This is a genomic window from [Haemophilus] ducreyi, from assembly GCF_900109315.1.
Taxonomy (GTDB): Bacteria; Pseudomonadota; Gammaproteobacteria; order Enterobacterales; family Pasteurellaceae; genus Haemophilus_B; species Haemophilus_B ducreyi.
This window is the reverse complement of record NZ_FOJC01000003.1, coordinates 1-57,671: the sequence shown is the minus strand read 5'-3', so window position 1 is coordinate 57,671 and position 57,671 is coordinate 1. Positions and strand designations below refer to the sequence as shown.

Genomic DNA, 57,671 nt, shown 5'->3' with positions numbered 1-57,671 from the left:
TGCATAGAGATCTGCAATCGCTAAATTAGGTAGCGGTCGTAGATCAAATTGTAATTCGCAACAAGCACAGATGCGATTAATGGCATCTCCGCCGTGGATGTTTCCAAAGTTCATGGTTGGATAAGGGACTTGGAATAAATCATTATGATATCGATCGCGTAATTGATTACGCATATTTATTAAATAACCCGTTGCTTGGTGCATTAAGTCAATTGCATTGATGCCTTTAGCGGGATCGCTAGAATGGCCACTTTTGCCGGTAATTCTGACCGCTTGTCCAAGGTGTCCTTTATGTGCACGGATCGGTTTTAGCGAAGTCGGTTCGCCAATAATGGCACAATCTGGGCGAATATGTGTATGCTTGGCAAAAGTTCTTGCACCTAACATGGTTGTTTCTTCATCGGCAGTGGCTAAAATTCGCAGTGGTTTGTTTAATTTTTTGAGATCGAGGCTAGCCAATACCTCTACAATAAAGGCAAAAAAGCCTTTCATATCTGCGGTGCCTAAACCATAAAATTTACCCGCTTTTTCGGTTAAAACAAAAGGATCAGATTGCCACTTTCCTTGGTCAAAAGGGACCGTATCCGTGTGCCCTGCTAGTAATAAACCGCCTTGCCCTTCACCAAGGGTGGCAAGTAAATTATATTTATTACGGCTACCTACTACTTCAATAATATCAATATTAAAGCCAAAATCAGCTAACCAACTAGCCAGCGTATCAATTAATGCTTTATTAGATAAATCTTCACTCGGCACTAAGCTAGAAATAGTTGGAATTGCAATCAATTGGCGGTAACGTTGAATAAATGTAGTATTAGCCATTCAGAGTTCTCTTTGTTGTATGATGAGTGGTAAAAATCAGTAATGTTAAGCCTGTATTAACCTGTAATAAGGCTATAGATTGCGCCAATGCATAATATGCCAATCACAACTAATAAGCCTTTTTCTGCTTGGTTAAGAGGAATGTAGCCGTGTTTTTGCTGTTGTGAATAAGCATATAGCGCAATGCCAGGGATATATAATACTACTGATAATAATAAATAATCTAAGCCTGCGGCATAGACGATCCATAAACCATACAGCGAAGCCATTAGGCCTGTCAGCTTGATATACCATACGGCATTTTGTTGCATGGATATTTTGAATAAATAAGCACCAACTAAAAAATATGGGACTAAAATCATCGTTGTTGAAAGCTGAATGAGTGTGCTGTAACCTTTGCCAGTAAATAACACTAATAACAAACAGATTTGAATAGCAACATTCGTTAACCATAGCCCTGCAATTGGGGTGCCATTGATATTAGTTCGATTGAGTAATTTGGGAAATACGTGTTTTTTGGCCGCTTGGAAAGGAATTTCTGAGGAAAACATTGTCCAGCTCATATATGAAGCTAAAACCGAAATGATCAAACAAAATGTCAGGATAATTTTACCGCTTGTACCAATCATTTGTTCCATTAAGCCTGCCATTGATGGATTAGCCATTTCAGCAATCACTTCACGGGGTAAAATCCCTAATGAAAGTAACGTAATGGCAACATAAAGCACCAATGTAATTAAAATCCGCAACAATGTTGCTAGCCCCACATCGCTTTTACGTTTAGCATAAGCTGAAAGTACGGAAGCCCCTTCAACGCCAACAAATACCCAAAGGGTAATTAGCATCGTATTTTTGACTTGGGATAAGGTATTAGTTGCTAGTTTTTGACCGCTAAAATCAGCTAAAAATTGTGTAGGTGAAAAGAACCAAATAGCTAACGCAATAAATAATAACAGTGGCAATGTTTTGACGATCGTAGCAATTAAGTTTACGTAAGCCGTTTCACGAATACCTCGTGCGATTAAATGATGCACTAGCCAAACAATAATTGATGCCCCTAATATGGCAACAACAGTATTGCCTTGTGCAAAAATAATCAACTGTTCGCTGTCAACAAAGGTTCCCAAACCTTCAAAGGCAACCACTAGGTAACCGACACTGCCGATAGCGGTACAAAGCCAATAGCCCCAAGCGGATAAACCACCGACTAAATCTAAATCGCCAAAGCCTTCACGAGCATAAGTATATACACCACCTTCTAATTCTGGTTTTAATCGCGAGAGAAAAAAGAAAGATAGACCTAAAAAGAGGATACCAATGCCAGTAATAGCCCAACCGATCAGTAATGCTTGTGCACCAGCTACTTCAGCCATATTTTGAGGTAGGCTAAAAATACCAGAGCCGATCATCGAGCTTAAGACTAAAGCGGTGAGCGAAAATAGGCCAATTTTTTGTTTTGACATTAACTGCCCTTATATAATGGTTATTCACGTAAAGTGCATAATTTATCATAAAATAAGAAAGTTCCCTATTGTTAAACTAACGGAAAGTAACAAAAAATATTTGCATTCAATGAATAAAAACTATATTATAGACGTCTAGATGTACAAATAAATCAAATGAGTGCGCAAGCGGTCTGAATATGCAAATTTTTGCGTATATTTGACCGCTTGTTTTCAGTTATTATGCTTTGGTACAGCGTAAATTTGAAAATAAGTACCTTGCAACCTAGCGATGAAATGAGGTTAAATTCGATGGTAATTAATTTATTTACGTCTGAATCAGTTTCAGAAGGACATCCAGACAAAATCGCGGATCAAATTTCTGATGCTGTGTTAGATGAAATCTTAAAACAAGATCCGAAAGCACGTGTAGCGTGTGAAACCTATGTCAAAACAGGTATGGCATTAGTAGGGGGGGAAATTACCACTTCTGCTTGGGTTGATATTGAAAATCTTACTCGCCAAGTCATTTATGATATCGGTTATAGCCATTCTGATATGGGCTTTGATGCTCATTCTTGTGCAGTATTAAATGCAATAGGTAAACAATCGCCAGATATTAATCAAGGCGTCGATCGTGAAGATCCATTAGCACAAGGTTCCGGCGACCAAGGCATTATGTTTGGTTATGCTACTAATGAAACAGACGTTTTGATGCCTGCTCCGATAACGTATGCGCACCGTTTAATGCAACGTCAAGCTGAAGTGCGTAAATCAGGAAAATTAGCTTGGCTGCGTCCAGATGCGAAAAGTCAGTTAACTTTTGCTTATGAAAATAACCAAATTATTGGTATTGATGCGGTAGTACTTTCTACACAACACGTTGAAGAAGTTAAGCAAAAAGAGTTAATTGAAGGCGTGATGGAAGAAATCATTAAGCCAACTTTACCAAGTGAGTGGCTAAATCAGCATACCAAGTATTTCATTAATCCAACCGGTCGTTTTGTTATCGGTGGACCAATGGGCGACTGTGGTTTAACTGGCCGTAAGATTATTGTAGATACTTATGGCGGTGCAGCGCGGCACGGTGGCGGAGCATTTTCGGGTAAAGATCCTTCAAAAGTTGACCGCTCAGCAGCGTATGCAGCGCGTTATGTCGCAAAAAATATTGTGGCAGCTGGGCTCGCAGATCGCTGTGAAATCCAACTTTCTTATGCGATTGGCGTAGCAGATCCAACTTCAATTATGGTTGAAACCTTTGGAACAGGTAAAGTATCGAACGATACGTTAGTTAAATTAATCTATCAAAACTTTGACTTACGCCCATATGGCTTAATCAAAATGTTAGATTTAATTCAACCTATTTATCGTGAAACTGCTGCTTATGGTCATTTTGGGCGTGAGCAATTCCCTTGGGAAAGAACGGATAAAGCGGAAGCATTACGTCTAGCTTTATAATTTATCACATAATAAGCGGGTAATTTTGTAAAAAAATAGCAAAATTACCCTTTTTTTTTTAAGTAGAATAAACTAATGTTTGATAGTCATCTTCATTTAGATCAGCTTAACTCAAACCAAGTTAGACACATTTTAGTAGATGAACTAATCAGTGGGGTGTTGGCGGTTAGTACGGATTTAGTGAGTGCTAAGCAATTATTGCAGTTGCAACGACAGGCTCCTAGCAAGTTGCATATAGCTGCTGGCTTTCATCCAGAGCAAACCTTGCCAGATAAAATGAGTCAACAAGTTTTATTTGACTGGATTATTGACCATCGGCAATATTTGACGGTAATTGGTGAAGTTGGCTTACCTCATTATTTAAAACGTGAACAACCAAGCCTTGATTATGCTCCCTACCTTGCGTTACTTTCCGATTTTATTCAACTTGCAAAGCGGTTAGATTTACCGCTTAATTTGCATGTGGTGCATAGCGATGTTGTGCTAACAATGCAACTACTTGAAAAATATCAGTTTGAAAAAGCACATTTCCATTGGTTCAAAACGGATGAACAGAGTTTAGCTGATTTTCTGGCTTCACCTTATTTTGCTAGCGTGACGCCAGATATTTTATGGAATGTTAACACTCAAAAAGTCGCTCAAAAACTCCCTCTTGATAGGCTATTGATTGAAACCGATAGCCCTTGGTAACATCAAAATCTAGTAAATACGTCAATTTCAACACAGTTAGATGCTATATTGACACAATTAGCTATATTAAGGAATGAATCTAAGGCAACGATTGCACAACAGATTAAACAAAATGTAGTAACATTTTATCAGTGTTAACTGATAAAAATGGCAAATAAAGGCAGGATAAACGTGCCTAATATATCTTACCAAAGGGGGCTATTTAAGCCCTGCTTGTTCAATGAGCCTATTGGCTTTTTCTTTGTCTTCATTAGTCGTAGTAGGTATAACCGGAGCTTCTAATTTTTCATAGGCTTCCATGTTAAATGGTGAAATAACATCTTTTCTTAATGGATATTCGGCACGTGCAGAAACTAATACTTGTTGACCTTTTTGGCTAGTCATAAATTCAATGAATTTTTTTGCTTCTTCTTTATTTTTGGCATTTTTTAACACGGCAATTCCTGAATAAGTGACTAATGCACCTGGATCTTGATGACGGATGAAGTATAAACGGCTGTTTACGTTTTTAAGATCTTTCTCTTTAGCAAAGGCATACCAATAATAATTGTTGATTAATGCGGCAGGAATTTCGCCATTTTCGACCGCTTGTAAGGCAACGCTATTTTTAGCATAAAGTTTACCGTTTTGTTTAAGTCCTTTGAGCCAATTAAGTGCTATTTGTTCGCCTTTTAATTTGCTAATTGCGATAACTTGTTCTAAAAATGCTCCCGAGGTTGGTACATAACCGATTTTGTCTTTCCATTTTGGTGTCGCATAATCAAGCACCGATTTTTCCATATCTTTTGGTGATAATTTATTTTTATCATACACTACCACTCTAGAACGACCACTTAGTGCAACCCAGTCTTTATTCGTGGCGGTTGGTACGCCAACTTGTTTAGTTTGGTTTATAATCTCCTCCGTTAGAGGCTCTAATAGATTTGCTGCTGAAAGTGTAACCAAAGGCGTAATCTGTTCAGCGTAAAATATATCTGCGGGGGACTCGTCACCTTCTTCTTGCAATTGACCCGCTAGTTTTTCACTTTTATCACTGTTTAAAATGACTTTAATACCAGTTTCTTGCGTAAATGCTTCTGCCACGGTATTAGCGGCTTCCTTATGTTGGCCATTATAAATGGTAATATCAGCAAGTGCTGTTGTTGAGTAACTAGTGGCTAATACAGTAAGGATTGTAGTAACGTTAAAATTAAATTTCATAACTTCTCCTATATAGGTTAATACTTATTTAATATAGAATAGACAAAAAACTAAACAAGAATTATTTTCAATTATTATGGTTAAATGAATGGGATGAATAACAAATTTCCTTTTTGGTTAAAAGCAATCTGTATTTTTATTAGCTTGCCATTATTATTGCCCTTTGCTTATATTTTGATGCGGTCATATCAGGTTGGTATACCACGCGCAGTTGAACTATTATGGCGTCCGAGAATGTGGGAATTATTAAGTAACACACTTGTTTTAATGGTAGCAGTTACTTGTATAGCGGTGGTTATAGGGGTATTTTTTGCATTTTGTTTTGAACGTTATCAATTTTGGGGTAAATCATTTTTCATCACGACGATGGCTTTACCATTATGTATTCCAGCCTTTGTTAGCTGTTTTACTTGGATTAGTTTAACGTTTAAAGTAGAAGGAATGTGGGGAGCCATTATGATTATGAGTCTTAATGCTTTTCCGCTCGTGTATTTACCGGTTAGCGCTCGATTAAAAAGGTTAGATAAAAATCTTGAAGAAATTAGTCTTTCATTAGGTAAAAGTAAAATGCATACTTTTTGGTATGTTACTTTGCCACAATTAAAGCCAGCGATTGGAGCGAGTATCTTATTGATTGCATTGCATATGTTGATTGAATTTGGTGCTGTGTCGATCTTAAATTATCCTATTTTTACCACGGCTATTTTCCAAGAGTATGAAATGTCATTTAATAATGCCACTGCTGCTTTATTATCTTCAATATTAGTTAGTATCTGCTTGCTAGTGGTTTGGGCAGAAATGAAATTACGTGGTCAAAATATTTTATATCACACAAGTAAAGGCGTATTACGTCCTTACCCAGTTAAGCAATTGACTCGTTGGCAGCAATTACCTTTAATTTTATGTTTATTAACCGTTTTTGGTCTAAGTATTGTGATTCCATTTATGATTTTGTTTTATTGGTTGATTGTGGGCAACTCAAAAAGCAAACTCAACGATGTTATGCTATTACTAGAATCATTGCTGAACTCATTGTTTATTTCGGCACTCGGCGCGATTTTAACGGTTCTTTGTGCTTTACCGTTAGTTTGGGCAGCAGTTCGTTATAAAAATCATTTTACTATTTGGCTAGAAAGAATACCTTATTTGTTACATGCAGTTCCGGGTATCGTGATTGGATTATCATTAGTGTTTTTTAGTATTAATTTTACTCCAGCCATCTATCAAACTTTTTTGCTTGTGATTTTTGCTTATTTTATGCTGTATTTGCCAATGGCTCAAACTACCTTAAGGACGTCCATTGAGCAAGTAGCGGTTAATTTAGAAAAAATTGCACAAAGCTTAGGCAAGTCTGCTTTTTTTGTGTTTAGTACCGTCACTTTACCGGCGATTTTATCGGGTATTACAGCAGCATTTGCATTAGTTTTTTTGAATTTAATGAAAGAATTAACGGCTACATTATTACTGACGCCGAGTGATCTACGGACCTTATCAATCGGTGTATGGGAATTTACCAGTGATGCACAATATGCTGCGGCAGCACCTTACGCTTTTTTATTAATCATTTTTTCGGGTATTCCAGTTTTTCTGTTAAAAAAATATGCATTCAAATAAAAATATTATTCTAAAAATCAAAAGCTTATCTAAATGCTTTGAACAAAACAAAGTACTATATAACATTAATCTTGAACTGCTTAGCGGTGAATTTCTGTTTTTATTAGGTAAATCTGGTTGTGGTAAGTCAACTTTATTGCGTACCATTGCAGGCTTTGAAGACTTAAATGAGGGAGAAATATTTCTCTATGATCGTAAAGTGGCGGATAAGCAAATGGCTTTGCCGATTCAACATCGTAAATTAGGCTATGTAGTGCAAGAAGGTTTATTGTTCAACAATATGAATGTTTACCAGAATGTAGCTTATGGTTTAGCTGATTATCAAACTAAAACCGAATCAGCCAAACAACAAGTGTTCTCAATGTTAACTCTTACAGGGATCAGCGATCTTAAAACACGAATGCCACATCAATTATCTGGTGGACAGCAACAACGTGTTGCCTTAGCAAGAACGTTAGCACCTAATCCATCATTGATTTTATTAGATGAACCTTTTAGTGCGCTTGATGAACAATTAAAAGATCAGATTCGACAAGGCGATGGGCTATTTTTTAAGGCTGAATAGTCAGCCCCCGTATAAAAGTGGGTGGCTACTATCACTGATCAGTGCCTTATTTTTGATTTGCTTTCAGCATTGCCATTAAGTTGGCGACATTATTTGAAACTTTTGCTATTTTTTGTTCTTCGGAAATCTTAGGTCTGTCACGTTCCCAAACTAAATTGTCTTGAGGTAATTCCATCAAAAAACGGCTCGCTTCAGGCTTGATTATTTCGCCGTATTGCCGTCTTTCTTTACAAAGTGAAAAGGTTAATGTTTGTTGAGCTCGTGTAATACCAACATAAGCTAGTCGCCGTTCTTCTTCAACATTATCTTCATCAATGCTTGTTTGATGGGGTAAGATACCTTCTTCCATACCAATTAAGAAAACATGAGGAAACTCTAAGCCTTTGGAAGCGTGCAATGTCATTAATTGCACTTGATCTGCTTCATCATCATCTTCACCTCGTTCTAACATATCGCGTAATGTGAGCCGATTGACGACTTGAATTAAACTCATCGGTTCGTTTAGTTCATCACCTTCTAACATATTCTGCACCCATTCAAATAACGTTTGTACATTACGGCTTTGCATCTCAGCAGCTTTAGGTGTTGTAGCATGTTCATATAAATAGGCTTCATACTGAATGTTGGCTAACAGTTGTTTAACAGCTTCAAGCGGATCAGCACGTTCAGCTTTGTCTGCGATCATTGCGATCCAATTGGCGAAGTTTTGCAATGCTTGATAGGCTTTCGGCGTTATGCGCTGGATCAACTCAAAGTCAAAAATAGCATCAAATAAACTAATGTGTTTTTCATTCGCTAATTGACCTAATTTTTCAAGTGTGGCTGCCCCGATCTCGCGCTTAGGTGTATTGACAATACGTAAGAATGCAGCATCATCATTTTGATTCACGATTAAGCGTAAATAAGCCATCATATCTTTGATTTCTACACGGGCAAAAAAAAACGTTCCACCAGATATTTTATAAGGTATTCTGTTTTGCATTAATGTCTTTTCAAGTAACCGAGATTGATGGTTGCCACGATAAAGAATGGCATAATCTTTATATTGTGTTTTGTTTGCAAAACGATGAGCAATTAATTCACCAACCACTCTTTCCGCTTCATGTTCTTCATTTTTAGCTTCAATCACATTTAATTTTTCACCTTCAGCCAACGTTGAGAAAAGTCGTTTTTGAAATAGGTGATCATTATTATCAATTAAGATATTGGCACTGTGTAAAATACGTTGGCTTGAACGATAATTTTGTTCTAATTTAATTACATTAAGATCAAAATCGTCTCTTAGTCGTTGCATATTTTCTGGTTTTGCACCTCGCCAAGAATAGATAGATTGGTCGTCATCACCAACGACTGTAAAATGCCCATTTTGACCCACAATCAGCTTAATTAATTCATATTGGCTTGTATTAGTATCTTGGTATTCATCAACTAATAAATAACGGATTTTTTGTTGCCAACGTGCTTTAGCCTCAGGATACTGGCGAAATAATAATACAGGCAACATAATCAAATCATCGAAATCTAACGCGTTGTAGGCTTTTAACTGATTTTGATACAGTTGATAAAAATTTGAAAAAATAAGATCTCGCTCTGAATGGCAATGATTTATGACCATTTCAGGTGAAAGTAAATCATTTTTCCAATAAGAAATTTGGCTCATTAGTGCTCTGAGCAAATCCTTATCTTCAGTTACCTTTTCGGGCAGTAAGTGTTTGAGCAGTGCCATTTGATCGTGTTCATCAAATAAGGTCATACCCGCTTTAAAACCTAATAATTTATATTCACGTTTTAAAATTTCAAAACCAAGAGTATGAAAGGTCGAAATAGTGAGCCCTTTGCTGTTTTCTTTGCCGATAGAATGAGAGACGCGTTCACGTATTTCTCGAGCAGCTTTATTGGTAAATGTGACCGCAGCAATTTGTTTTGGCGTATAGTTGCAATGTGCAATTAAATAGGCAATTTTGTTGATAATTACACGTGTTTTGCCTGAGCCCGCACCGGCGAGCACAAGGCAAGCACCATTGACATATTCAACCGCTTGTTGTTGTTGTTGATTGAGTTTCATAGGAATGTTTTTTGACAATATATATTGCCTATTTTAGCCGAAAGGCAGTAAGCGGTCTAATTTTGTTAAAAATTGCTTATGATCAATGCATAAAAAATGCTAACTACAATACAATCGTTTGCTTTTATTTTCAGCGAAATTAGCCGCTTATTTTGTGAAAATAGCCCAAAATAAATAGCATAAAAAGCAAATTTTTACTTTAAAAAAGTAGGCGTTCGCTATATGATAATAAACTTATTTTGAGTATGAAATACATACATTTTTTTAATATTTTTCTCAATACTATACGAGGGAGAACACGAAAGTAGATGGAAAAGTTAGAACAAAAAACAATCGTCGAACTTCGCAATGTGACCAAGAGTTATGGTGACAAAACGATTCTTAAAGATTTAAATTTAACTATTAATGATGGTGAATTTTTAACTATTTTAGGTCCTTCAGGTTGTGGTAAAACTACAGCGTTGCGTTTAATTGCAGGTTTTGAAGATTTAACCGAAGGTTTAATCATTCTTGACGGTCAAGATGTTTCTAATGTGTCTGCTGAAAAACGTCCAGTTAATACTGTTTTCCAGAGCTATGCACTTTTTCCTCATATGACCATTTTTGAAAATGTGGCGTTTGGATTACGCATGCAAAAAGTACCTAATGAGCAAATTACTCCGCGGGTAATGGAAGCATTGCGAATGGTCCGTTTAGAAGATCGAGCAGAACAGAAGCCGGCTCAACTTTCAGGTGGTCAACAACAACGTATTGCGATTGCACGTGCGGTAGTAAACAAACCGAAAGTGTTATTACTTGATGAATCATTGTCAGCACTTGATTATAAATTGCGCAAAGAAATGCAGAATGAATTAAAAGCATTACAGCGTCAATTAGGTATTACTTTTATTTTCGTGACTCATGATCAGGAAGAAGCGTTGACGATGTCAGATCGTATTATCGTGATGAATGCGGGCAAAGTAGCTCAAGATGGTACGCCACGTGAAATTTATGAAGAACCCAAAAACCTATTTGTAGCACGTTTTATCGGTGAAATTAATGTATTTGATGCGACTGTTATTGAACGTATTGATGCGCGTAATGTAAAAGCGAATGTGGAAGGGCGCATTTGTCACATTAAAGTGGAAGATATGCAAGTCGTGCCGAATCAGAAACTGAAAGTATTATTACGTCCGGAAGATATTGTGATTGAAGAGCTTGATGAAGACCAAAGCTCTAAAGCAATTATTGGCCACATTATTGATCGTAACTATAAAGGAATGACTTTGGAATCAAGTGTAAAACTTGATCATAATGGTATGAAGGTATTAGTTAGCGAATTTTTTAATGAAGATGATCCACATATTGATCATTCCGTTGGACAGAAAGTGGCATTGACGTGGCATGAAGGTTGGGAGGTTGTACTCAACGATGAAGATTGCTAATAACAAATTTCAAAATGGTACAGTGGCTGTTATTTTTGGGTGGTTGTTGCTTTTTGTACTGGTTCCAAATTTACTGGTGTTATTGATCAGTTTTTTAACTGAAAATCGTCAAAGTGCTTATTTTGTTGATTTTAGTTTTAATCTTGATTCGTATGCGGCCTTGTTTAATGATACTTATGCAACAGTATTATGGAACTCGTTAAAAATGTCAGCAATAGCGACTTTTTTCTGTTTGCTGATTGGTTATCCTTTTGCTTTTATTATTGCCAAAATGCCAGCAAAAATACGACCGCTATTACTTTTTCTAGTGGTATTGCCTTTTTGGACTAATTCATTGATTCGTATTTATGGTATTAAAATTTTCTTAGGCGTAAAAGGTGTATTGAATGAAGCATTACTCGCAGTAGGTTTGATTGATCAACCTTTACGGTTACTCAATTCAGAATTGGCCATTATTATTGGTTTGGTTTATATTCTATTGCCCTTTATGATTTTACCGCTGTATTCTTCAATTGAGAAAATTGATAATCGTTTATTAGAAGCGGCAAAAGATTTAGGTGCAAATGCATTGCAACGCTTTATTCGTATCACTATTCCATTAACGATGCCGGGTATTGTGGCCGGTTGCTTATTAGTATTATTGCCTGCGATGGGAATGTTCTATGTTGCAGATCTATTAGGCGGCGGTAAAACGCCATTAATTGGTAATATTATCAAGAGTCTATTCTTGAATACTAACCAGTTACCATTAGGATCGGCAGTCAGTATTGCATTAACCTTGCTCATGGCATTGATGTTGTATGTATATTATCGTGCTAACAAATTTTTAAATAAAAAGGTGGAGCTTGAATAATGAAAAAGATATTTAGAAACCTTTTTGTTTGTTTAGTCTTTGTTTACTTGTATATACCTATCATCATTTTAGTGATTAATTCATTTAATGCTGATCGTTATGGTCTAAAATGGAAAGGCTTTAGTTGGAATTGGTATGAACGTTTATTTGCTAACGATACGTTGATTAATGCCACTACAAATTCGATTACAATTGCTTTTTTTGCGGCTACATTGTCTACGATTTTAGGTGCATTGACTTCAATTGCTTTATATTGTTATAAATTCCGTGGTAAGCAATTTGTTGGCGGAATGTTATTTGTCGTAATGATGTCTCCTGATATTGTTATGGCCGTTTCAATGTTAGTGTTATTTATGATTATCGGTGTTAAATTAGGCTTTTTATCACTGTTAATTGCGCATATTACTTTCTGTTTGCCATATGTGGTTATTACTATTTCATCACGGTTGAGTGATTTTGATGGTAAAATGTTAGAAGCTGCCAAAGATTTGGGCGCTAGTGAGGTGACGACTTTACGCAGAATAATTTTACCGTTGGCGTTGCCTTCAATTATTTCGGGTTGGTTATTAAGCTTTACCATTTCATTAGATGATGTTGTTGTTTCATCTTTTGTGACTAGCCCAAGCTATGAAGTATTACCACTGAAAATTTTCTCATTAGTTAAAACAGGCGTAACGCCAGAGGTGAATGCTTTAGCGGCGATTATGATTATTTTCTCATTGTCACTAGTAGTATTAAGTCAGTTAGTATTGAGAAAAAAAGTTTAAGCTATTGAGCGTAAATAACAGAAACAAAAATAGCCCAAATTAATGGGCTATTTTTGTTTTTGTGTAAAAATGATCTGTAAAAGTAACCGCTTGTTTTATAAACAAGCTTTTAGACTGGCTTCAATAAACCTATCTAAATCACCATCTAGTACGGCTTGTGTATTACGGTTTTCAACACCGGTACGTAAATCTTTAATACGAGAGTCATCTAATACATATGATCGAATTTGGCTACCCCAACCAATATCAGATTTATTTTCTTCCATTGCTTGTTTTTCAGCGTTCTTTTTCATCATTTCCATTTCGTATAATTTAGCTCTCAGCTGTTTCATACATTGATCTTTATTTTGATGTTGAGAACGCCCATTTTGGCATTGCACCACAATACCTGATGGCATATGAGTAATTCGCACGGCGGATTCTGTTTTATTCACGTGTTGCCCCCCCGCACCGGAAGCACGATAAACATCGATGCGTAAATCTGCCGGATTAATTTCAATATCTACATCATTATCCACTTCTGGATAGACAAAAGCCGCCGCAAAAGAAGTATGGCGACGATTATTTGAATCAAATGGACTTTTACGCACCAAGCGGTGAATTCCTGTTTCGGTACGTAACCAACCAAATGCATATTCACCGGTTATACGGATAGTGGCTGATTTTAAACCGGCTACATCGCCATCAGAAACTTCAATTAATTCTGTTTTAAAACCTTTACTTTCTGCCCAGCGTAAATACATACGTAACAACATTTCTGTCCAATCTTGTGCTTCTGTACCACCTGATCCTGCTTGTAAATCTAGATAGCAATCAGTTGCATCATAGGGGCCGCTAAACATTCGTTGAAATTCTAATTTGGCTAATTTTGTGGCTAATTCGTCCGCTTCTATTTGGGCTTCATATAAGGTGTTTTCATCTTCGGCTTCAACGGCTAATTCAATTAAAGCTTCTACATCTTCTATACCTTGAATCAGCGCATTAATCGTATTTACGACCATTTCTAAAGTAGAACGTTCTTTGCCTAAAGTTTGCGCTTTTTCTGGTGTGTTCCAAATTTCAGGCTGTTCTAATTCGGCATTGACTTCTTCTAAGCGCTCAACTTTGGTATCAAAGTCAAAGATACCCCCGAATGAGATGTGTGCGCTCAGTTAAATCGGCTAATTGTGTTCTAATTGGATTTAATTCAAACATTTTTTATCCTTTTTTAATTTAAACGAAGATTATATCTTAAGCATTTGGCAAAAAGTATGCTTTTGTAAAATTTTACTAAAATCTCAGTGCTAGTTAGCGTACAATACTTGCTATGTAAATCAAATTTAGGAGGCAAGGTGTCTGATAACATTCGTTTAACGCAATTTAGTCACGGTGCTGGTTGAGGCTGTAAAATTTCGCCTAAGGTGTTAGGGACTATTTTACAAAGTGAACTAGACAAATTTGTTGATCCTAAATTATTAGTGGGAAATGAAACAGCAGATGATGCAGCGGTGTATGATATTGGCAATGGTTTAGCTATTATTAGCACTACTGACTTTTTTATGCCGATTGTTGATGATCCTTTTGATTTTGGTCGTATTGCGGCAACAAATGCATTGAGTGATATTTTTGCGATGGGGGCAAACCGCTGATGGCAATTGCTATTCTAGGTTTTCCGATTGATAAATTACCCGCAGAAATCGCACAAAAAATTATTGAGGGTGGGCGTTTTGCTTGTCAGCAAGCTGGCATTGTGCTTGCTGGTGGGCATTCTATTCATTCGATGGAGCCGATTTTTGGTTTAGCAGTGACCGGTATGGCGGCAATTGAACATATCAAACGGAATGCCTCAGCCACGGCAGGATGTGAGCTATTTTTAACTAAACCGCTTGGTATTGGAATTTTAACCACCGCCGAAAAACGTGGATTGTTAACATTGCCACACCAACATCTTGTACGTGATTTAATGCGTCAGCTCAATACTATAGGTACTTTATTAGCCCCATTACCGGAAGTGACCGCTATGACGGATATAACAGGCTTTGGCTTGTTGGGGCATTTAAGTGAAATATGCCAAGCTTCCAATGTACGTGCTGAAATTAATAGTCACGCAGTGAAAGTAATCGATGGTGTTGAAGAATACGTGGTGCAAGGTATGATCCCCGGTGGTACTCAACGAAATTTTGAGAGCTATGCGAATTTAGTTTCGCCATTGAGCGACAGGCAAAAAGCAATTTTATGCGATCCACAAACATCTGGCGGGTTACTTATTGCGGTTGAGCCACAAGCGGTCGAAAAAATACAACAAATTGCCCAACAAATAGGGAGTATGCTTTTTCACATTGGTAAATTATTTGATCGTGCGCCAGATAAAGCATTAATTGAGGTGAATTAAGGAAAGCTAAATGGCAGAAAAGTTTGATGTTGTTATCGTCGGAAGCGCTATTACAGGTTCAGTGCTAGCATTAGCCTTAAGTAGTTTTAGCCAACATAACATGCGGATTGCCGTGATTGAGAAAATGCCAACTAATTATACCCAGCAAGGTGGTTTCGATACCCGTAGCATTGCATTGGCTGAGGGGAGTTTGCAGAAATTTAGCCAGATTCAACCGCGTATAGGTGAAAATTTAGCGGTTAAAATTAGGCAAATGGCAACGCCAATTAAGCAGGTGCATGTTTCAGATGCGGGGCATTTTGGCAAAGTAAGTTTGATGGCGGATGAATTAGGTCTTAGCCAGCTAGGCTGTGTTATTGAGCTGGCGAGACTAGGCGATTATTTAACTGAATGTTTAAGCAAACAAACGAAGGTGCAGTTATTTTGTCCAAATGAAGTGATTGAGGTTAACCGTTCAGCACAGGAATGTTTATTAACGTTACAAGATGGACAACAATTACACAGCCAGTTAATGATTGCTGCAGATGGAACGCAATCGAAATTGGCCCATCAATGTGGCGTGAAGACAGAGTTATGCCATGATTATCAACAAAGTGCCATTATTGCAAATATTACAATCAGTCAACCACATCATTTTCAAGCTTTTGAGCGTTTTACGGCAGAAGGTCCCATTGCATTATTACCTATGAGTGAACAGCAAATGTCACTTGTGTGGTGTGTTAAACAAGCTGAATCTTTAATGGTGAGTTCTGATCAAGTCTTTTTAACGAGATTACAACAACAAGTTGGCTGGAAATTAGGGCGCTTTACTCAAGTGAGTAAACGTTTTGCTTATCCGCTGACGTCTCAAAAAGCAAGCGCGCATGTTCATCATCGATTGGCAATTGTTGGAAATGCAGCACAATTATTGCATCCAGTGGCAGGACAAGGATTTAATTTAGCTTTACGTGATTTATATACGCTAGCAACATTACTGGGAGATGCTTTTGGGCAAGGTAAAGATCTTGGTGAGTTTAGTCTGTTGCAATATTTTATGCAGGCTAGACAAGCAGATCAGCAACATATTATGCAATTGACTAATGGACTGGTTTCGTTATTTACTGATCAAACTTTGGCAGTGCAAGCGGTAAGAAATTTAGCATTATTTGCTATTGAACAGACTTCTTTAGGGCGGAGTTGGATTGCTCATCAAGCCTTAGGCTGGCATTGAATATATAGCAAAATGGCTAGGATTACCTAGCCATTTTTATACTCAAAGAAAAGTTTATTTGTTTTCGTCCTCTTCTTCTTCGTCTTCTTCAGGTATTTCATCAGGATTAATTGTTGGAATAGTAGCTTCTACTGGTGTGCTGATACCATATTTTTTATTTAATTCAGCTTCAATTGTTTGGCCATCTGCCGCAATCTTGTCTAATTGAACTTGTAATTCACTAAATGCTTTTTGTGCTTCAGGCGTTGGGTTTTTAGCTAATTCACTATTTTGTTTGATCATTTTAGCGCCAAGTGCCATCGCTTCAAGTGATTTCTCTTTTAATACTTTTATTTGTTCATCTTTAATCTCTAAAGATTTAGCATTTTGTTGGATTTTCTCAATTTGATCAAGAATTGCATTATTTACAGTGTCTTGAACAAGTGTTTCATCTTTAGCTTTTTCTTCACCAAGTTTTTCAAGTTCGTTATTAATTGCTTCACCAATTAATTTTTCTTGGTTTTGTTGCCATTCTTGGAATTTTTTGTAGTCTTCAGCGCCAGTATCCATTTTCGCTTCAACTTTTTTATCCGCTTCAGGTTGTGTTGCCGCAGTTGCAGCAGGTTTTGTTTCTACAGGGTTGTTTGCAGGCTTATCACAAGCAGTTAAAAATAATGCAAATAATGCAGCTGCGCTAATTTTAGTAAATTTAGTCATTTGAAAGTCCTATGTCAGAAATTGAGAGTATTTACTCTAGATGGTTAAGTTTATCGATTACTTACTAGCAAATTTTGCTTTTAAGTTTTCTTGTAATTTTTGTAGTTCAATAGCTTTCTCTTTTAACTGTTCAGCTTTAGTTTGGACTACTTTTTGTGCTTCATCATTTGGTGTTGCAAGCACTTTAAGTTGTTCGGTAAGCACTTCACTTGATAAGGCTAAGACTGTTTTAGTTTTCTCTTTTAATGCTTTAATTTCATCGCTATTAACATCAACTTTTTCTAAGCTTGCTAATGTTTCTTGCACTTTAGCTGAGAAGCTTTGTAGTAGTGCGTCAACCGCTTCTGGGTCTTTAGGATCTTTAGCCATAATTTCAGCAAGTTGTTGTTGAAATTCTGCTTGTGCAGTTGCTTGTGTTTTTTCCTGTAATTGATACCATTCTTCAAATTTTTTATAATCTGTAGCAGGATCAGGTTTATTACAAGCGGTCACACTAAACGCTAATAGTGCAATAGCGCTAATGGTGGTTAATTTTTTCATAGTAATTCCTTAAATAAGAATAAAAGTTCCAATCTAATTGAAACTTTTCAATATTAGGGAAGCCTATTATACGCTTAATAGACAAAATTTAAAAAAATTAGTTCACTAAAATGTGGTTTATGTTGGTTTTTTGTTTAAAAAATGTCTTTTATATGTTTATTACTTGTTCAATGAGCCTTTTTTTAATAGCGGAAAAGTGGTTTGTACCAACTAAACTGATGCCTCTTATTAATTTTTTAAGCGGATTATTTCCACTAAATAATTGTTTTAAGCTTTCCATTGCAGCTAATAATTTGATTGTTTCTGTTTTACGTGTACGTTCAAAGTAACGTAAATGTCGATATTCACCAATATCATGTGCGGCGGCTAAGTGTAATTTTATTTGTTCTGCTAGTGTGATAGCGTCGGCAAAGCCTAAATTAACGCCTAAGCCAGCTAGTGGGTGGATAGTATGCGCTGCATCGCCAATTAGCGCTATTCGCATGTGTGCGAAATCGCGTGCATAACGGGCAGTAAGCGGGTAAATTTTTCGTGAGTCTTGTAATTTGACTAATCCAAGTTGATGGTCAAAAGCAATCGTAAGTGCTTGGTTAAATTGTTGTTCATCACAAGTGGTTAGTTTGTTGGCTTGGTCGGGGGACAATGACCACACAATTGAACATTGATTTTTATCGGCTAAGGGTAAAAAAGCTAAGATGCTATCAGGCCCAAAAATTTGGCGGGCGATGTTGTTATGCGGTTCTGCCGTTTCAACGCAACAGACTAGTGCAGTTTGTTGATAATCTTGGCTGATCAATGGGATATTAACTTGGTTACGTAGCCAAGAATGTGCACCATCAGCGCCTACTACTAGTTTGCCAGCCAGCATTTCACCATTTTCTAAGGTAAGAAAAGCACCACTTTCACTAATGCCAATCGTTTTGGGTGTGCTGAGTATTATTTCAACATTCTTTTGTTGGCTGACTTGTTGCCATAATGCTTGTTGTAGTTGGCTATTGGCAATAATAAGCCCTAATTGTGTAAGTCCTAGTGGTTTAATAGCTAAGTCATTGTTATCAAATTCAATTTTCGCAAAGCTATCTTTTTCACTGACAATTATTTTTTGATAATCAGTATGAGCATCGGCTGGTAGATGTTCAAACACGCCTAGTTGTTGTAGTATTTTTTCACTGGCGGTATTAATTGCACTGACGCGATTGGCGTAGTATTTTTGGGTTTGTGGTGCGGATTTTTCAATGATTTTAATTTGGCAAGGGCTATCTTTTAATAAGCCAGCAAGTGCCAAACCAACCATTCCACCACCAATAATAATAAGATCAGCAGATTTCATAAGCGTTATTTTTACATATAAAGCGGTAAGAAAATGTGTATTAGTTAAGTTTTTTATGATCTTTTTCAAGGCTACGGTGGCGGATTTTGACATTTTTGCCACGGCTTTGAAAGTATTTTGCTAATTGTTCAGTGATAAAGACGGAGCGATGTTTTCCACCCGTACAACCGAATGCGATGGTTAAGTAGCTTCGGTTATTTTTTTCTAACATTGGCAGCCAAGTTTCTAAATAATTGCGTGTTTGGTAGATAAAATTGTGTACTTCAGTTTGGCGTTCAAGAAAGTCAATGACCGGTTGTTCTAATCCCGTCATCGCCCTTAATTCAGCGTGCCAATGAGGATTTGGCAAGAAGCGCACATCAAATACGTAATCAGCATCGGCAGATAATCCATATTTAAAGCCGAAGGATTCAAACACAATATTAAGTTCTTTCTCCGTTGAACCTCGTAAAATATGGCGTAAATTAGCCGCTAATTCGTAAGGTGAACTATGCGTCGTGTCAATTAGGTAATCCGCTTGTTGGCGTAGTGGATCAAGTAAGGTATTTTCTAGCTCAATAGCACTGGCTAAGGAAAGATCTTGGTTTGAAAGAGGATGTAGACGGCGAGAATCACTATAACGGCGAATTAAAGTAGCACTTTCACAATCTAAAAAAATCATTTTAGTGTTAATGGTTAGTTGTGACAGTTGATGAAGTAATTCATCAATTCTTGTTAGATTTTCGGGGAAGTTTCGAATATCTAGGCTTACCACTGCTGAGCAGTCAGAAGCTAATAGAAACGAAGCTAATTCAGCAATCAGTGGAAAAGGTAGATTATCAACACAATAATAGCCAACATCTTCTAGAGCTCGTAAGGCAACCGATTTGCCTGAGCCTGAACGACCGCTGATAATCACTAATTCCATAGATCCTCGCTATATTACATTATTCATTTGGTTCAATTTGATGATCTGCATATTCCAAGTATTGCCAAATTTCTTCGCTAGACGTTGCTGCGCGCAATTGTTTTGCCAGTGATTTATCACTCAATTTTTCAGCGAGAGCTGGCAGGTCATCTTTGTATTTATCACAACAATCTGATGGCAACATAATAGCGTAAATCAGATCAACTTCTTTATTATCGCTTGCTTCATAGTCAATACCGTTTTCAAGTTGTAGAAAGACGCTAATAGGTGTTGTGGATGTTAACATTGAATCGGTTGAAGCGGGTAATTTAGCGTGTGGTAATGCAATGCCGCCATTAATACTGGTTGAGCCTAATTTTTCTCGTTTAAACAGATGGCTAAAACATTCGATTGCACAAATATTTTCGGCTGTTGAACCATCCGGTGTATTATTTAATGAATCCGCCACTATTTTACCAATAAGTTCTAAGGCTCTCTTTTTGCTTGAAACAATTACGCCTTGACGGATATTTTCTTTGGTTAGAAATTCAGTTAATTTCATCATTTTGTGCTTGAATGCGCTAAATTTTGTAAGGCTTAAAGTTTAAACTCATCGCCCAAATAGACGCGTTTTACATCAGGGTTATTTAGAATTTGTTCGGGAGTGCCATTAGCAATCATTTGACCACTGCCAACAATATAAGCATGTTGGCAGACATTCAATGTTTCTCGAACATTATGATCGGTAATTAATACGCCTAATCCACGTTGTTTTAAATGCACAATGATTTTTTTTATATCAATTACAGAAATCGGGTCAACGCCTGCAAAAGGTTCGTCTAGCAAAATAAATTGTGGATTGGCGGCAAGCGCTCGTGCTATTTCAACACGGCGTCGTTCACCACCTGATAATGCTTGCCCTAAATTATCACGAATGTGTTCAATATGAAATTCGCTAATGAGTTCTTCCGCACGATCTTTACGTTGTTGATTATTTAAGTCTTTTCGTACTTGGAGTACCGCCATTAAGTTATCATATACGCTCAAACGATGAAAGATAGAGGCTTCTTGTGGTAAATAACCAATACCATATTTTGCACGATCGTGCATAGGTAATACACTAATATCTTGATCGTCAATACGTATTTTGCCTTGATCGTGGCGGACAAGGCCTACCACCATATAAAATGTGGTAGTTTTACCTGCGCCGTTTGGACCGAGTAATCCGACAATTTCTCCTGCTTTAACATTCAGGCTAACATCTTTTACTACTTGGCGATTTTTATAGCTTTTGGCCAAATGTTCTGCATAAAGCGTTGGCATTTTTTCACCTATTGTTTCTGTTGATTTAACTCTGTTGGAATGAGGATCGTTTTCACGCGTGAATTATTACCGCTTCCGGCAGTAAGTTTTTGTTTTTTTACATCATAAGTGATTTTATCCGCTTGTATAAAACTTCCTTGCTGTTTTAATTCAGCATTGCCAGTTAAGGTTAAAAATTCTGAATTTAAGTCATAATGTACGGTGTTCCCTTTACCTTTTACTGGTTTGCCATTATCCAAGGTTTGTTGAAATGTTACAGGTGAGCCTGTTGCATCTAACGTTTCTTTTTTACCTGTTTGGCGTGTGATTTTTACTTTATTAGCGGTCACTTTTATCGAACCTTGTGTAATAATCACATTATTACTAAATATGACAGTATTGGTATTTATATCCAGAGACTGGCTGCCAGCATCAATATTAATCTGTTTTTCTGCATCGCTTTTCAATGCATATGCAGAAAGGGAAAAACTGAACAAAGTGGCAAGCACAACAGATTTTGATAGGGATTTCATCGTATATCCTTAAGAAATGAAATGCGTTATTCTTATTTAGACTGTTGAATAACAGTTGGTTCAATATGTGTTTTAACGTCTTTAATAAGAGTGGCTACTTGCTGTTTTAAATTACCTTTTAAACCTATACCGCTTGAGGAAAATCTAGCCCCAATAGAGGTCACTTTGCTATCAGTAAAAACATCTTGTGTATTTAAATCAATCGTGAGTTTATCGGTTACAATTTTTTGTAGCTGGGCATTATTTTCTAATGCTTTTAGCTTGACGTTGCCGACTAAATGTAACATTTTTTCGTGAGTAATCTCTGCTTGTTCAGCACTAATATTCCATTGTTTTGCCCGAGTTTGTGTATCATATAAGTTGATGAAAGGGTTGATAAATTCTGTATGCTGTGTGGCTTCATAGCGCTTGATTTCAGTCGCTTTAGCAAAATATTGGGGTTGGCCATTGACATCATAAATCATGGTGCTGATATTACGACCGCTATAATCAGGTGTTCCTTCTTTTTTTATTAGTTGAGTTAAGCTGTAGTCTGTTGGTTTATGCTGATTCATATACCAACCACCTAGTATTGCAACGATAATTAGCAGAATAAAAGTAAGGCGAATTTGCATAAAAAATAAAAATAGAATAAATACTAGATATCATCATAGCATAATTTTGCTGACGGATATAGCAGGCGGCAAGCAATTGCTTATGCACAGTTAGCACGGTTAAAAATGGTTTATTACTATGCGTAAATTTTATTAAGCAGTTGGATTTGTGCTTAATTTTACGTTAACTTACCAACTACCACCCGCGCCCCCGCCGCCGGAAGATCCTCCACCAAAACTATCACCACTACCACCGCGGTATAAGTCTCTACTAGTGTCGTGATGATAGCGAGAATGGCGTAATATTTGCTGAAATGGTTCAGTGTTGCTACGACTAATATATTGGCTATTGCGTGTTGGACGGAACATCATAAAGATAACAAATGCCGCAAAAAGAAAAAAGAAGAATCCGTCTAGTGTTTGATTATTACTTGATTGATATTCATCGTAAGCGGCAAATTCCCCGTTGATCGCTGCCATAATTGCCGACAGTCCACTTGCAATACCCTCAGCATATAAATTTTGTTTAAAATATGGTGTAATGTGATGCCGTATGATTGTTGCGGCGATTGCATCTGGTAGTGCACTTTCTAATCCCCGCCCTGTTGCAATAAATAATTTACGATCATTTTTTGCAATTAATAATAGCACGCCATTATTTTCATTATGTTTGATACGGCCAATTCCCCACTTATTAAATAGGTTATGCGCATAGCGGGCAATTTCTTCACCATCAGTAGATGGTATCATCACCACAATAATCTGAGAGCTGGTTTTTGAACGATTATTAATCAAAGCATCTTCCAATGTTCGCCATTCTTGTTGGTTTAATGTCTTTGTGTAATCTGAAACATAATAGAATGGTGATGGCGCAGTAGGATAGTGATCTTCGGCAATCGCTTTGAAGCTGAAAAAGATGAGGAGTATCAGCCAAAGTGGTTTATAGATTAATTTTATCATTTAATTACTACCTCATTGTCGAGTTCATTAATATCGCCAGGTTGATGAGGAAAATATTTAGCAAGTTGAATGCTAACTTGTTGAATACCATGACAAATTGCTTGTGTATAATGAGTCTGCTGACAAGCTAATTTCATTTGATCATAAATCGATTGCCAAAAAACCTGCCCGACTTTTTCGTGAATAGCGTGATCGCCGACAATTGCCAAATGATGAGGCTTAAAAGAAAGGTAAATAAGTACACCATTTCGTGCGGCAGTAGCCCGCATATTTAATTCATCAAATAATTGATTAGCGCGCATTATTGCATTTCGTTTGCCTTTTGCTTTACGTTCTACAACAACACGTAATTCAGCCGTCGTTTGTTGTTCTAGCTCAGCAATGGCTTGTTCAATTTTTTGTGTATCTATGGGCAGTTTATTTGTCAGGAAAGGAATGTGTTGCATAGTGGTCGTTAAATGAGTCAGATTAAATGAAAATAGATAATGTGTTTTAACACATTATCTATTGATGGATTAATTAAAATTTACTGTTGGTGCCTGATTTGAACCCGCTTCAGCTTTAAATTGTGGTTTTGTTGTGAATCCCATCAGCATTGCTGGGATTTTAGTCGGAAATTCACGCACTTGCTTATTGTATTCTTTGACGGCAGCATTAAAATTATTCCGTTCAACATTAATGCGATTTTCAGTGCCTTCTAATTGAGCTTGTAAATTCAAGAAGCCTTCGTGAGCTTTCAATTCAGGGTATTTTTCAACTGAGACTAATAAGCGTGATAAAGCAGAATTGACATTTTGTTGCGCGGATTGAAATCTCGCCATTTCTTCTTCGGTGGCATTATTAGGATCAATGGTTACTGAAGTGGCTTTAGCACGTGCTTCAATTACTGAAGTCAGTGTTTCTTTCTCAAAATTGGCTTGTCCTTTGACCGTGTTAACTAGATTAGGAATTAAATCAGCACGGCGTTGGTAAGCGGATTCAACATTACCCCAAACAGAATTAATTTCTTCTTCAGCGTGCACTAAAGTATTGTATTTGGTTAAAGAAAAAGCGCCTAATCCAAAGATTGCTATAATTAAGATCCTGACAGTTTTTTTCATAGATTGAGTAACCTTATATTACGTTAAGAATTAGTTGAATTTTAACTACAAGCGCGCTGTTTTTCTAATAAACTTACACAGTTTTGCAGTAATTTGATTACCGTTGATGATAAATTATTTTTTGACTGTTGGTTATTTATTTTGAAATTTGTTTGACAAAGTTGACAGTAATCTTGATTCATTAGCCTTTTAATCTAAATCTTCCTCGGCTATAGCGTGTTTTCATTAAGGCAAGAATTTGTTCTTTGTGTGTTGTAATGGAAGGGTTGTTTTGTTGAGCGACAATTAATGAATGTTGGATAGAATGGGCGTGTGTGATGGCAATTGCTAGTGCATCAGCCGCATCAACTTGAGGTTTAGCGGATAATTGTAGCATTCGTGTTACCATATCTTGCACTTGCAGTTTATCTGCTGAGCCTATGCCGGTCACGGTTTGTTTAACTAATCTTGCAGCATATTCGAAAACGGGTAAGTCATGATTAACCGCTGCTACAATTGCTGTGCCTCTAGCTTGCCCTAGTTTTAATGCAGAATCCGCATTTTTTGCCATAAAAACTTGTTCAATAGCAAACATATCAGGCTGAAATTGCGTAATAATTTCGGTTACGCCAGCATAAATATGTTTTAAACGACTAGGTAGATCACTAGCATTGATGCGAATAGCACCACTGCCTAAATATTCTAATTGACGACCTTGTTGGTGGATAATACCGTAGCCCGTTATGCGTGAGCCGGGATCAATTCCTAAAATAATCGGCATACTATTTGCGTTATTATACTAAAAATAAGCGAGCGAATTAGCTGATTTATTTGCTGATCCGCCCGCTTGTCATTAACTTAAATTATTTATTGGCTTGCTTTGTTGCAGTAGTTTCTACATCACAAAGTTTCGCTAAGATTGCATCAGATTCTGCGCCTTTTTCGGTTAGCATGCCACCTACTTTAGTCGCTGCATTTTCTAAGTTGAAGCCATTTTCTACATTCCAAACATATTTATCTGATTTGAAAGAAGTAAAATCGTGGTTGTTTTCATCACGACTCAACCCATTGATTTGTTTAGTATGTTTACCTTGGCTCAATACTAAGTTAACGGCTTTTGGATTATTGCCTTGGAACGCATAACGTGCCGTAATCATTTTGTTGTTTTGGCAAGTGTAAACCACGACTTTAGAACCGTCAGTAATTTTTTCAACATTTACCCGTGGAATTGCAGCCATTGTTTCTGCCATTACCGGTTCCATCATTTGTATTGCTTGTTGTTCTATCATCTGCATTTGTTCATTATGAGCCATCATTTTGGCTGAGGTCATATCATTTGATGCGCAAGCGGTCAATACAAGCCCTGAAAGTAAAGCTGGAACAAATTTGACTAATTTCATATTATCTCCTACTTATATGTGTGTAGATAAATGCCAAATTGGCGAGGTAATGCTATCACAGAATAATGATAAAAACGACTTAAAGTAATGCGGCTACTTCATCGCTGATTTCACCATTATGATAAACATTCTGGACATCGTCACAATCTTCTAACATATCGATTAATTTTAATAGTTTCGGTGCGGTTTCTGCATATAAATCAACGGTTGTAGACGGAATCATTGTTACTTCAGCTTCTTGAATGTTGAAACCGGCGGCTTCAATTCCATCTCTGACTGAACCTAAATCTTCCCATGCGGTGTAAATTTCAAATGAACCGTCTTCTTGTGCTTGAATATCATCTGCACCGGCTTCTATTGCCGCTTCTGTTAAGGCATCTTCATCAGCGTTTGCGATTAAAATTAAGCCTTTTTTACTGAATAAGTAACCTACTGAGCCTTCTGTACCTAGATTGCCACCACATTTGGTAAAGCTAGGGCGGACTTGTGAAATAGTGCGATTAGCATTATCACTTAAACATTCAACCATCACGGCAGTACCACCTGGTCCATAGCCTTCATAGATTTTAGTTTCCATATTGGTATCGTCACCACCGCCAACACCACGCTCAATAGCACGATTGATGGTGTCCCGTGTCATATTGCTTGATAATGCTTTATCTACTGCTGAACGTAACCGTGGGTTTGCTGCAACATCACCCCCTCCGATTTTGGCTGCAGTAACTAATTCACGAATTAATTTAGTAAAAATTTTACCGCGTTGTGCATCTTGTGTTGCTTTACGGTGTTTGATGTTAGCCCACTTACTATGACCTGCCATTGTAATTTCCTTTATTTTTTTGTTTCAATCTGCTGTAGAAAATAGTGTCTGCATTCGTTAGCACAATTTTCTACGTTTAATTTAAGCGGCCTGGTTAAGCAAATATTTTGCAATCGCTGCCGCATTATTGGGGGATTTCGTTAGATGAATTGCTTCATCAGCAGAAAGCCATTTAAACGTTAAATGTTCGGTTAATGTTGGTGTTTGTTCATTGGGTAATGCTAATAAAAACCAATGTTCACAACAATGTGTCACATTCGGCGCATATTTATAGCGGAAATGTGGAAAAATCTCAAATTTTACTGATTTTTGACAATCATAAATCGTTAGTTTTTGCTGGATAATATCAATGCCAACTTCTTCCAAAACTTCCCGTTTTGCTGCTTCTAAGGCAGATTCTTGCTGTTCTAATGAACCTGTTACTGATTGCCAAAAACTCGGATCATCTTTGCGTTGTAGCATTAAAATTCGCTTAGTATTTTGTGCATAAATAACAATTAATACAGAATTTGGATTTTTGTATGGGGTAGTGAGCATTTTTAGCAAAAACTCTCATTATTGTTGTAATCATTTTAATAAAAAAGACCGGTTTTTTAAATATTACAAAATGCCCCAATAGTGTGGGGCAATTTTGAGGCTGTTATTCAGTTTCAATCGTGGTCTGGATAGCTAATTCTTGTAATACTTGTGGATTTGCATAGCTTGGTGCTTCGGTCATTAAACAAGCGGCTGCTGTAGTTTTTGGAAATGCAATGACATCACGAATGTTTTCTGTACCTGTGATCAACATCGTTAAACGGTCTAAACCAAAAGCTAAGCCAGCATGTGGAGGTGTACCAAATTTAAGTGCATCTAATAAGAATCCAAATTTTTCCTGCTGATCTTGTTCATTAATACCTAAAATATTGAAGACAGTTTGTTGCATTTTAGGATCGAAAATACGAACTGAACCACCACCGACTTCATAGCCGTTGATAACCATATCATAGGCATTAGCAACCGCTTTGATTGGATCGGCTGCTAATTGGTCAGGTGAAAGATCTTTGGGTGCAGTAAATGGATGATGCATTGCAGATAAATTGCCTTCATCATCTCGCTCAAACATTGGGAAATCAATAACCCATAATGGTTTCCAAGCGGTTTGATCAGTTAATGCTAAGTCTCGACCAATTTTTAGGCGTAAGGCGCCCATTGCATCGGTCACTACTTGCCATTTATCTGCGCCAAAGAAAAGGATATCACCGCTTTGGGCAGCAGTGCGTTCAATTAATGCATTGAAAATCTCTGCATTTAAGAATTTAGCCACAGGGCTTTGGATACTGTCCATTCCTGCGTTGATATCATTAATTTTTGCCCAAGCTAAGCCTTTAGCGCCATAAATCGCTACAAATTGTGTATATTCATCAATTTGTTTACGCGTTAAGGTTGCACCATTTGGTACGCGTAAAACCGTTACTCGCCCATCAACGGCATTTGCGGGTTCATTAAAGACGTTAAATTCAACATTTTTAACGATGTCGGCGATATCCACTAATTCAATAGGATTACGTAAATCAGGTTTATCTGAACCAAAACGTTGCATCGCTTCTTGCCAGCTCATGATCGGGAATTTACCCAAATCGACATTTAGTCGATCTAACCATAAACCGTGGATCATATTTTCCATTAAGGCACGGACTTCCTCAGCGGTTAAGAAAGAGGTTTCTACATCAATTTGTGTAAATTCTGGCTGGCGGTCTGCGCGTAGATCTTCATCACGGAAGCATTTGACGATTTGATAATAGCGGTCAAAACCGGACATCATTAGTAATTGTTTAAATAGTTGCGGTGATTGTGGTAATGCATAAAATTTGCCTTTATGAACACGGCTTGGCACTAAATAATCACGTGCGCCTTCAGGCGTTGCTTTAGTTAACATGGGCGTTTCAATATCTAGAAAGCCGTGTTCATCCATATAACGACGCACAAAACTAGTAATTTTGGCGCGTGTTTTGAGATTTTCTGCCATTTTATGGCGACGTAAATCTAAATAGCGGTATTTTAAGCGTTGTTCTTCGGTATTATTTTGATTGAAATCGAGCGGTAGTGCTTCAGCATTGTTATAAACCAATACATTTTGCACTAGAACTTCAATCTCACCAGTAGCCATTTCTGGATTGATTTTCGCTTCATCACGGGCAATAACTTGACCTTGAATTTGGACACAAGCTTCGGTGCGTAATTGAGAAGCCACTTTAAAGAGAGTGTCATCTTTTTCATCAAAAAAAACTTGTATGATTCCTTCACGATCACGGATTTGCATAAAAATAAAACGGCCAAGGTTACGGATACGGTGAACCCAACCGCTTAATGTAACAGCTTGTCCAACGTGAGAGCGGTTTAACGTACCGCAATAATGAGAACGCATCATAAAAATATCCTTTAAATTTTAATAACAGTTATCCTCACAAAATAATGAGGAAAAATTTGGGCGATTATAGCAGAAAATTGCTTAAAGTTGGATTTTGCCATAAAAACAGGCGGTCAGTTTTACTAATTTTTTTGTAAAACTGACCGCTTATATGAATTGTCGGTGTATTCGCTTAATTTGGTAGGAGGGGGTTAGCGAATGCCTAATACTTTTCGGCCATTAATTGAGGCAATATTTGCCATTTCTTCTAAATTAGTAAAACGACAACCGGCAGAAAGTAGACTCAGTTCTTGCCACATATCACCTTCACATAATGGCACCATATAATCACAAATATTATCTGTGCCAATTGCCACGGTAATCCCTTCTGGGATTAATTCATCAGCGGGTGTTAATGCATTGTGAAAGGGTTGTAGATCTTCTTTACGGCCGCTATCAATCCAAGCCATCGGGCAAGCAATCACCATCATTTGTGCATCGCGCATTTTCTGGTAAAGTTGTTGACGATATGGTTTTGGATGGGCTTCGATAGATATACCATGAATGGCAACAACTTGACCTTGCATACCGAATTCAATGGTTTTATCACATAATTGCTCTGTTTCTTTTTCTTTATCACTATTAAATTGATCAACGTGTACATGTAACATTTTGCCAAGTGATTTTGCGGTATCCAGTAAAATTTCCATCGCTTATAAACTTTGTCCGTGATCTAATTCATCACGGTAAGGCAAGCCACCAATTATATCAACCATTTGTGAACCAATATCAAACCATTTTTTAGCAGTGGGTTCAATCACACCTTTTAAGGTTTGGTTGGCAAATTTTAAGTTGATATCACTTTGATACAATTCTCGCGCTTTATGGGCGGCGATAATGGCTCGATCTTCACACACAGCATCAATATCGACAAAAGTACCAAACGCAGTAACGCCTTGAGAAATCATTAATTCAATCGCTTGGCTAAAACGGCGATAATAGTCGTCTATACTTGAGGTACGTTTGACTTCATCCACTAAATCCCATTTTTGTTGTAAGTTTGCATTTTGGTAAATGGTGATTTTTTCGGGCGTCATGGTAAAGGCACGATCAGCGTGACCATGTGCATTTACCCAGTCACCTTTTTTGATAATTTCATCACGAATATGGCCTTTAAGCGTACGAATTAGTTGGCTCATTTTATCTATTCCTCTTGTATGACTAAATTTTTGCTAAAAAAAAAGATCTCATTAAAATGAGATCTTTCAATAATTTAATAATGCCAAAAAAAAGACCAAATACCATATATTAAATGATGTTTGGCTTAAATAACTGTTTAAATAAGTTGTAAGGTATTGCATATGAATTTTCTAGTCCTCTTATTAGCACTAGAAATATAGTATAGCAATTAATTTCAGATAAGGCAAACCTTTGCCTGTGCTATGTTTGCATTCTATTTCTTACTGGCTTAGAATACATTGTTCTCATTGGGGTGCTGAAAATAAGCTGAGAAATACCCATAGAACCTGATCTGATTCGTATCAGCGTAGGGATTTGAGGCCATTTCTACTACAACTAGGAATTTTACCGCTCAAATCCTTCTAGGTTATGTTTTGTTAGAAGGACTTTTTATATGAAATTTACCAAACTTATAGCATTTTCTGCGGTGATCTTCAGTGGCAGTCTATTTGCTCAAAAACCACTTTTAACGGTTTATACCTATGATTCTTTTGCTTCCGATTGGGGGGCCGCGCCCAAATTAGAGGAAAAATTTGAAAAAGTATGCGATTGCGATGTGAAATTTATACCGTTTGAAGACGGTATTACTATGTTGAACCGCATTCGTTTAGAAGGTAAAAAAACAAAAGCGGATATAATGTTAGGCATTGATAATTTCACAATGCCTGAAGCGGTTAAATCAGGCTTATTTGCTGTGCATAATTTGTCAATAGATCAAATTAAATGGCAAGACAATACATTTTTTCCATATGATTACAGTGAATATGCTTTTATTTATAATAAAGAGAAGATAACTAATCCGCCTAAATCACTTAAAGAGCTAGTCGAACGTCAAGATTTAAAAGTGATTTATCAAGATCCACGGACAAGTACTGTCGGCAGAGGCTTGTTATTTTGGTTAAATACTGTTTATGCAGGCAATGCGGAGCAAGCTTGGAAGACATTAGCTAAACATACGGTTACCGTTGGCAAGGGGTGGTCAGAAACTTATGGTGCTTTCTTAAAAGGCGAGTCAGATTTGGTTTTAAGTTATACCACTTCGCCTTTATACCATTATTGGCACGAGCAAACCGATAAATATGTGGCTGCTGAATTTGAAGAAGGCCATTTAGTGCAAACGGAAGTGGCGGCTATTTTAAAAACAAGTAAACAGCCTGCTTTAGCTAAGGCATTTTTAACCTTTTTACATCATCCAGAAGCCCAAAAGATTATTGCGTATCATAATGTAATGAAACCTGTCATCACTACGGAAGTGGATCCAGCATTTGTCCGATTACCAACGTATAAAACACTTGCTTTTGAACAACCCGAATCTAACGTAGTGAAGCAGTGGATCGCTACGTGGGCAAAAAGTTGGAATTAAATAACGATACTATTTTTACGGCTAATAGAATTTTTAGCCGTTTTTCAGCTATAAGCGATAACAATTTTCATCATTTTTGCAAATTATGTTTGCCAAAAAGGTTAACATTTGATATCTATACGCCCTTTTGAACGGTCTCAACTTTTATAAGTTATATTCAAAATCAGGCTGACTTATCCAACAAGGAGTGCAATTATGGTTCAAGTGGCAACTACCACTTCACTAGGTTTATTAGCTTTAGCTGGCGTGACGCCTTATCAACCTAAGAAAGATGAAGAATATATGAATGATGCTCAAAAAGAGCATTTTCGTAAAATTTTACGTGCATGGCACGTGCAAATTATGGAAGAAGCTGAGCGTACTAAAAATCAAATGCAGGAAGAAGTGGCGAATTTTGCTGATCCTGCTGATCGTGCTACCCAAGAAGAAGAATTTAACCTTGAGTTAAGAAACCGTGATCGTGAACGTAAGCTACTTAAAAAAATTGAGCAGACGTTAAACAGCATTTCTGAAGATGATTATGGTTATTGCCAAACTTGTGGTGTAGAAATTGGTTTACGCCGTTTAGAAGCTCGTCCGACTGCGGATATGTGTATTGACTGTAAAACATTAGCTGAAATCCGCGAGAAACAAATGGGGCTTTAGTTAGTATAGGTACATAGGAATGGACAATGAATAATTGTCCATTATTTTTAACTATTGATTGTGATTTTTTCATTATTCAGGACGAGGTGGATTATTTTTAACTACATTAAGTCGTTATTTTCACGACAAAAAAAAGCTAAAAAACAACCGCTTGTAACGCCAGAAATGGCTGATATGGGTTTAGTAACTAGCAATAAAGCGGGTAAATGGCGAGCTAAACCAACAAAATCTAAAGGCAGTGAAGCCTTAATAAAGCAAAATAAAAAACAATCAGAATTAACGGTTGCCCATCAGTTACATAAAAAATTCACCGTAAGTGCTAACCATTATCAAATCTATCCGAAAGATTTCCCGAAAAACGCCTTAGCTATTGTAGAGAAGTTAGACAAAGCCGGTTATGAGGCTTATCTAGTGGGTGGGTGTATCCGTGATTTATTGTTAGGCCATAAAGCAAAAGATGTGGATATTGCCACTAATGCTAAACCTGAAGAAATTCAGAAAATCTTTGGGCGACAATGTCGTTTAATTGGGCGTCGTTTTCGTTTAGCGCATATTGTGTTTGGTCGAGAAATATATGAGGTTGCTACTTTTCGCGCTGATCACAGTATCACTGCGAGCGATAAGATCTCTAAAATCAGTGATCAAGGAATGTTATTACGTGATAACGTGTATGGCTCATTAAGCGATGATGCAGAACGGCGTGATTTTACTGTAAATGCACTTTACTATGATTCAAAACGGCAGTTAATTTTTGATTTTTTCGATGGCATTAATGATTTAAAACACGCTAAGTTGCGCTTAATTGGTAATCCGGTGACACGTTATCAAGAAGATCCGGTAAGAATGTTACGCGCGGTGCGATTTATGGCTAAATTGGATATGTTCTTAGATAAGCCTAGCGATGCACCTATTTATGAATTGGCGTCTTTGTTGAAAAATATTCCAGCCGCGCGTTTATTTGATGAATCATTGAAGTTATTGCAATCAGGTCAAGGTTTTAAAACTTATCAATTAATGCGTCAATATGGACTATTTGAACAGTTATTCCCAGTGTTAACCCCCTTTTTCACCGCACAGAATGATTCACAAGTAGAGCGGATGTTGAGCAAAGCATTAACAGCAACAGATGAGAGAATTCGCGATCGTTTGCATGTTAACCCTGCTTTTTTATTTGCTGCGTTATTATGGTATCCACTACGTGAAAAGATGGATGTTTTAAAAAATGAAGGTGGTTTGAATAATTATGATGCAATGATGTTGGCGGCTAATGATATTTTGGCAGAGAGCTGTAAAGCGATTGCCTTGCATCGTCGTCATACTGCCGTTATTCATGAGGTTTGGGCATTACAATTTCAGTTTGTAAAACGTACCGGTAAACGTCCTCTACAGACGTTGGAACATGTTAAATTCCGCGCAGCCTTTGATTTATTAGTGATGCGAGCAGAAATTGAGGGCGGGGATTTAGTTGAATTATCGGCGTGGTGGCATGAGTTTCAATTTAGTAATGATCACCAACGGGTTGAAATGTTGAAAACTGTCCGCCATTTACCGCAAACTGAGCATAAAAAACGGCGTCGTAAAACATTTAGAAAGAAAAAAAACGTCACGAAAACGCCACTTATCGTAAGTTAATTTATTTGAAAATGATATGAAGCGCGTTGTTATGGCATTGGGTTAAGTCGTGGATTAAGTGAAAATGAAGACAGTTTATATTGCGTTAGGATCAAATCTGAATAATCCATTAATTCAGCTTAGGCAAGCGGTCGCTTCTTTGCAACAATTTGCCGTAAATCTTGAAGTGAGTCCTTTTTATTGTAGTCAGCCAATAGGACCACAAGATCAGCCGGATTATGTTAATGCAGTCGCAAAAATGGAAATTAATTTGACCGCTTTTCAGTTGTTAGATCAATTACAAGCGATAGAACAACAGCAAGGGCGTGTTCGATTACGCCGTTGGGGAGAACGAACCTTAGATTTGGATATTTTGCTTTATGCGAATGAACAGATCAAAACCGATCGTTTGACTGTGCCACATATTGAAATGAAAAATAGGGTATTTGTGATTGTGCCATTATATGATTTAGCGCCTCAGTTAGTCTTGCCAAGCGGTGAAAAATTAGCGGATATTTATGCGCTTTTTAAAGATCATACCATGCAGATCCTATCGCAGGCAGAAAATTAACTATTATGCTTAATTAACCGCTCTATTTTGTTTGCTAGCAGGAAATTGCTCTATTTTAGTTTCTAGCTGTTCTTGCTTATTGTCTGAGGTATGGATAATTGCACGCGCTTTCTCATCAAATTTCACATCAATTTTATGGTCAACAACCACATTCATATTAATTGTGATGCCTTCTTTAGGTGTTTCTAGTTGTATTTTTGGCGTGCAAGCGGTCATATTTAGGCAAGCAATCATTAATAACAGTATTTTATTCATTTGTGCGATCCAGTTTTTGATAAATTGAATTTTCAAAATTTTGTTCAACGTAAGTGCCAGCATTTAGTGTCCGCCATAGTTTAAATACATTTTCTTGATGATGGTAGTTAAAGTTAATTTTCGTCTGTGCTTGTTGATTTAATTGCATATTTAACTTGGCTTGTAATGCCATTTCGCCTTCAGAATTAATATTTACCTTGCTAGTTAAATCAGTAATGCGTGTGTCGTGTAGCAAATATGCTAATAAACGTTCAGAATAACCACTACTCTGTGAAATAGCTTGCATCAATTCAGGGGCAATTTTTAGCCTAGAACTAACCGCTTGCGCCATTGATCCATTACATACATAACAAGGTTTTCCTTCAATCCAAAAAGGAAAAGTTGCATTAGCACGTCCTTTTAACTCAATTTGTTGATATTTAAGCAAAGCTAAAATTTGTTCAAAATTAATTTGTGATAAATGAAGATAAGCGACTTTAGTTTGTGGTAAGGCAAAATGTTCTATCCTCAAAGCGCCATCTAATAAATTCATTGATAGTTGTTCTAATTTTAATGGTTGTTGTGGCGTATAAGGATAATGTCCAAAGACTTTTGCTCGAATATTTGTAATCGGTAAGCCAACATTTAGATAAGCGATTTTTAAATTAATAGGTTGTTTTAAACCAAAGTCTAATTGATTGTTTTTTAAGCGATAAGGTAAGCTAAATTCAAGCCCTTTTGCTTCCCCATATGGCATTGAAATAGCGCCATTACGAATAGCAAAATGTCCTCCGGTGACTAAACCATTGGCGGCACTGACACTAAAAGCCGTTTCACCACGAATAGTGCCTGCGGTAATTAACCAATTTTGTCTAAATGGAAATAGTGATTGAAAAATATTAGCGGGCTGTTCTTTCCAATATAAACGACCTAATAAAGTACTGCTTTGTTCTGTTAGTTTTCGACGTGCAAATAATTTTAATGGGCCAATTTTATCTGCGCGAATTTCGCCTTTAAGGTTTAAATTTTCTATTTCACCATTGGCTTGTAAAGTGGCGGTTGGGCTAAGTAGTTGGCCGCCATAATCGAAATTAATTTCAGGTGCTTTAATTTGAACCCTACCGGCTAAATGCCATTTTTGGTAGGCAAACTTGATCGGTTCAAGTAAACGTAATTCTGTGTTGGGAATGGCGATGCCTTTTTGATAGATCTTGCCCAACGAACCGGTCAATTCATTGATTTGCACTAAATTTTTATGCCAATTACCACGTCCGCTGAGTTTTAGGCTGTCAGCTAGGTTTTTTATTTTAGTCGATCCCCAAATCTTCCAATGCCATTGGTCTTTGGCGGACTGATCTAGCGCAGCATCTTTGAAAAAATCGAGTTGTCCCATTTTGAAATGCTGTGCCATACCATCTAGATGAAAGTGAATATTTTCAAAGTCCGGGCTTTCGCCTTTGAATAAGGCTTGCAAGCGGCCATTAATGCCATATTTATTGATCTGAATCCCCGCTAATGGAAAACGTAATTCTTTAATCGTTAATAAGCGTTCTTTACCCACTAAACGTAGCAATGATTTAGGTTGAAATTTGAGTGTTAAATCGTCAAATTTACCTTTAAAATCAATGGGTAAAGAACTATATAATACCATATCATTATATTTGATATTGCCGGTAATTTGGAGCGGTAGATTTACGCTATCTTTATGCAATTCACCCGCATTATTTTGTAATACAATATTGGCTTTTCCTGCCGTTTTACTCTGAGAAAGTAAGCTGACGCGTAAATAAGTTTTGATCGGATAAAAATCCGCTTGGGTAAAGCTATTTGGTGTTAGTCTTGCATTAATAAAACCTTGTAATGGAAAGTCACTTAACCAATCTAGATAAAATTTGCCTTGTTTAATTTCCAGCGTTTGTTGGTCAACAGTAAAAGGAAACTGTAATTGATTGGTTGGATCAGCAACTGACGTGAATAACCATTCTCCTACACGTGTTTGTTGTTGATCATTCGTCCAACGAAGTGTAGTTTTACCTTCTCGAATAGTATCATTTTCAATTATTTCTTTTGGCATTCTCCAGTGATAATGTCCTTCAAATGCAGTTGGAATCTCAAATAGATTGTCGACGAGCGTACTTGAAAAAGACAAGTTATGTTGTTCTTGTTCACGGGGTTGATAATGCACTTTAGCCGATAAATGATGGTTGGTTAATGTAGCGTCTAATTTGAGCGCTTGTTGTTGGATAAATGCGGTTAAATTATCTTGAAAAAAAGTAACTTTTGCGTAACTAGCGTGGCTAAAAAACGCTTTGAGGCGTGTTGGTATGTTGTCAGGAATATTTAGCCAAGTAAGTGATTTTAGCTCTGCTTCGCCTTCGGGTAATAATGCCAGCATAGCGTTGAGCGAGAGGGTGTTATTTTCGCTAGCGGTCTTTGGAATTTTGGCAAAACAGGCATAATCTAGCATTGCGTTATCAATTGAAATACGACGTTGACTATGCCAATGGATAGCGAATTTATCCACTGCAATCAATGGACAACCTTGATAGGATAGTGAAAATTGATCAAGCGAAGCCCCTTTTAAGGTGGTATTAATGCTATTTACCGTATTTAATTGCCAACTGGTTGGCAATAGCCAATTAATTACCCGCGTAAAATGAACGCTAGATAATAATGCTAGGCTGCTTATGCTAAATAAAGCGAAAAAAACAATAACAAATAGGCTTCGTTTAAACATTAGGTTTTACACATTGGTGAATGGATAAAGCATCGCAAGCAACACGGCTAAAGTCCAAGCAAAAGGGTTTTTGACCTGTTTTTCTGCCTTGCCAATTAAGAGCCAGCTAAGCAGTGCAAAAATAATGAACTGCGACAAAAAGTAAATTAAATAAGGCAATAATGATATTGTAGGCATAATTTGCCATTGTTGGTAAAGCACAAAAATTACCCAAACATAATTTAATACTAATATGATCAATGCCAACTGGATTAAGCATTTAAAGAAAATATCTAAATTACTTCTCGACAACATTAAATACCAGCCTGCGAGTAAAATACCCAGTAATAATTGAGCGAAATTATTGGCGCGAATGCCATGAAATAATGAAGGAAGTTCAAACCAATAAATTATAAGGTATTGAATAACACCAATAGCCACTATGCCAAATGCACTGTAAATTAACATTGCGTTTGGTTTTGCATGCGCAGAGAAGAACCAATAAAAAATAACCAACATTAATGATGCAACACAAGCTAATAACATAGGATTGTGTGTAGGTGTAAAAGCAAGTGAATAGGCTAGATTGCCGAAAGCGAATACTGATAAAAATTTTAAGACAAACAATAAACGCCCTGCTTGACCAGGACAGATTTGCCCTTGTGATAACACGAACAACGCAATTAAGTTAGTTATGAAAAAGGCTAATAAATAAGGCGAAATGAAGATACTATTTGCCGGAGCAAAATAGTAGTTGAGTAACATCTGAATAAATAGCATTAAGAGCATCGGTAACAATGCATAGCAGGCTATATCATATTTTGTTTCAGAACTATGATCGTGTGACATAAAGTAGGAAGCGTGAAAAATGATTTTAAGGCAGAATTATGCCATAATAAGCACAATTTTTTAACTATAATGAGGATTTAATTATGCGAATTTTGCATACTATGTTGCGCGTGGGGAATTTAGAACGTTCAATCAAATTTTATACTGAAGTATTGGGTATGCGTTTGTTGCGGACTAGTGAGAATGAACAATATAAGTATAGTTTAGCCTTTTTAGGTTATGCCGATGAAAGTGAAAATGCGGTGCTTGAATTAACGTATAACTGGGGAGTAGATCACTACGATTTAGGTAATGCTTTTGGGCATATTGCATTAGGTATTGATAATATTTATACCACTGTTGAAGCGGTTCGGTTAGCAGGCGGTAAAATCACGCGTGAGCCGGGCCCGGTATTAGGCGGTAAAACAGTGATTGCTTTTGCCGAAGACCCTGATGGCTATAAAATTGAGTTTATCGAGAATAAAAATGCACAGGCAGCGTTAGGTAATTAAGTGACGGTAGTTAATAAATTGAAGAGTAAGCAAGATACATAGCGGTCGGATTTTTGTGATTTTTCGCTAAGTTAGGAAAATTTAATCATTTTGTTTGGCTGAAATTTAGCGTTGTACGCTTTGCATCGTAAAAAATCATAATATAAAATGGAACAATGACAGAACAAGTAACAGATCATAATTTATTAAAACATCGTTTTCGTGGCTATTTGCCTGTGATTATTGATGTTGAAACAGCAGGATTAAATGCAAAAACAGATGCATTATTAGAGCTTGCAGCAATCACCGTTAAAATGGATCAGCAAGGATATCTAGTTCCCGATCAAAAGTGTCATTTTCATATTCAACCCTTTGAAAATGCCAATATTAATGCGGACTCACTGAAATTTAATGGTATTGATATTCATAATCCTTTACGAGGTGCGGTGGCAGAAGCTATTGCTATTCCCGAAATGTTTAAAATGGTACGGCGTGCTATTAAAGAGCAAGGTTGCCAACGAGCGGTGATTGTCGCACATAACGCCACCTTTGATCAGGCGTTTTTACAAGCCGCAGTCAAGCGGATTAATGCCAAGCGTGATCCGTTTCATCCCTTTGCTATGTTTGATACCGCCTCTTTAGCCGGTTTAATGTACGGGCAAACAGTCTTGCTCAAGGCTTGTCAAGTTGCTAATATTGCATTTGATGGCAAACAGGCACATTCAGCATTATATGATACAGAAAAAACTACTGAGTTATTTTGTGCAATGGTAAATCGACTGAAAGATTTAGGCGGTTTTCCATTACTGAATCCTAAATAGTTTATTTAAGTAGGCTAGCCAGATTTAAGTGGTCAACGTTATGTAAACTTTTGCTGTAATCAGGTCGCTTGTACGAGAAATAGCCATCAGACTACATTGAATGCTCATAAAGGTTATAATCTAATAGCAAGATAGCGGGTTAAAATACAATAAAAAAGCGCATTTTTTAATGCGCTTTTTTCAGCTAAATTTAAGATTAGCCTTTATATTTCTGGAAAACTAGTGCTGCGTTTGTGCCACCAAAACCAAAGCTATTCGACATAACTGTAGTTAGTGGCGTATGTTGGCATTCTGTAACAATATTTAAGCCTTCTGCTTGTTCATCTAGTGTGGTAATATTAATGCTTGGTGCAATAAAATCATTGTCTAACATCAGTAATGAATAAATTGCTTCGTGCGCACCTGCGGCACCTAATGAATGACCAGTCATTGATTTGGTTGATGAAATGGCAGGTTTTTTATCGGCAAAGACATTTTTAATCGCGGCTAATTCTTTTACATCGCCAACAGGCGTTGATGTACCGTGTACATTAATATATTCAATTTCGCCATTAACCGTTGCTAATGCCTGACGCATACAACGTTCAGCACCCTCTCCACTTGGTGCAACCATATCATAACCATCAGAAGTTGCACCATAGCCTACAATTTCTGCATAAATTTTAGCACCGCGTGCTAACGCGTGTTCTAATTCTTCTACAACCACTACCGCGCCACCGCCTGCGATAACAAAACCATCACGATTTGCATCGTAAGCACGTGAAGCTTTAGTCGGTGTATCATTATATTTAGTGGATACGGCGCCCATTGCATCAAATTCTGTTGCACACTCCCACGACAGTTCTTCAGCACCACCCGCAAAAACAATATCTTGTTTGCCGAGTTGGATTAATTCCATTGCATGGCCAATACAGTGTGCTGAAGTTGCACAAGCCGAGCTGATAGAATAGTTAACCCCTCGAATTTTGTATGGAGTCGCTAGGCAGGCAGAAACGCTAGATGCCATGGTTTTGGTCACTGCGTATGGCCCAACCGCTTTAATACCACGTGGGCCACGAACAGCATCACAAGCAACCAGTTGGCTATGTGCAGAACCGGTTCCCGCTCCGATGACTAAACCGGTGCGATCATTTGAAACTTGTGTTTCTGTTAAGGCTGAATCTTCAATGGCTTCTTTCATTGCAAGATAAGCATAAGCCGCTGCATCTCCCATAAAACGATAGATTTTACGATCGATTAATTCAGCTGGATTTAATTTAACAGTTCCTGCAATTTGGCTACGCATACCTACTTCGGCAAATTCTGGCACAAATTCAATGCCTGATTTGCCTTCTTTTAATGAGGCTAAAACTTCTTCTTTATTGTTACCGATACTAGAAATAATACCTAAACCAGTGATAACGACTCTTTTCATTTTGTTTCCTTCATCATTTTATATTTCAGAGATAAGATATATCACTCAGCTTACACTTGTTCGCTAAACTAATCTAGTAAAAATTTATTTATTTTAGCGAAAATTTTGGCTGGTCTGAACTGTTTTTGCTAAAGATAGCGGGCTAATTTAGCTTGGTTTTAGCAAATTTTGCGAGATATCAACGGTCAGTCAGATTGGGTATGCCTTTACTTTTTGTTGCAAAATGTTACATTGATCACGATTTTTGGTAGAAGGAAGAGAATGTGAAAGAGTTGGCGTTAGCAAATATTAGCTATTCTCAAACAGCAATTGATGTTTCAAGCTCTTTTATAACCATTTTTGAGAAAAAATTAACCTGGGCAATGCAACGTGTTGATGCGTTAAACGATTTTAGAATTGAACGAGCCTTAGCGGCGAATAATCCACAATTTCAGCATGTTTTTTCCTTATTACCACTTCTTCTTCATACAAATTGCCCTGAATTACCAGCCTATGTAAAAAATGCACCAAGTGGTATTGCACAATTTGAGTTATCTGCTTATCAACAAGCGTATTTAGCTAATTTAATGGTATCTGATGATGTAGTAGAAGCATTTTCTAGCCATTCAGTCTTTGATGCACTTTATTCTATGGGAAGCACGGGCTCTATTACTCAAACAAGTTTATCGGATTTAGATCTTTGGCTGTGTTATTCCGATCGCTTAACAGCGGTCGAGTATCAATTAATTGCTCAAAAAATAAACAAAATTAAACAGTGGTCGCAACAGTTTGGCGTTGAGATTAATTTTTACTTAATGAATCCAAACCATTTTAAAGACCATTTAGATCATAAAGATGTGAATGAAGAGCATAGTGGATCTACACAGCATTTTTTTTTATTAGATGAATTCTATCGTTCGGCAATTCGTTTGGCAGGCAAACGACTATTATGGCAACACTTATCAGATGAAGATTATCAGGTTTGTATTGCGCAAGGCGCGTTTAAATCAAAAGAATGGATTGATTTTGGCGATTTTTCCTCACTTTCGACCGCTGAATTTTTTGGCGCGAGTTTATGGCAATTGTATAAAGGCATTGCGTGTCCATATAAATCGGCAATTAAAATTTTATTGTTAGAAAGTTATTCTCAAACTTATCCCGCTACCGATCTAATTTCCAAAGAATTTAAACGAAAATTATTAAGCCAACAGCGTTGTTCTTATCATTTTGATCCTTATTTAGCAATGTTAGAACGCGTTACTGCGTATTTAAATGGTCAGCAAGAACGGATACGGTTAGCTTTTTTGCGTATGTGCTTTTATATTAAAGCGATGGAAGGTGAATATATTGAGAGTTGGCGTACGGCAGCATTAGATGAATTAGTCGCCGAATGGAAGTGGGAAGATGAATATCTTCAATTTATACAACATCGCCATACTTGGAAAATAAAACAAGCCGTTAAACATCAGCAAATGATTGTTGATCAATTGCTACACAGTTATCGTAACCTTATTCATTTTGCCCGCAAATTTCATATTGATCCTAGTATTATGACGAGTGATATTGATACTTTGATGCGTAAATTATATTCTGTGTTCGAAGTGTTGCCGGGTAAAGTGCCGTTGATTAATCCTAATATTGCTCAAAATTTAGCAGAAAGTGCACTTACATTCATTGAAGTACAAGGTAATTCAGCTATTCAACCGGGTTGGTATTTAATTAATCAAGCGCCTAAGAGCCCATATAATTCAGCTTTACGTTACGTCAGAAATGGCAAAAGCTTAATTAAAATTGTAGCTTGGAGTTATTTTAATGGTTTAATTACTTCAAGTACGCAATTGCATTTAATTAGCCCTAGTCTAGATTTAAACAAATTACGCCAATTTATTACTGATTTACGGCTTTCTTTTCCTGTACAAGCGCCTGCCATTAATGAACAAGATATGTTACACCCTAATGAAATTCGTAGTTTAATTTTAGCGGTCAATTTAGTAAAAGATCCTACTCAAAAGCTAGAAGCTCGGCGTACAGCGGTGCAACCTAGTGATTTGTTTAACTTTGGATCTCGCCAAGAAAGTTTAGTGGGGAGTGTCAGTATTATTTATCGTAATATGTGGAATGAAATCCGCACTCAGCATTTTGAAGGTAATGATGCGATTTTAAAAGCGTTAAAGTTAATTTCAAATAAAATATATCGTAGTTCTGCGCCACCACAATCGGTGAATGTATTTTGTTATAGTCGCCGTTTACGTAGTGAATTGCGCGATTTTATTGCTGGCCTCGTGCATAAATGTATTACTATTCAAACGGGAACTATTTCACAAAAACAACCGCTTAATACATTAAAAGTAGCCGGTAAAATATGGCAGTTTGTATTTGGCAAAAAAACGGTATATATTCAACCACTTACTCAACAAGCGGTGGATTTATTAGAAAATAATGCAAATAAGTATGTTTTAAAACAAGCGAAACCACAATTAGGTTTTCCGAAAGAAATAGATGAATTTGCTAGTGAGGGCTTTTTACAATTTTTCTTTGAAGATAATTTAGATAATAGTTTTAATGTGTATATCTTAGATGAACGAAATAGATTAGAAACTTATTATAATTGTTTTGATGCTAAAGAGGAAAAAATAAGAGAAATCAATCGCTTGTATTCAGAACAAAAAACAAACATATTAGCAGTGGCAAGTTTTAACTTTCCACAATTTTATCAAATTATCAATGTATCTGATGAAATAAAAATTGTGCCATTTCAGAGTAAGCAACATCGTGATTATTTATTACAACAGCAGTCGAGGAAAATGATAAGTTAAATGTTTGCTTATTGCTAGTAGCACTTGTTATTGTGAGTAAATTAATCAAATTTTCATAATTTAAATTGAAACACTATTTTTTTGTATTATAAACAAATAATCATTTGTTTATTTTAAATGGGAGCATTTATGTCTGTGGATATTGTACATCTGGCTGATTCTGAGTTAGGGAAAATCGTCGCATTATTAGCAACTAGTATAACTATTGTTCCTTTATTTAAACGTCTAGGTTTAGGCAGTGTATTAGGTTATCTAGTTGCTGGATGTTTGATTGGTCCTTCGGTGTTGGGGTTATTTCAGAACCCGCAATCAATTGTCCATATGGCAGAGCTTGGCGTTGTAATGTTCCTCTTTATTATTGGCCTGGAAATGCATCCTGAATTATTATGGAGTATGCGTAAAGCTATTTTCGGCCGAGGTTTCTTACAGGTCCTAACATGCGGTACTTTATTGACTTTTGCAGGCATTCATTTAATTGGTTTAACGACAGCCGTTGCTTTTGTGGTGGGAGCCGGCTTTACATTATCTTCTACTGCTATTGTGATGCAAGTATTAGAAGATAAAGGGATATCAAGTGCACCAAAAGGACAGCGAATTGTTTCCACGCTATTGTTTGAAGATTTAGCGATTGTACCATTATTAGCATCAATGACTTTTTTAGCACCAAGTACCGAAGGCGCTACCACGGGGATTAATTCAGCGGCGATTAGTATAGCTGTGATTGGTATTATTATTCTAGTGGCTAGTAGTAAATGGATTATGAATCCACTTTTTAGAATGATTTCAAAAGCTAAAGTGCGAGAAATGATGACCGCTGCTGCATTGTTAGTGGTATTGGGTGCGGCATTGTTAATGGAACTCAGTGGCTTATCAATGGCAATGGGAGCGTTCGTAGCGGGCGTAATGTTGTCAGAATCATCATTTCGCCATCAATTAGAAGCAGATATTGAGCCATTTAGAGGTTTGTTACTCGGCTTATTTTTTATGGGTGTAGGAATGTCATTAGATTTAAAATTTGTGTTTGATGACTTATTCTTATTACTGAGTCTGGTGGTTATTTTAGTGCTAGGGAAAGCCATATCTGTCTATGTAATTGGTTTATTAACACTACTTTCGCATCGAGAAGCATTAATGCGCATGTCGATTATGTCGCACGGTGGTGAGTTTGCTTTCGTGCTATTTTCAGCCGCGGCAGCAGTGGGGATTTTAGATGAAGATCAACAAGCTACCTTTACGGCAGCAGTGATTATTTCTATGTTACTTTCGCCACTCGTTGTATTAATGGTTCAACGTATTATGACACGTAAAGCTAAACCTGAAGCACCAAGTATGGCTAGCATTGAAGTGGCTGAAGATTTAGAAAATAGCGTAATTGTGATTGGTTTTGGGCGCTTTAGTCAGATTGTTTGTCAAATTTTATTAGCGCGTGGCATTACTGTAACCGTTATTGATGCTAATACTGATCGAATTCGCGCCGCGGCTCGCTTTGGTTTTAAAGTTTACTATGGCGATGGGACACGTTTAGATGTGTTACGTGCTAGTGGTTTAGCTAAAGCAGACTGTGTAGTATTAGGTATTAATGATCCAACACGCAGTGCCTCAATTGTTGAACAAATTAAACATGAATTTCCGTTAATGCCTATTTTTGCTCGTACTTATGATCGTTATAGTGCTATTCAATTAACTAAATTACACGTAGATTTCCAAATTCGTGAAACTTTTGAATCAGCATTAGTATTAAGTAAAGCAACAATGATGAAATTAGGCATAGATGAAGTGGAAGCACTAGAGGTAGTAGAAAGTGTGAGAGCGCTAGATAAAGAACGTTTTAAAGAAGAGCTTATTTATGGGACTTCAGCTGAATTAATTCGTAAATATTTCACGCCTAAACCATTAGTCAAGCCACAACAGCCTGCGGAAGCATTGAATGAATATGCGGCAGAAATTTTAGCAGAAATAGACGAAAGTCAACATTGCCAAGATAATTTAAATAAGAAAGCAGATGTTTGATCAAAAGAAAGTGAACAAAAGGGCGAGTTGTTGCCCTTTTCGTTTACATAGTCAATGCAACTCTTTATGATTAGTCTATATTGAATAAGGAAAGCATTTAATAGGTTTATTTATGCTCCCAGAGTTGGGTTATTTTTCATTAATAGTGGCGGCAGTTAGTGCTTCATTACAAGTGCTATTGTCTGTATTAGGCGAATTATTTAAACGTTCACATTATTTATCTTTCAATGCTTTTTTTAGTCGGCTACAAGCGCTATTTTGTACTTTTGCATTTGGCGTGCTTGGTTATGCATTTATCATCGACGATTTTTCTATTATCTATGTTGCACACCATTCAAATACGCAATTACCTGATTTTTTTAAATTTGCAGCGAGTTGGGGCGGGCATGAAGGGTCAATGTTGTTTTGGTTAACTATTTTGACCATTTGGACGGCAGTCTTTAGCTTTTTTGCTAATAAATCTGACCGCTTATTTTATGATCGCACCTTGGCAATACTTGGGTTAATTAGCCTCGGTTTCTTGTTATTTATTTTATCTGTTTCTAATCCATTTGAACGCAATTTCCCTCCACCGCCTGAAGGGCGTGATTTAAATCCAATGTTACAAGATATTGGTTTAATTTTTCATCCACCGTTACTTTATATTGGCTATGTTGGTTTTGCGGTCAGTTTTGCGATGGTTGTAGCCAGTTTAATGTCGGGGGTGTTAGACGCTGCAGTCAGTCGTTGGATTCGTCCTTGGGTCATGATTTCTTGGGGGCTATTAACCGCCGGGATTATTTTGGGGGCTTGGTGGGCTTATTATGAATTAGGCTGGGGCGGTTGGTGGTTTTGGGATCCGGTTGAAAATGCTTCATTAATGCCGTGGTTGTTAGGAACCGCATTATTACATAGTTTAATTGTGACTGAACAACGTGGTATTTTCAGTTATTGGACTATTTTACTCGCAATTTTTGCCTTTGCCTTAAGTTTACTTGGCACTTTTATTGTTCGCTCCGGCATATTAACCTCAGTTCATGCATTTGCCGTGGATTCTGATCGCGGTATTGCATTGTTGATTTTATTTTTTAGTTTAAGTTTTATTGCATTAGCGCTGTTTGCCTTAAACGTAAAAGTCTGGCCCGGCAGAGTACATTTTCACCTTTTTTCAAAAGAAGTCGCTTTTTTATTGATTAATGGCTTGTTAACCGTTGCAACTTCAACCGTGGCGCTGGGTACTTTTTATCCGATGATTTTTATGGCGATGGGGTGGGGATCTATTTCTGTTGGCGCACCTTATTTCAATAGTATTTTTACACCTTTAGCATTGCTATTAATGTCAGTTATGGGATTAGCGGTGGTTTTATGTTGGAAACAGGTTGCCACTAGCGTCATTTTGATCAAATTATGGTTCTTACCCATTGCATTTAGTTTAGCTTGTAGTTTGATTTATTTTACTATTCAAACGAATAATGTGCATCAATTTAGTCTATTGCCTATCGTATTTGTTGGGCTGGCTATTTGGATTATTATTAGCCATTTCCCTTATCGGCGATATATGTGGAAAATTCAACCGCTCGCAATGCGATTAGCACATATTGGCTTTGCAATTTGTGTAATTGGGGCAATAATGAATAGTTATTATGGCGATGAAATAAGTGTACGTTTGAAGCCACAACAACAAGCGTCATTAGCCGGTTTTAATTTTAATTATCAGGCTTATCGTGATGTGATTGGACCAAACTATACCGCAGAACGTGCTATTTTTACTATAGAAAAATCGCACAAGCAGTTAGCCACCGTGAAACCAGAACGTCGTTATTATGATGTAAGAACAATGACCATGGCAGAAGTCGGGCTTTATCACGCGGGTTTAGATGATGTTTATATTGTGATGGGCGATAAATTAGGTGATTTTGAATACGCGTTCCGTTTACACTATAAACCTTACGTGAGTGCATTATGGCTAGGTGGCATCATGATGATGCTTGCCTCGTTTTTGGCTTTATTAGGATATCGTGGAAAATAATATGAAAAAACTGTTTTTATTCTTACCGCTTATATTACTGATGGTAATCGTGTCGTTTTTGATGACGCCTTTGATGAATAAAGAAGCGCTTGCAGCGACAGAAGATTGGCGTGATAAACCATTTCCTGAATTTGTCGGCAAAAATTTGCTCGATCAACATACTTATATTGATAACGACAGCTTGCCAAAAGAACCTTATATTTTGAATATATGGGGTAGTTGGTGTGGTTGGTGTATTAAAGAGTTTCCGGTATTGCATAAATTAAAACAGCAAGGGGTTCAAATTGTCGGTTTGACCTATGCTGATCATCCGGATAATGCCCGTAAGGCGCTAGCTGAATGGGGAAATCCGTTTAGTTTAGTGATTGACGATTACGACGAAGGATTTTTAATTCAAACCTTAAGGGTTTCTTCCGCACCAAGTTCTTATTTGATTGATAAAAATGGCATTGTCCGCTATCAACAAAAAGGATATAACCCTGATTTTGAACAAGATTTCTTACCGATATTAGAGGAATTGCGTAAGGAAGACGAGTGAAGTTTTTGCAAAAAATAATCTGTTTATTATCAGCTATCTTTAGTTTATGTGTGCAGGCCAAAATGGTGGATACTTTTCAGTTTGAAAATAATCAAGATCGACTACGCGCAGTGGCATTGGCTAGATCATTTCGCTGTACACAGTGTCAAAATCAAAACTTAGTGGAATCCAATGCCACTAACGCCTATAAGATACGTTTAGAGGTGTATGAAATGGTCAAACAAGGCAAAACAGATGAAGAAATAATTCAAATTATGACCAACAGATTTGGGCATTTTGTGCACTATAAGCCACCATTTAATCCGCACACTTGGTTATTATGGGGAATGCCATTAGCTTTAGTCCTTGGATTAATAATCACAATTATTTGGCGAACTAAAACGCGTAAAGTATGATGAACCAAAGAGCGAAAATTAATCAGCAAGCTTATCAACAAGCGGTTAAATTTGCTGAAAATTTACCGCTAGATTTACAACAAGAATGTGTATTAGAAGCACAAGCCCGTTATCAATTTGAACAGGCACAAGTGGTTGAAAATACTACAGTTTTAGCTATAAAACGACCGCTTAGTCTGACTATATTGTTATGTGGATTAATGAGCGCCCTTGCCGGTAGTATCTATTGGCAAACGGGGCGTTATCACTTTGTGCAACAAGGCCAACAAATGTATCAAGCCTTTCAACGACAGGCTGATTTACAAGATAAACAACAAAAAAACGATCGTTATATTTTAAGTTTGCAAAATCAATTACGTCAAAATCCGAATAATGGTGATGTGTGGTATGAATTGGGTCAGGCGTATGCCTTAAATAATGATTTTGATGCTTCTTTGATTTGTTATCAAAATGCCGAACAAGTGTTAGGTAAAAAAGCGGCAATTTTAGGGGCGATGGCTACGGCTGATTATTATGCTAAGCATCAACAGTTATCCGATAAAGCAAAACAATGGATCGATCAAGCGTTAGCTTTAGATGCTAAAGAAAATAATAGTTTACTGTTATTAGCTACAAATGCTTATGCTAATAAACAATATCAGCAAGCAATAAATTATTGGCGACAAGTTTTAGACAGCCAAAACCCGGCAGTTGATCGGCGGGCAGTTATTCAAAATATTCAAATGGCATTACAACAATTGTGATCAACAAAAAGTAAGCCGATCTTTACAATTTACATTTTAAATATTGCTAAAAATAAGGATTGAAATATAATAAAATGATACCATTTTGCTAAATTTGATCGAGTTTTACATAGAATGTTAAGTAAGGAGAACTTATGAGCGTAACGAATCGCCAAGAAGTGTTACAAAACCGTTTAGGGCCAGAAATTCAAGAGTTAAAGCAAGATATTCAAACACTTGTTCTTTCGACTGTCGATAGCGAAGGTAATCCTAATGTTAGCTATGCGCCTTTCGTAATTAATAATGGCGAATACCAAGTATTAATTTCAACGATTGCACGTCATGCACGTAATTTAATTGAAGTGCCAAAAGTATCGTTAATGTTGATTGATGATGAAAGCAAAAGCCGTCAAATTTTTGCTCGCCGTCGTTTAACTTTTGATGCGACTGCGCGTTTAATTGAACGTGAGGGAGAAGAATGGGAAAGTGGTTTAGCTGCTTTAAAAGCTCGTCACGGTAATTTAATTGATGAATTGGCAAACATGAAAGATTTTAAATTATTCAGCTTTAAACCTACTCATGGCCTATTTGTAAAAGGCTTTGGTAAGGCTTTTGAAGTAAGCCCAGATGATCTGGTTAATATTGTTCATTTAGATGAAGGTCACCAAACTGACGAATAATTTGTTCTAATTGGCTATTATCTCTAATCATTCATCTTAATACGATTTTATTGATATGAATGATTTTTTATTGTTAATCTTGTTGCAACGTTATTATCGGCTTTATGCACTCGCTTCGGAATTGAATAGCACAAAGGGTGAGGGAATCTTAACTATCTACGCATTTTAAGCATTACATTTTAAGGAGTCTGGCTAATGCTAAAGACTTGCGTTCTATTTCCGGCCATTCTGAATCAGCTTGTGATTCTGCAACAATGCCAGCACCAGCATAAAGTGTGAGTTGATTATGGTCAATCTTGGCAGAACGCAACGTGACAGTAAATTCAGCATGATCGGTATGAAAATAACCTAAAGTGCCTGCGTACCAATGGCGAGTGAAATTTTCATTTTCCGCAATAAATTTTTTTGCTGGAATCCTAGGCAGCCCTGCTACTGCTGCTGTGGGATGAATTCTAGCTAAACAATTAGCATCATTAATTTTTTCGATTAATTTAGCACGAATTTTACGGCGTAAGTGTTGTACATTATGTAAGCGCTTAATTTCAGCAGGATAAATGTTAATCTGTGTAATACAGTCGGCTAAATTCATTGAAATATCATCAACCACTAACTGATTTTCATAGATGTTTTTAGGATCAGTGAGTAACCACTCGGCATTTAATTCTGTTTGAATAAGATTATCAGTGACTGCAGCCGTGCCTGCTAATGCTTCTGTTTTAAAAAAGTTGCCTGTTCTTTGATAAAGCCGTTCAGGGCTAGAACCTAAGAAAGCGTGAGTCGCGTTTTCTGCCCAAATAAAATGGTAGCAACCTAAGTTTGTTTGTTGGCTTGCAGCTAATAAATCATAGGGAGAAATGGGCTGTTGGAACGTGAGTGTTGTCGCATTAGCAAGTACAACTTTATTAAACTGTTGTTGTTGAATAGCCGAGATTGCTTGTTCAATATTGTGTTGCCAATGGTTAAAATCACATGCTGATTGATGTGCAAGTAGTTGATTATCTGGTAATGTTAACTGAGATAAATGCGTAAATTCAGCAAATGTTTGGGTGAATATGGCCATTTTTTCACTGATTTCTTGTTCAAGAAGATAGAAATAAGCGGTTAATCGCTGATTATTTTTGACTAATTGCAGGCGAGGCAATAGAAAGTGGCAATTGCCTTCAAATTGAATTCCACCGACAAGTGCCAAATGCGTTTGATCAACAAATGTTTGTGCTTCTTCTAATGATGAAAATATTTTGACTGAGCCGATAGTGGCTAATGTGAGATCAGAATCGCGTGCTTGCCAAAAGAAATGCGGATATTGGTGTTGAGCTTTTAACCAGCTTAATAAAGCAACATTTTCAGGTGGCAAATCTACACTTGCTTGATATTCAATCACACTTAAATTGCGAGTAGTTTTACCGAGTTGGTTGTTAATTTGTTGTTTTAATTGATCAAAAATAAGCATAATTAATGTTTCTAGCAAATAGGCATTAATTTTTAGTGGTCATGAACGTGGTAGCTATTTTAGCCTATTTCTTCTTTAAATTCATACCAAATCAGAGTAAAGTCGAATTATTTTTTTATGAATTAATACAGGAATAATCCAACCAATAGTTGGGTTTAGGAAAAGGCATAAAATTTTAAAGATTAATATTGATATTCTACACTTTTATTTATTGGTTTAAAGCATCAGATGAAATGTTAATGGGTATACTTTTACGTTAAGATGTTTATATTTTAATGATTCGCTTACTGTTATTGATGTTCTTTTAAGCTGTTGTAGTGACTTGTTTTCAGCAAACGGGTCATGAAGCGGACAAAATTTGCTTAAAAAAAGATTATAATCACGGAAAAATAAATGAAATTAGTCCGAGTGGCATTAGCTGTGCCGTTGAATTGTTATTTTGATTATCTATTGCTACCTAATATGGCAGTGGTAAAAGGTGCTCGTGTGCAAGTGCCATTTGGTCAGCAAATAAAAGTAGGAATTGTGGTGGATTTGCCTAGCACTACGGATATTCCGCAATCAAAATTAAAACCGATCCACGCCGTGTTAGATCATCAAGCTATTTTTGATCCCGAAATATGGCAATTATTACATTGGGCTGCCAGTTATTATCATGCTGCAATCGGTGAAGTATTAGCAAGTGCATTGCCAGTTAAATTACGTAATGGAGATGCGGCAGAATATGTTGAGAATGATTATTTTCGTGTCACTGAATTAGGGCAGCAGCGATTAGTCTCACCTGAAAACAAGCGGTCGAAAAAACAATATGACTTACTGAGTCGGTTAGCAGAAATAGCGGAATTTTTTGAAAAACCGGCAGGAGTGAGCCCCTCCGTGTGGAAAGCTTTACTTGAAAAAGGCTATCTTGCAAAAGTTGTGCCGACTTGTCAGCGTAAGTCTTGGCAACAAAGTTTGGCAAATCGACCGCTTGTGAATAGCCAATCTCGTTTAGTGTTAAATCAACAGCAAACATTAGTCGTCAGTCGTTTAAATGCGTGTCAAAATTTTGAGACGTTTTTATTGAATGGCATTACTGGTTCAGGTAAAACTGAAGTCTATTTACAAACCATTGAACAGATCTTAAAACAGGATAAACAGGTGCTTGTTTTAGTGCCAGAAATTGGCTTGACGCCACAAATGGTTAACCGTTTTAAAACACGTTTTAATGTTGAAATAGATGTTTTTCATTCAAATATAAATGAAACTATGCGGTTAAAGGTATGGTTAAAGGCTAAAAATGGTGAAAGTGCGATTGTGATTGGTACGCGCTCTGCTTTATTTACGCAATTTCAACGCTTGGGATTGATCATTATTGATGAAGAACAAGATCACTCTTTTAAACAACAAGAAGGATGGCGTTATCACGCACGTGATGTCGCAATTTTTCGAGCTAAATGTTTGAATATTCCGATTATATTAGGTTCTGCTACCCCGAGTTTGGAGAGTGTATATAATGTTAAAAATGGCAAGTTCACGCAGTTGTTGTTGAGCACGCGAGCGGGTAATGCTCAAATTGCTCAGCAACAATTGATTGATTTAAAAACACAACGCATTACTGCAGGAGTATCTGATCGCTTGTTAATGCTGATGCAAACTCATTTACAAAAAGGAAATCAAGTAATGTTATTCCTTAATCGTCGTGGTTTTGCACCGGTTTTATTGTGTCACGAGTGTGGTTGGATATGTGAATGTGATGCTTGTGAAAAACCTTATACATATCATCAAAAACAACGTGTTTTACGTTGTCATCATTGTGCTTCTCAACGAGTGATTCCGCGCCAATGTGGGTATTGTGGCTCAACTAATTTAATCACTACCGGTATTGGCACAGAACAGTTAGAACAGCTGTTAAGTGAATATTTTCCCACCTATCAAATAAGTCGTATTGATCGTGATTCAACCGGACGTAAAGGTGCGCTTGAACATCATTTAAATGCGATTCAGACTGGAAAAAGCCAAATTTTAATTGGCACACAAATGTTAGCTAAAGGCCATCATTTCCCAAATGTAACCCTGGTTGCTTTGGTAAACGTTGATTCGGCATTATTTTCGACGGATTTTCGTGCAGAAGAACGTTTAGCACAGCTTTATCTTCAGGTAGCCGGGCGAGCTGGGCGAGCTGAAAAAACAGGAGAAGTTGTTTTGCAAACGCATTACCCGGATCATCCACTATTAAAGCGCTTACTTAAGGATGGTTATAATGCATTTGCCGAAGAAGCGTTGAAAATGCGACAAGTAATGGCTCTACCGCCTTTTACTGCACAAGTGTTATTTCGAGCAACAGGTAAACAAAGTGATAAAGTTGAAAATCTTTTGCAAAATTTAACCGCTTATTTCCAACAGAAATCAGTCGAATTAGGTATAGAAGGTGTTCAGATCTCACCGCCTTTTTCTGCGATTGTCGCGAAAAAAGCGGGTTATTATCGATGGTTATTGTTGATTCAGCATCAGACCCGATCGGCAATTCAACAGTTGCTAAATGTATTTGATCAAGAAAAAAGTGCGCTTAATTTACCCGCAAACATTAGGTTAAGTTTAGATGTGGATCCTTATGATATGAGTTAAGTGCAGACTAACGCCTACAACGGATTATTTTAAGCTTAACGATATTCAAAAATGACACGTGGTGTGAGCTTTGTGATCAACTCATAGCTGATCACACCAATATGTTGGGCAACTGTTTCAATTAATAAATCGTTACCCCATAAAATAACTTTATCACCAACCTGATCTTGACTATCTATGCCAAGATCGACCGTCAACATATCCATTGATACTCGCCCAACGATTGGCACAATCCGCCCATTGATTAATACGGGTGTGCCTTCTGGTGCATTTCGAGGGTAGCCATCACCATAGCCCATTGCTACGACACCTAATGTTGTGGCTTTATCGCTTATCCAAGCCCCACCATAGCCAACCGGTTCACCTGCTTTATGGCTGCGGATCGCTATTAAGGTAGAAGAAAGCGTCATCACAGGCTTAAAGCCTAATTGAGTGATTGGTTGATAATGAGGCGAGATGCCATGCATGATAATGCCGGGACGAACCCACTCATAATGCGCTTGTGGCCAATAAAGAATACCGCTTGAAGCAGCAATACTCCGAGAATGTGCAGAATATTGCTCTGTTGCCATTTCGAAAGTAGCAATCTGTTGTTCGGCATAACCACAATCCAGTTCATCGGCGCGACTAAAATGGCTCATAAAGCTAATAGTGGCAACCAAAGGACTGTTTTTTAAGCGGGCATAAAATAGATCAACTTGCTCAGGATGAATGCCTAAACGATGCATTCCGGTATCAATCTTTAGCCAAATATTGATCGGGAAATAAATTTTAGTTTTACGTTGCCAAAATCTTTTATGTTGCTCAATTTGCCATTCTTTTGCGACTTGTTCTAATAATTCTAACTGTTCTAGGCAATGAATAACGGTATCAAAGCCACGAGACAGCGTTTTTAATAATTCTTCTCGATCAAAAAAACCTTCAACTAATAAAATTTTGCCAGTATAGCCCGTTTCTTGCACTTCAAGCGCTTCGTGTAAACGTGCAACACCAAAGCCATCGACTAAATCAGCTAATGTTGCAGCAGCGGGTAATAAACCTTGCCCGTAAGCATTTGCTTTAATCATGGCCAATAGTTTTTGCTTAGGCGCTAATTTTTTGATCAATTGAATATTATGGCGAAGTGCCTGACGGCTAATAGTCGCTATGGCTGGTTTCATTTTTCTACTATGTGTTTTTCAAAAGAATGCTAATTATACGCTTGATGAGAATAAATGGACAATCGATAATGAAAATTAGATAATTTTAAATATGGTTTTCTTATGGTTAATAAATGCACATGTTGACACTTTTACACGCGCTTAAAAATAGAAATTTGATTGCTGAATTAGATTATCAATTCGCTAAAATGATCGATCAAAAACAACAAGCATATGCTTATACTCCGCTAGAAAAAAATTTAGCGGTATTATTAGTAGCCTTAATTTCTTTTAATGTAATGCAAGGACATACTGCGTTACGGCTAGATTCATCATTAGCAAATAACCCATTTGGTCTTAATGTTAAAGAAGAAGCATCTTTATGGCAGGAAATATTGCAAAAAATTGAGCAAATACCACCGGTTAAATGGCCAGAAATACTAAAAGATCATATCGCTTTTAGCCATTCCCCTACGCAAACAGCACCATTAATCTTTCAAAATGGTTTATTGTATTTTTATCGTTATTGGCAAGCAGAACATAATGTAGCAACCTATTTAAAGGAAGCGGTCGAAACGACAGTAGCAAATCAAGATCTCGCCACAGATAAACAAATTCTTGATAGATTATTCCCTGAACCAACAACGCAAATCGATTGGCAAAAAATTGCCGTAGCAACTGCACTACGCAAAAAATTCAGCTTAATTTCTGGTGGCCCCGGTACTGGCAAAACGACGACGGTCGCTAAATTATTAGCCGCGTTACAGGAAAAGCAGCTTCATTCAACTAAACGCTCGCTTAAAATTGCATTGGTTGCACCCACAGGCAAAGCAGCCGCTCGCTTAAAAGAATCCATTACACAAAGTTTAGCACACCTAAAATTGACGTTTGATATCCCTACTCCTGTTTTAACTATTCACCGTTTATTAGTGATGCGCCCACTACAAGATAAACCCTTTTATCATAAACAAAACCCACTACATTTAGATTTGTTAATTGTTGATGAAGCTTCAATGATAGATTTATTTATGATGGAAAAACTGATGAATGCATTAAAACCAACAACCCGTTTGATTATGCTTGGTGATAAAGATCAACTCGCCTCTGTTGAAGCGGGCGCCATTATGGGCGAATTGGGCCATTTTATGACTCAAGGTTATAGTACAGCACATTGCACCGCTTTGAATGAATTAACTGGATACCAATTAAATATGATGAATCAAGTTCCAACGATTTGCGATTCATTATGTCATCTACAAAAAAGTTATCGCTTTGATGCTAATTCAGGCATCGGCGCACTGGCTAAAAAAGTCAACCAGCAACAAGCGGACGAATCTTGGCAAACTTTTCTAAATCCACAATTTACTGATTTAGAAAAAATTGAATACCCAAACAAAAATCAATTCACTGAAACGCATTTATGGACACAAGAGTGTGTTAATCTAATCGTTAAAAAAGCAGTCCAATGTTATCAACATTATTTAACCTTAGTTAAACAAAGAGAAAAAGATCCCGCTAGTGTGAGTGTTGACGCAATTTTTATAGCATTCCAACGTATTCGTTTTTTATCCGCATTAAGAATCGGTGAATTAGGCGCCGAACGCTTAAATCAATGGATTGCCGAAGCATTGAAAAAAGCAAAATTAATCAATTTCATAAATAGTCGTGATCGCTACCTAGGTAAACCGATTCTAATTACCCAAAACTCCCCGGAAAATAATATCTATAGCGGTGATATTGGCATCATTTTGCCTGACGAAAATGGAATGTTGAGAGCCTATTTTGATACCAAACTAGAAAATACACATTTAAGTGTATCCTTAAGCCGTATACCAGAGTCCGAACCCGCCTACATAATGACAGTACATAAATCACAAGGCTCTGAATTTGAACAAACCTTTCTAATTATGCCACTAAATAATGCCCCCGTAGTTACCAAAGAATTAATTTATACCGCAATCACCCGTGCTAAAAAACAATTCACCGTATTCTGTAATAAAAAGAATTGGTACCAAGGCATCCAAACTAATATTCAACGCCAAAGCGGTTTAAAAGAACAATTAATCAACATTTTTTGCTAGCAAAAGCAGCAAAATGGCGTAAGTTTATGCACGCAATCAATTTTTTTAATTTTTCTCAAAAAAAAGTATTTGCAAAAAGGGAAAGATATCCTATAATGGGCGACACACAACGACGCACCGTTGTGAGCTGTTAAGCTAGATTGAGCGGTGCGTCGTTTTATTTTGCTCTTTAACAACGAATCAGACAATCTGTGTGGGCACTTGTTGATTGACTTAATTTTATATGTTTTATAAAAACTTGAAGTCTTAATAAGTGCTTAAACTAGAAATTCATATTAATTTAATTCCTTTTGTTTTACTTTCA

General features: G+C 37.0%; 48 protein-coding genes, 4 pseudogenes and 1 riboswitch (1 of these 53 running past the window's edge). Of the genes and pseudogenes, 24 read left to right on the top strand and 28 right to left on the bottom strand.

Annotated elements, in window-relative coordinates; genetic code table 11:
• Together argE and BMX01_RS02520 are read right to left on the bottom strand one after the other, a co-directional pair.
• On the bottom strand, positions 1-822 hold the 5' portion of the coding sequence (gene argE, locus BMX01_RS02525) for an acetylornithine deacetylase (RefSeq protein ID WP_074647710.1). The gene continues 321 nt to the left of window position 1, outside the view; only the first 822 of its 1,143 coding nucleotides appear in the window; it begins with the start codon at positions 820-822; the stop codon falls past the left edge of the window.
• Positions 823-878: 56 nt separating this feature from the next.
• Complete coding sequence (locus tag BMX01_RS02520) at positions 879-2,285, bottom strand: basic amino acid/polyamine antiporter (protein ID WP_064082672.1); 1,407 nt, start codon at positions 2,283-2,285, stop codon at positions 879-881.
• 291 nt (positions 2,286-2,576) lie between these two features.
• Between BMX01_RS02520 and metK the strand changes: the two genes are divergently transcribed.
• A complete protein-coding gene (gene metK / locus BMX01_RS02515) occupies positions 2,577-3,722 on the top strand; it encodes a methionine adenosyltransferase (RefSeq protein ID WP_064082673.1) in 1,146 nt (381 codons plus the stop codon).
• 75 nt (positions 3,723-3,797) lie between these two features.
• Positions 3,798-4,550, top strand: a pseudogene (locus BMX01_RS02510) (TatD family hydrolase).
• Positions 4,551-4,610: 60 nt separating this feature from the next.
• Here BMX01_RS02510 and BMX01_RS02505 read toward each other — a convergent pair.
• A complete protein-coding gene (locus tag BMX01_RS02505) occupies positions 4,611-5,612 on the bottom strand; it encodes an iron ABC transporter substrate-binding protein (protein WP_064082674.1) in 1,002 nt (333 codons plus the stop codon).
• A gap of 93 nt (positions 5,613-5,705) precedes the next feature.
• Between BMX01_RS02505 and BMX01_RS02500 the strand changes: the two genes are divergently transcribed.
• Complete coding sequence (locus BMX01_RS02500) at positions 5,706-7,226, top strand: ABC transporter permease (protein ID WP_064083037.1); 1,521 nt, start codon at positions 5,706-5,708, stop codon at positions 7,224-7,226.
• Positions 7,213-7,758: pseudogene (locus BMX01_RS02495) on the top strand (ABC transporter ATP-binding protein); the annotation flags it as partial. The gene BMX01_RS02500 and the pseudogene BMX01_RS02495, both read left to right, overlap by 14 nt.
• A gap of 79 nt (positions 7,759-7,837) precedes the next feature.
• On the opposite strand, the gene rep reads toward BMX01_RS02495, so the two are convergent.
• On the bottom strand, positions 7,838-9,856 hold the full coding sequence (rep, locus tag BMX01_RS02490; protein WP_064083245.1) for a DNA helicase Rep: 2,019 nt from the start codon (positions 9,854-9,856) through the stop codon (positions 7,838-7,840).
• Positions 9,857-10,164: 308 nt separating this feature from the next.
• Between rep and potA the strand changes: the two genes are divergently transcribed.
• From potA to potC, 3 genes are read left to right on the top strand one after another with little or no spacing between them, the layout of a single operon-like run.
• The gene (potA, locus tag BMX01_RS02485) at positions 10,165-11,280 is read left to right on the top strand and encodes a spermidine/putrescine ABC transporter ATP-binding protein PotA (protein ID WP_074647706.1); all 1,116 of its coding nucleotides are present in this window, start codon (positions 10,165-10,167) and stop codon (positions 11,278-11,280) included.
• On the top strand, positions 11,267-12,133 hold the full coding sequence (gene potB / locus BMX01_RS02480; RefSeq protein ID WP_064082678.1) for a spermidine/putrescine ABC transporter permease PotB: 867 nt from the start codon (positions 11,267-11,269) through the stop codon (positions 12,131-12,133). The genes potA and potB overlap by 14 nt, the downstream gene beginning before the upstream one ends.
• Positions 12,133-12,900, top strand: a complete 768-nt coding sequence (potC, locus tag BMX01_RS02475) for a spermidine/putrescine ABC transporter permease PotC (protein ID WP_064082679.1) — start codon at positions 12,133-12,135, stop codon at positions 12,898-12,900. Before potB ends, potC begins: the two co-directional genes overlap by 1 nt.
• A 95-nt stretch (positions 12,901-12,995) precedes the next feature.
• Here potC and prfB read toward each other — a convergent pair.
• Positions 12,996-14,094, bottom strand: a protein-coding gene (gene prfB, locus BMX01_RS02470; protein WP_126497618.1) for a peptide chain release factor 2 whose coding sequence is annotated in 2 segments (ribosomal slippage) — positions 12,996-14,018 and positions 14,020-14,094 — 1,098 coding nt in all. Because the reading frame shifts where the segments join, the coding sequence is not laid out codon by codon here.
• A 137-nt stretch (positions 14,095-14,231) separates the two neighbouring features.
• Here prfB and selD point away from each other — a divergent pair.
• Positions 14,232-15,271, top strand: a pseudogene (gene selD, locus BMX01_RS02460) (selenide, water dikinase SelD).
• Between the two features lie 10 nt (positions 15,272-15,281).
• Complete coding sequence (ubiH, locus tag BMX01_RS02455) at positions 15,282-16,481, top strand: 2-octaprenyl-6-methoxyphenyl hydroxylase (protein ID WP_064082681.1); 1,200 nt, start codon at positions 15,282-15,284, stop codon at positions 16,479-16,481.
• 54 nt (positions 16,482-16,535) lie between these two features.
• Here ubiH and BMX01_RS02450 read toward each other — a convergent pair whose 3' ends face one another.
• The 17 genes and pseudogenes from BMX01_RS02450 to BMX01_RS02370 form a co-directional block, all read right to left on the bottom strand.
• Positions 16,536-17,177 carry a hypothetical protein gene (locus BMX01_RS02450; protein WP_064082682.1) on the bottom strand — a complete coding sequence of 214 codons (642 nt, stop codon included), beginning with the start codon at positions 17,175-17,177 and terminating at the stop codon, positions 16,536-16,538.
• Between the two features lie 57 nt (positions 17,178-17,234).
• Positions 17,235-17,717 (bottom strand): hypothetical protein, encoded by a 483-nt coding sequence (locus BMX01_RS02445; protein WP_010944566.1) that lies wholly within the window; start codon positions 17,715-17,717, stop codon positions 17,235-17,237.
• A 148-nt stretch (positions 17,718-17,865) separates the two neighbouring features.
• The gene (locus tag BMX01_RS02440; protein WP_064083426.1) at positions 17,866-19,047 is read right to left on the bottom strand and encodes an FAD-dependent monooxygenase; all 1,182 of its coding nucleotides are present in this window, start codon (positions 19,045-19,047) and stop codon (positions 17,866-17,868) included.
• A gap of 40 nt (positions 19,048-19,087) precedes the next feature.
• Positions 19,088-19,954 carry an RNase adapter RapZ gene (rapZ, locus tag BMX01_RS02435; protein ID WP_064082683.1) on the bottom strand — a complete coding sequence of 289 codons (867 nt, stop codon included), beginning with the start codon at positions 19,952-19,954 and terminating at the stop codon, positions 19,088-19,090.
• Between the two features lie 19 nt (positions 19,955-19,973).
• Positions 19,974-20,498 (bottom strand): PTS sugar transporter subunit IIA, encoded by a 525-nt coding sequence (locus tag BMX01_RS02430; RefSeq protein ID WP_064082684.1) that lies wholly within the window; start codon positions 20,496-20,498, stop codon positions 19,974-19,976.
• A gap of 32 nt (positions 20,499-20,530) precedes the next feature.
• Positions 20,531-21,256 carry an LPS export ABC transporter ATP-binding protein gene (lptB, locus tag BMX01_RS02425; protein ID WP_064082685.1) on the bottom strand — a complete coding sequence of 242 codons (726 nt, stop codon included), beginning with the start codon at positions 21,254-21,256 and terminating at the stop codon, positions 20,531-20,533.
• 8 nt (positions 21,257-21,264) lie between these two features.
• Positions 21,265-21,768, bottom strand: coding sequence for a lipopolysaccharide transport periplasmic protein LptA (gene lptA / locus BMX01_RS02420; protein ID WP_074647700.1), 504 nt, complete (start codon positions 21,766-21,768; stop codon positions 21,265-21,267).
• A 32-nt stretch (positions 21,769-21,800) separates the two neighbouring features.
• Positions 21,801-22,382 (bottom strand): LPS export ABC transporter periplasmic protein LptC, encoded by a 582-nt coding sequence (gene lptC / locus BMX01_RS02415; RefSeq protein WP_064082687.1) that lies wholly within the window; start codon positions 22,380-22,382, stop codon positions 21,801-21,803.
• 168 nt (positions 22,383-22,550) lie between these two features.
• The gene (locus BMX01_RS02410; protein WP_064082688.1) at positions 22,551-23,321 is read right to left on the bottom strand and encodes a TPM domain-containing protein; all 771 of its coding nucleotides are present in this window, start codon (positions 23,319-23,321) and stop codon (positions 22,551-22,553) included.
• On the bottom strand, positions 23,318-23,767 hold the full coding sequence (locus BMX01_RS02405) for a TPM domain-containing protein (protein WP_074647697.1): 450 nt from the start codon (positions 23,765-23,767) through the stop codon (positions 23,318-23,320). Before BMX01_RS02405 ends, BMX01_RS02410 begins: the two co-directional genes overlap by 4 nt.
• 69 nt (positions 23,768-23,836) lie before the next feature.
• Positions 23,837-24,421, bottom strand: a complete 585-nt coding sequence (locus BMX01_RS02400) for a LemA family protein (protein ID WP_064082690.1) — start codon at positions 24,419-24,421, stop codon at positions 23,837-23,839.
• A gap of 181 nt (positions 24,422-24,602) precedes the next feature.
• The gene (gene ruvC, locus BMX01_RS02395; RefSeq protein WP_064082691.1) at positions 24,603-25,181 is read right to left on the bottom strand and encodes a crossover junction endodeoxyribonuclease RuvC; all 579 of its coding nucleotides are present in this window, start codon (positions 25,179-25,181) and stop codon (positions 24,603-24,605) included.
• Between the two features lie 82 nt (positions 25,182-25,263).
• Positions 25,264-25,800, bottom strand: a complete 537-nt coding sequence (locus BMX01_RS02390) for a hypothetical protein (protein WP_064082692.1) — start codon at positions 25,798-25,800, stop codon at positions 25,264-25,266.
• Between the two features lie 79 nt (positions 25,801-25,879).
• Positions 25,880-26,620 carry a YebC/PmpR family DNA-binding transcriptional regulator gene (locus tag BMX01_RS02385; RefSeq protein ID WP_064082693.1) on the bottom strand — a complete coding sequence of 247 codons (741 nt, stop codon included), beginning with the start codon at positions 26,618-26,620 and terminating at the stop codon, positions 25,880-25,882.
• Between the two features lie 81 nt (positions 26,621-26,701).
• Complete coding sequence (nudB, locus tag BMX01_RS02380) at positions 26,702-27,157, bottom strand: dihydroneopterin triphosphate diphosphatase (protein ID WP_064082694.1); 456 nt, start codon at positions 27,155-27,157, stop codon at positions 26,702-26,704.
• A 103-nt stretch (positions 27,158-27,260) separates the two neighbouring features.
• Positions 27,261-29,030 (bottom strand): aspartate--tRNA ligase, encoded by a 1,770-nt coding sequence (gene aspS / locus BMX01_RS02375; protein WP_064082695.1) that lies wholly within the window; start codon positions 29,028-29,030, stop codon positions 27,261-27,263.
• A gap of 191 nt (positions 29,031-29,221) precedes the next feature.
• Positions 29,222-30,208: pseudogene (locus BMX01_RS02370) on the bottom strand (amidohydrolase family protein).
• Positions 30,209-30,487: 279 nt separating this feature from the next.
• A riboswitch (TPP riboswitch) is annotated at positions 30,488-30,580 on the top strand.
• 62 nt (positions 30,581-30,642) lie between these two features.
• Between BMX01_RS02370 and thiB the strand changes: the two are divergent.
• The 4 genes from thiB to folK all read left to right on the top strand — a co-directional run bounded on the left by thiB (position 30,643) and on the right by folK (position 34,438).
• On the top strand, positions 30,643-31,611 hold the full coding sequence (thiB, locus tag BMX01_RS02365; protein WP_064082696.1) for a thiamine ABC transporter substrate binding subunit: 969 nt from the start codon (positions 30,643-30,645) through the stop codon (positions 31,609-31,611).
• Positions 31,612-31,806: 195 nt separating this feature from the next.
• The gene (dksA, locus tag BMX01_RS02360) at positions 31,807-32,256 is read left to right on the top strand and encodes an RNA polymerase-binding protein DksA (RefSeq protein ID WP_010944586.1); all 450 of its coding nucleotides are present in this window, start codon (positions 31,807-31,809) and stop codon (positions 32,254-32,256) included.
• Between the two features lie 60 nt (positions 32,257-32,316).
• Positions 32,317-33,888 (top strand): polynucleotide adenylyltransferase PcnB, encoded by a 1,572-nt coding sequence (gene pcnB / locus BMX01_RS02355; protein ID WP_412556279.1) that lies wholly within the window; start codon positions 32,317-32,319, stop codon positions 33,886-33,888.
• Positions 33,889-33,952: 64 nt separating this feature from the next.
• Positions 33,953-34,438, top strand: coding sequence for a 2-amino-4-hydroxy-6-hydroxymethyldihydropteridine diphosphokinase (gene folK, locus BMX01_RS02350; protein ID WP_064082697.1), 486 nt, complete (start codon positions 33,953-33,955; stop codon positions 34,436-34,438).
• Positions 34,439-34,447: 9 nt separating this feature from the next.
• Here the strand turns inward: folK and BMX01_RS02345 are convergent, their stop codons facing one another.
• Genes BMX01_RS02345 through BMX01_RS02335 form a run of 3 tightly spaced genes read right to left on the bottom strand, consistent with a single transcriptional unit; the run spans position 34,448 to position 38,237 of the window.
• Complete coding sequence (locus BMX01_RS02345; protein ID WP_064082698.1) at positions 34,448-34,693, bottom strand: YnbE family lipoprotein; 246 nt, start codon at positions 34,691-34,693, stop codon at positions 34,448-34,450.
• Positions 34,686-37,409, bottom strand: a complete 2,724-nt coding sequence (locus BMX01_RS02340) for a YdbH family protein (protein ID WP_074647695.1) — start codon at positions 37,407-37,409, stop codon at positions 34,686-34,688. Before BMX01_RS02340 ends, BMX01_RS02345 begins: the two co-directional genes overlap by 8 nt.
• A gap of 6 nt (positions 37,410-37,415) precedes the next feature.
• The gene (locus BMX01_RS02335) at positions 37,416-38,237 is read right to left on the bottom strand and encodes a hypothetical protein (protein WP_064082700.1); all 822 of its coding nucleotides are present in this window, start codon (positions 38,235-38,237) and stop codon (positions 37,416-37,418) included.
• A gap of 83 nt (positions 38,238-38,320) precedes the next feature.
• Here BMX01_RS02335 and gloA point away from each other — a divergent pair, with 83 nt between their 5' ends.
• Positions 38,321-38,728 carry a lactoylglutathione lyase gene (gene gloA, locus BMX01_RS02330; protein ID WP_064082701.1) on the top strand — a complete coding sequence of 136 codons (408 nt, stop codon included), beginning with the start codon at positions 38,321-38,323 and terminating at the stop codon, positions 38,726-38,728.
• 155 nt (positions 38,729-38,883) lie between these two features.
• The gene (rnt, locus tag BMX01_RS02325) at positions 38,884-39,528 is read left to right on the top strand and encodes a ribonuclease T (RefSeq protein WP_064082702.1); all 645 of its coding nucleotides are present in this window, start codon (positions 38,884-38,886) and stop codon (positions 39,526-39,528) included.
• Positions 39,529-39,724: 196 nt separating this feature from the next.
• On the opposite strand, the gene fabB is transcribed toward rnt, so the two are convergent.
• Positions 39,725-40,942 carry a beta-ketoacyl-ACP synthase I gene (gene fabB, locus BMX01_RS02320; protein ID WP_064082703.1) on the bottom strand — a complete coding sequence of 406 codons (1,218 nt, stop codon included), beginning with the start codon at positions 40,940-40,942 and terminating at the stop codon, positions 39,725-39,727.
• Between the two features lie 263 nt (positions 40,943-41,205).
• Here fabB and BMX01_RS02315 point away from each other — a divergent pair, with 263 nt between their 5' ends.
• The 7 genes from BMX01_RS02315 to hutZ all read left to right on the top strand — a co-directional run bounded on the left by BMX01_RS02315 (position 41,206) and on the right by hutZ (position 50,090).
• On the top strand, positions 41,206-43,737 hold the full coding sequence (locus tag BMX01_RS02315) for a class I adenylate cyclase (RefSeq protein ID WP_074647692.1): 2,532 nt from the start codon (positions 41,206-41,208) through the stop codon (positions 43,735-43,737).
• A 129-nt stretch (positions 43,738-43,866) separates the two neighbouring features.
• A complete protein-coding gene (locus BMX01_RS02310; protein ID WP_064082705.1) occupies positions 43,867-45,747 on the top strand; it encodes a monovalent cation:proton antiporter-2 (CPA2) family protein in 1,881 nt (626 codons plus the stop codon).
• A 112-nt stretch (positions 45,748-45,859) separates the two neighbouring features.
• On the top strand, positions 45,860-47,755 hold the full coding sequence (nrfE, locus tag BMX01_RS02305) for a heme lyase NrfEFG subunit NrfE (RefSeq protein WP_064082706.1): 1,896 nt from the start codon (positions 45,860-45,862) through the stop codon (positions 47,753-47,755).
• A 1-nt stretch (position 47,756) separates the two neighbouring features.
• Positions 47,757-48,293, top strand: coding sequence for a DsbE family thiol:disulfide interchange protein (locus tag BMX01_RS02300; RefSeq protein ID WP_064082707.1), 537 nt, complete (start codon positions 47,757-47,759; stop codon positions 48,291-48,293).
• Positions 48,290-48,688, top strand: coding sequence for a heme lyase NrfEFG subunit NrfF (nrfF, locus tag BMX01_RS02295; protein WP_064082708.1), 399 nt, complete (start codon positions 48,290-48,292; stop codon positions 48,686-48,688). The genes BMX01_RS02300 and nrfF overlap by 4 nt, the downstream gene beginning before the upstream one ends.
• On the top strand, positions 48,688-49,431 hold the full coding sequence (locus BMX01_RS02290) for a TPR domain-containing protein (protein ID WP_064083427.1): 744 nt from the start codon (positions 48,688-48,690) through the stop codon (positions 49,429-49,431). The genes nrfF and BMX01_RS02290 overlap by 1 nt, the downstream gene beginning before the upstream one ends.
• A 134-nt stretch (positions 49,432-49,565) precedes the next feature.
• Positions 49,566-50,090 (top strand): heme utilization protein HutZ, encoded by a 525-nt coding sequence (gene hutZ, locus BMX01_RS02285; RefSeq protein WP_064082709.1) that lies wholly within the window; start codon positions 49,566-49,568, stop codon positions 50,088-50,090.
• Between the two features lie 172 nt (positions 50,091-50,262).
• On the opposite strand, the gene BMX01_RS02280 is transcribed toward hutZ, so the two are convergent.
• Positions 50,263-51,540: an isochorismate synthase gene (locus BMX01_RS02280; RefSeq protein WP_064082710.1), complete on the bottom strand. Its 1,278-nt coding sequence runs from the start codon at positions 51,538-51,540 to the stop codon at positions 50,263-50,265.
• A 393-nt stretch (positions 51,541-51,933) separates the two neighbouring features.
• Between BMX01_RS02280 and priA the strand changes: the two genes are divergently transcribed.
• Positions 51,934-54,147, top strand: coding sequence for a primosomal protein N' (gene priA, locus BMX01_RS02275; protein ID WP_064082711.1), 2,214 nt, complete (start codon positions 51,934-51,936; stop codon positions 54,145-54,147).
• Between the two features lie 35 nt (positions 54,148-54,182).
• Here priA and alr read toward each other — a convergent pair whose 3' ends face one another.
• Complete coding sequence (gene alr, locus BMX01_RS02270; protein ID WP_064082712.1) at positions 54,183-55,307, bottom strand: alanine racemase; 1,125 nt, start codon at positions 55,305-55,307, stop codon at positions 54,183-54,185.
• Between the two features lie 119 nt (positions 55,308-55,426).
• On the opposite strand from alr, the gene recD reads away from it, so the two are divergent.
• On the top strand, positions 55,427-57,367 hold the full coding sequence (recD, locus tag BMX01_RS02265) for an exodeoxyribonuclease V subunit alpha (RefSeq protein ID WP_064083041.1): 1,941 nt from the start codon (positions 55,427-55,429) through the stop codon (positions 57,365-57,367).
• Positions 57,368-57,671: the final 304 nt, after the last annotated feature.

Coding starts and splice junctions, on each gene's coding strand:
- BMX01_RS02520 (WP_064082672.1), bottom strand. CDS start 2,285: ATGTCAAAACAAAAAATTGGCCTATTTTCGCTCACCGCTTTAGTCTTA.
- metK (WP_064082673.1), top strand. CDS start 2,577: ATGGTAATTAATTTATTTACGTCTGAATCAGTTTCAGAAGGACATCCA.
- BMX01_RS02505 (WP_064082674.1), bottom strand. CDS start 5,612: ATGAAATTTAATTTTAACGTTACTACAATCCTTACTGTATTAGCCACT.
- BMX01_RS02500 (WP_064083037.1), top strand. CDS start 5,706: ATGAATAACAAATTTCCTTTTTGGTTAAAAGCAATCTGTATTTTTATT.
- rep (WP_064083245.1), bottom strand. CDS start 9,856: ATGAAACTCAATCAACAACAACAACAAGCGGTTGAATATGTCAATGGT.
- potA (WP_074647706.1), top strand. CDS start 10,165: ATGGAAAAGTTAGAACAAAAAACAATCGTCGAACTTCGCAATGTGACC.
- potB (WP_064082678.1), top strand. CDS start 11,267: ATGAAGATTGCTAATAACAAATTTCAAAATGGTACAGTGGCTGTTATT.
- potC (WP_064082679.1), top strand. CDS start 12,133: ATGAAAAAGATATTTAGAAACCTTTTTGTTTGTTTAGTCTTTGTTTAC.
- ubiH (WP_064082681.1), top strand. CDS start 15,282: ATGGCAGAAAAGTTTGATGTTGTTATCGTCGGAAGCGCTATTACAGGT.
- BMX01_RS02450 (WP_064082682.1), bottom strand. CDS start 17,177: ATGACTAAATTTACTAAAATTAGCGCAGCTGCATTATTTGCATTATTT.
- BMX01_RS02445 (WP_010944566.1), bottom strand. CDS start 17,717: ATGAAAAAATTAACCACCATTAGCGCTATTGCACTATTAGCGTTTAGT.
- BMX01_RS02440 (WP_064083426.1), bottom strand. CDS start 19,047: ATGAAATCTGCTGATCTTATTATTATTGGTGGTGGAATGGTTGGTTTG.
- rapZ (WP_064082683.1), bottom strand. CDS start 19,954: ATGGAATTAGTGATTATCAGCGGTCGTTCAGGCTCAGGCAAATCGGTT.
- BMX01_RS02430 (WP_064082684.1), bottom strand. CDS start 20,498: ATGATGAAATTAACTGAATTTCTAACCAAAGAAAATATCCGTCAAGGC.
- lptB (WP_064082685.1), bottom strand. CDS start 21,256: ATGCCAACGCTTTATGCAGAACATTTGGCCAAAAGCTATAAAAATCGC.
- lptA (WP_074647700.1), bottom strand. CDS start 21,768: ATGAAATCCCTATCAAAATCTGTTGTGCTTGCCACTTTGTTCAGTTTT.
- lptC (WP_064082687.1), bottom strand. CDS start 22,382: ATGCAAATTCGCCTTACTTTTATTCTGCTAATTATCGTTGCAATACTA.
- BMX01_RS02410 (WP_064082688.1), bottom strand. CDS start 23,321: ATGATAAAATTAATCTATAAACCACTTTGGCTGATACTCCTCATCTTT.
- BMX01_RS02405 (WP_074647697.1), bottom strand. CDS start 23,767: ATGCAACACATTCCTTTCCTGACAAATAAACTGCCCATAGATACACAA.
- BMX01_RS02400 (WP_064082690.1), bottom strand. CDS start 24,421: ATGAAAAAAACTGTCAGGATCTTAATTATAGCAATCTTTGGATTAGGC.
- ruvC (WP_064082691.1), bottom strand. CDS start 25,181: ATGCCGATTATTTTAGGAATTGATCCCGGCTCACGCATAACGGGCTAC.
- BMX01_RS02390 (WP_064082692.1), bottom strand. CDS start 25,800: ATGAAATTAGTCAAATTTGTTCCAGCTTTACTTTCAGGGCTTGTATTG.
- BMX01_RS02385 (WP_064082693.1), bottom strand. CDS start 26,620: ATGGCAGGTCATAGTAAGTGGGCTAACATCAAACACCGTAAAGCAACA.
- nudB (WP_064082694.1), bottom strand. CDS start 27,157: ATGCTCACTACCCCATACAAAAATCCAAATTCTGTATTAATTGTTATT.
- aspS (WP_064082695.1), bottom strand. CDS start 29,030: ATGATGCGTTCTCATTATTGCGGTACGTTAAACCGCTCTCACGTTGGA.
- thiB (WP_064082696.1), top strand. CDS start 30,643: ATGAAATTTACCAAACTTATAGCATTTTCTGCGGTGATCTTCAGTGGC.
- dksA (WP_010944586.1), top strand. CDS start 31,807: ATGGTTCAAGTGGCAACTACCACTTCACTAGGTTTATTAGCTTTAGCT.
- folK (WP_064082697.1), top strand. CDS start 33,953: ATGAAGACAGTTTATATTGCGTTAGGATCAAATCTGAATAATCCATTA.
- BMX01_RS02345 (WP_064082698.1), bottom strand. CDS start 34,693: ATGAATAAAATACTGTTATTAATGATTGCTTGCCTAAATATGACCGCT.
- BMX01_RS02340 (WP_074647695.1), bottom strand. CDS start 37,409: ATGTTTAAACGAAGCCTATTTGTTATTGTTTTTTTCGCTTTATTTAGC.
- BMX01_RS02335 (WP_064082700.1), bottom strand. CDS start 38,237: ATGTCACACGATCATAGTTCTGAAACAAAATATGATATAGCCTGCTAT.
- gloA (WP_064082701.1), top strand. CDS start 38,321: ATGCGAATTTTGCATACTATGTTGCGCGTGGGGAATTTAGAACGTTCA.
- rnt (WP_064082702.1), top strand. CDS start 38,884: ATGACAGAACAAGTAACAGATCATAATTTATTAAAACATCGTTTTCGT.
- fabB (WP_064082703.1), bottom strand. CDS start 40,942: ATGAAAAGAGTCGTTATCACTGGTTTAGGTATTATTTCTAGTATCGGT.
- BMX01_RS02310 (WP_064082705.1), top strand. CDS start 43,867: ATGTCTGTGGATATTGTACATCTGGCTGATTCTGAGTTAGGGAAAATC.
- nrfE (WP_064082706.1), top strand. CDS start 45,860: ATGCTCCCAGAGTTGGGTTATTTTTCATTAATAGTGGCGGCAGTTAGT.
- BMX01_RS02300 (WP_064082707.1), top strand. CDS start 47,757: ATGAAAAAACTGTTTTTATTCTTACCGCTTATATTACTGATGGTAATC.
- BMX01_RS02290 (WP_064083427.1), top strand. CDS start 48,688: ATGAACCAAAGAGCGAAAATTAATCAGCAAGCTTATCAACAAGCGGTT.
- hutZ (WP_064082709.1), top strand. CDS start 49,566: ATGAGCGTAACGAATCGCCAAGAAGTGTTACAAAACCGTTTAGGGCCA.
- BMX01_RS02280 (WP_064082710.1), bottom strand. CDS start 51,540: ATGCTTATTTTTGATCAATTAAAACAACAAATTAACAACCAACTCGGT.
- priA (WP_064082711.1), top strand. CDS start 51,934: ATGAAATTAGTCCGAGTGGCATTAGCTGTGCCGTTGAATTGTTATTTT.
- alr (WP_064082712.1), bottom strand. CDS start 55,307: ATGAAACCAGCCATAGCGACTATTAGCCGTCAGGCACTTCGCCATAAT.
- recD (WP_064083041.1), top strand. CDS start 55,427: ATGTTGACACTTTTACACGCGCTTAAAAATAGAAATTTGATTGCTGAA.